The organism is Marinovum sp. E3 (assembly GCF_055755275.1).
The window spans coordinates 3,060,688-3,116,481 of record NZ_CM146908.1; the positions used below are offsets into that span (position 1 = coordinate 3,060,688).

The following is a 55,794-nucleotide window of genomic DNA, read 5'->3' on the forward strand; positions in this document are numbered from 1 at the left end:
CCGCGATTGCGTCTGGGGCCCTGTCGCGTCAGGGCTCCACCAGACCGCTCGAAATCGCTTTGGCCAGCGCTTGCTCGACGGTCTTCGCCTGCATCTTGAGGCAGGCATTGCGAATGCGCCGCCAGATCTCGAATTCGGTGACGTTCAGCAGGTCCGCGATCATATGTCCGGTCAGCCCGTTGGCGATAAACGCCAGAACGTCGCGTTCCGATGGCGACAGCCGCTCACATTCCGCGCCATAGGCCCAGCCCTCGTGAATATCGTCCTTCGACTCGATCAGCGTGTTCGCCATCATCGCCGAAACGGCGGAAAACGCTCGCAGGGTTCCGGCCCCGAACAGCGAGGTGGGATCATCGCGGCAGCTCAGCGTGATGCCCGCTCCCTGCTCCCCTGAATAGCAGCCATAAGAAATCAGGAAATTGTAGCCGTAGCTCAGGCTCGCGGCGCGCCAGTCGCGAAGCTTTCCCGAAGCCGGCGCACGCCGTTCTTCGCGCGCAATATCGACAAGCAGAGGGACATCCCTGGACAAGGCGCCGCGAACAAGGGGATCGACCGTGGCGAAGCCTTCTTGGCTGTATTGCTCGAGCCAGAGCGGATCCTTCGAGCTTCGCACCCAATTGACCTGGCGGGGAGCGGTGTTGAAACCCCCGATGTTCACCGCCTCGGCGCCAAGGCGACGCGCAATGCCCATGGTCGCCCACCAATGGCTGTCGGCATCCTGCGCGCGCGCCAGCGCATCGGCGGTGTCGATCACCAGTTGCCCGATGCGCGTCGTCTTCACGGTGGCGGTCTCCTGCAAATGAGGGCGTCGAGGAAATGGCTCTGATCAGAAGCTTAGCGGAAGACCGGGCAAAACGGCAGGGCCACGCGACGCTCCCGCGTCCATTCGCCGGGGCCGGACACCGTTGATGGCGCTCTCTACCCGGGACCGAATCGTAGCGCCTTGGAAGGGCACGAAACACGTACCGCCCGGCCTCCAGCCACATCGAGATTATCTGTCGCGTCTGCCATCTTCACGTCCGTTTTGTCATCGTGACCGTCACCGCAAACGGTCCCAAGCCCTTGAGAGCAGGGCATTTGATAAATTTCAACGCCTTGTGAAGAAATCTGGTGAGAGGCTGGACAACGACCCAAGCGGGGCTCGTTACGGCTGCTTCCTTCCGGACCTGACCGGGTTGGCGAGGCGCCTGCCCGCGCCAACCTCTCGACCCGCTATGTAATCAACCGCGCCGCCGCTTGCAAGAGGGGCATCCGCATGCCATCCCCACGCTGACACCTACGGGAGAGCCAGCATGAAACACGCGGAAACGGTCACTTTTGGCGGTTCGGCCCTCGACCGCGCGGCCGAGATTCGCGGCGATGCCCCGGCCCTCGCCGCCGCGCAGGCCGACCCGCAGGCCCGCGCCGTGCTGATCTGGCGCGGCAAGCCGCTGCTGGACGAGGAAACCGGCGCGCTGATCCGCCTGCCGCTCGATCACCCGGTGCTGCCGCAGGGCGACGACGACCTGATGCTGCTCGGCCGCGAGGGCGGTGCGGCGATCTTTGCCTGCAACCTCTCGGCGTGGGAACCGGTGGATCTCGACGGCGGGACGCTGGGGCACTTCGTCGATGCCTCGGTGCAACGCCACCCCGACCTGCCCGGCGGCATGGGTTTTGCCGAGCTGCGGATGAACATGACCCGGCTCACCCCGCGCGACGCCGAACTGGCGGCAACTGCCAAGGCGATCCTCGGCTGGCACGACAGCCATGGCTTCTGTTCGCGCTGCGGCAGCAAGTCCGAGATCATCAACGCCGGCTGGCAGCGCGCCTGCCGCGACTGCGGCGCACAGCATTTCCCGCGCACCGATCCGGTGGTCATCATGCTGATCACCCATGGCAATTCCGTGCTTGTCGGCCGCTCTCCCGGGTGGCCCGAGGGGATGTATTCCCTGCTCGCCGGCTTTGTCGAACCGGGCGAAACGCTCGAGGCGGCGGTGCGCCGCGAGGTGCTGGAAGAGGCCGGCATTCCGGTGGGCCAGGTCAGCTACCTCGCCTCGCAGCCCTGGCCCTTTCCGGCCTCGCTGATGTTTGGCTGCCAGGGCGAGGCGCTGGCGCGCGCCATCACCCTCGACCCGGTCGAGCTCGAGGATGCGCGCTGGGTCAGCCGAGAGGAGATGGTCTCCGCCTTTGCCGGCGATCATCCGGTGCTCCTGCCGGCGCGGAAAGGTGCAATTGCACAGTTTCTCCTGCGGAACTGGCTTGCGGATACGCTGGATTGACGCAAGACTGACGGCCAACAAAAACAGGCCGGGCCGTCAGATGGAATTCACCAGTCAGGAAGACATCGAAGCGCCGATCGACAAGGTCTTTGCCGCGCTTTCGGATTTCGAAACCATGGAACGCCAGGCGATGCGCCGGGGCGTCAAGGTTCGCAGGCATGGCGCCCCGGCCGGGGTCGGGACAGACCCTGAGGCCAGCCAGCGCTGGACCGCCGGTTTCAAGTTTCGCGGACGCGAGATGGAGGCCGATATCGCGCTGCTGCGCATCCTGCCGCCGGAGGCTCTGGCCTTTGCCGGCAAGGCCGGCGGGATGGAGACCGAGATGACCATCGACCTGACCGCGCTGACGCCCAATCGCACCCGGATGAACGTGCAGGCGCGGCTGGCCCCCAGAACGCTCTCGGCGCGGCTCCTGGTGCAGTCGCTGAAGCTGGCCAAGGCGCGGATGACAAGGAAGTTTTCGGTTCGGGTGGCGCAATTCGCCAAGACCATCGAGGGTCGCGCGCGCAAAGCTGCGTGAGCCGGCTTGCCGATGTCGCCGGGCGCGCTATCGTTCGCATCTTGCAGGAGGGTTCCCGATGATACGACGATTGACCGCCACACTTGGCCTCGGACTGGGGCTCAGCGCCTTTCCGCTTCTCGCGGCTGCGCATGAGTTTTACATCGATGCGCTGGCCTGGCAGGTGCCGTCGAACAGCTTCCTGATGGCCAATATCCGCGTCGGAGAAAAATTCGAAGGCCCGGCCTATTCCTACTTTCCGCCGCGCATCCGGCGGTTCGACATCCTGATGAACGACCAGACCTATCAGATCCGGGGCCGCGCCGGCGACCGGCCGGCCCTGCGCGTGCCGACGCCGGACGACGGGTTGGCGGTGGTCGTGCATGTGACCAACGACACCGTCCTGACCTATCAGGACTACGAATTGTTCGAAAGTTTCCTGATCCACAAGGACTGGGCGCCGCTGCTTGAGGAACACAAGGCGCGCGGCCTGTCCGAGACCGGCGTGCGCGAGCGCTATTCGCGGTATGGCAAGGCGCTGATCGCGGTCGGCGATGGCGCGGGGGCCGACCGCGAGGCAGGCCTCGAAACCGAGATCGTGGCGCTGGCCAATCCCTATACCGACGATCTCTCGGACGGGTTGCCAGTCCGGGTGCTTTATCAGGGCGCGCCCCGGGCCGATGCGCAGGTCGAGCTTTTTGCCAAATCGCCCGAGGGCGAGGTCGAGATCACGCTGCTGCGCACCGACGCCGAGGGGGTTGCGCTGCTGCCGGTGACCCCGGGGCAGGTCTATCTTGCCGATGCGGTGGTGGTCCGTCCGTTGGAGCCGGTGGCCGAGGATGACCCGGTGTGGGAATCGCTCTGGGCCTCGCTGACCTTCAAGGTGCCGGAGTAGGCAGAAGGTCCGCCCCTCGACAGGCAGGGGCCCCGGGACACGCCCGGGGCGCGCGGGATTACCGGCCTAGCGGTTTGCGCCGGGCACCCAGAGCACGTCGGCGGCGCCATCGTCATTGGCGATCCGGCCGGCCACGAAGAACCAGTCGGACAGCCGGTTGAGATAGGTCACCGCGTGGCTGTTGATCGGCTCTGCCCCGGCCAGCTCCACCGCCAGCCGCTCGGCGCGGCGCGCCACCGTGCGACAGAGATGCAGATGCGCCGCCAGCGCCGAGCCGCCGGGCAGGATGAAGCTCCGCAACGGCGTCAGCCGCGCGTTCATCGCGTCGATCTCGGCCTCCAGCCGCGTGGTCTGTTCGGCCACCATCCGCAGCGGCGGATACTCCGGTGTCTCGCCGTCTTCCGGCTCGGGGTTGCAGAGATCGGCGCCCAGATCGAACAGGTCGTTCTGGATTCGCGCCAGCGCCGCGTCGGCCTCGCCCTCGGCATGCAGCCGCGCCAGCCCGACAGTGGCGTTCAGCTCGTCCGAGGTGCCATAGGCGTCGACCCGCAGCGCATGTTTGGCCACCCGGGTGCCATTGCCCAGCGCGGTATCGCCCTTGTCGCCGGTGCGGGTGTAGATCTTGCTCAGTACAACCATGTCAGCCCTTTCCCCGGATCCAGACAAACAGCAGAATCAGCACCACCGCAACAAACTGTGCGATGATCCGCCAGCGCATCGCCTTGTTGGCGTATTTCTTGTTGAACGCCCCGCCCTTGGCAAAGCTGCCGATGCCAAAGAGCAGAATGGCCACGACGCAGAGCAGGGCGACGCCGATGATGTAAAAGAGCGGATCATTCGCCATGACGGCCTCCCGGTTGGTGATTGCCTGTGACATACGCCATCGCCGGGCGAAAGCGAAATGGCGTATCGCCTCACCCCTTGGCGAGGATCCAGTCGAGCCAGGCGGTCGGCAGAAGCCGCTTGAGCAGGCCGAAGACATAGGTCGGCGTGGTCACGTAATAGCGCGCTCGCGGCGCCGGATCCTCCAACGCCCGCCAGAGCTTTTCGGTCACGGCCGAGGCCGGCAGCTCGAACCGGTCCGGTCCGCGTTCGTCATACAGCCGCTTGCGCAGCCGGGTGCGGTACTGCTCGGCGCGGGGCGCGTTTTCCCAATCGATCCAGCGTTCGAAATGCGGCACGGAGTTTTGCCGGATGCGCGAGGTCACCGGCCCCGGTTCGAGCGTGATGATCCGGATCGGCGTGTCGCGCATCTCGATCCGCAGCGTGTCGGTCAGCCCCTCGAGCGCATGTTTGCTGGCGTTGTAGGCGCCGCGCCATGGGGCGACGATGAACCCCAGGATCGACGAGCAATTGACGATCCGCCCATGGCCCTGCGCCCGCATCACCGGGATCACCTGCCGGGTCAGGTCGTGCACGCCAAAGACATTGGTCTGAAACAGTTCGGCCAGCGCCTCGCGCGGCAGATCCTCGACCGCGCCGGGCACCGCATAGGCGCCGTTGTTGAACAGCGCATCGAGCCGCCCGCCGGTGGCCTCGAGCACCTGCGCCAGACCGGAGCGGATACTGTCGGGGTCGGCATAATCGATGCGCGGGCTCTCAAAGCCCTGATCGCGCAGCTCCTGGCAATCGGCCTCCTTGCGGCAAGAGGCAAAGACACGCCAGCCCCGCCGTTGCAGGCCCAGGGCAGCGTCGCGGCCGATGCCCGAGGAACAGCCGGTAATCAGGATGGACTTGCGCATGCGGGCTCCTGTCGGTGGTCACGTCACGCGCATGATGTGAGCGAGGCGGGCGGCAGACGCAAGCAGAGATCCGCAGGCGTCACCGTGTGGCGACGAGATGACCGGCCATCCAGCCGATCCGGCCACTCTCGACCGACTTCAGCTTGACCCAGCCGTCCTGGCCGCTGCGCAGGATGCGCACCTCGGTCCCCGAGGTCATCGCCGACAGCACCGGAAAATTGGTTCCCGGCCCCATCCGCAGATTGGCCCGCGAGGCGGTGATACGGCCGCTGGCAAATTGCCCGGCCGGGCTGCGGGTCGAGACCGTGAGCGTCGCGCCCGACGGCGCTCCGGCCAGCGCGCGCGGACGCAGGCGCGGGCGGAGCGAGGCCTCGGGGGCCGCCCGGGTGTTCGAGGCAATGGCCACGGGTATCTCGGACTCGCCGATCGTTTCACCCAAGTCATCGGGGCGCAGCGGCGGTGCATCGGTTCGGGCGACGGCCGGCGCGGCGGAGACTTGGTCGTCCTGTGCGGGCTCTTGCGCCTCTGCGGCAAAGGCCAGGGCCTTCACGTTGCTCAGGGTCCGGGGTTGCGCGGCGGGGTGCTTGTCGCGCAGCGCAGTCAGCAGCGCGGTTTCAAGTTGCCGCTGGACGGTTCCGCGCGGGGCGAGATCGGCCGCCTGGCGGCGGGCCACCTTCCGCGGCGTCTCGGCCTGCGACGCTTCGGCGGCAATGGCGGCGCCGTCGGCATTGGCGGTTCCCGGTTGGAAATCTGCGCCGCCCGAGGCCTCGTAATAGCCCCAGCCAAGAAAGGCGAAAGTCAACCAGACATAGGTTTTCATGGCGCGATCTCCCGTTCACATCCGATGCCGCAACCGATGCGGCAGGTCCCGCGCCCGGGCTGAGATCTGGATTGCACAACAGGGCCCGCGAAACGCGGGGAAAACCGAAGCAGGTTTCCCGGAGATGGTGCCGCCTGATTGTGCCGTCTCAGCCGTCGCGGCCGGTTGTGAGGTTAACACTGCGGGGAGTCCGATGGTTCCATTGCTCCCGGATTTTTGTTGATCCGCGACACACCCCGAGGCCCGCTGGGCCGCGCGATGGCACATTCCTCACAAGGGAGGGGGCGGCCCGGCGAACCGCCACCGAGATCAGGCTCCGTCGAGCAGGAAATCCGCGATCCAGCCGATCTGTCCCTCGGGCACCACTTGCAACCGCACCCAGCCGGCGCCGGAGTCTTCCAGCACTTCGACCTCGGTGCCGCGCGCGAGCGTACCCAGAACGCCAAAGCCGGTGCCCGGACCGTCGCGCAGATTGACCCGCGAACCATTGACCGTCCGCAGGTCTCTCGGCGCGGCGTCCTGACCCGGCCGATCCGTCACCGCTTCGGCGACTGCCAGCGCGACGGCAACCCGGGTCTCTTCCCGGGACGCGGCCGGTTCGGTCGAGGGTTCCTGGCTGCGGATCGCGGTCAGGACCGCGGTTTCAAGCTCGATCTGCGTCCTGTCGGGGAACTCGGCCGGATCGGGGCCGAGGCTGGCCGCATCGACCAGCGCCAGGCGCGTCACCTCGGCTCCGCCGGACATTTCCCGGACGATCACCGGATCGACCCGGGCAAAAACCTTGACGCCCCGGTCGCCAGGCACGAAATCGGCGCCGCCGGACATCTCGTAATAGATCAACCCCAACAGCCCGAACGTCACCCAAACATAGGATTTCATACCCAAACGCCCCCGCTTACTCGTACTGGCAGACTTTACTTTGCTCCGATGTCTGGATAGCTGATTCGAACACACGGACTAAGGGAAAAGCTGCCTGGCGCTCCCCTCCTATCCCGATGCCCCTTTACATCTCCTTTCAGGTACAAGGCGCTGTGAGACATCAGGTGCTTTACGGTCACCGCTGCTGAGGCTACACAATATCCATGAGCGACGACACTTCCGACAACAACATCGGCCAGGCCGATCTGGCAGAACCCCTGCGCCGGGCGCTGGGCGAACGCTACCTGACCTATGCGCTTTCGACCATCATGCACCGGGCCCTGCCCGATGCGCGGGACGGGTTGAAACCGGTGCACCGGCGCATTCTTTACGCGATGCACCGGCTGCGGCTGGCCTCGAATGGCAAGTTCCTGAAATCGGCCAAGATCTCGGGCGACACCATGGGCGATTTCCACCCCCATGGCGATGCCGCGATCTATGATGCGATGGCGCGGCTGGCGCAGGATTTCAACGTCCGTTATCCGCTGGTCGACGGACAGGGCAACTTCGGCAACATCGACGGCGACAATCCGGCCGCCTCGCGCTACACCGAAGCGCGGATGACTTTTGTCGCCGAGGCGCTGCTCAACGGCCTGGATGAGAACGCCGTCGATTTTCGCGACAATTACGATGGCCGCCTGACCGAACCCGCCGTCCTGCCGGCCGAGTTCCCCAACCTGCTGGCCAATGGCTCGTCGGGTATCGCGGTCGGCATGGCCACCAACATCCCGCCGCACAACATCCCCGAGTTGATCGACGCCTGCCTGCATCTGATCCGTACCCCGGACGCCCGCGACGAGACCCTGCTGAACTATGTGCCCGGCCCCGATTTCCCCACCGGCGGGGTGATCGTCGAGCCGAAAGAGAACATCGCCGAGGCCTATCGCACCGGCCGCGGGTCATTCCGCCTGCGGGCGAAACACGAGATCGAGGATCTGGGCCGTGGCCAATGGCAGATCGTCATCACCGAGATCCCCTTTCAGGTGCAGAAGTCGAAACTGATCGAGAAGATCGCGGAGCTGATCCAGACCAAGAAGGTGCCGATCCTCGCCGACATCCGCGACGAGAGCGCCGATGACATCCGCATGGTGCTGGAACCGCGATCCAAGAACGTCGATCCCGATGTGCTGATGGGCATGCTCTACCGCAGCTCCGATCTCGAGGTGCGGTTCTCGCTCAACATGAACGTGCTGATTGACGGCGTCACACCCAAGGTCTGTTCGATGAAGGAGGTGCTGCGCGCCTTCCTCGATTTCCGCCGCGAGGTGTTGCAACGCCGCTCGCTGCACCGGATGGAAAAGATCGACCACCGGCTCGAGGTGCTCGAAGGCCTGATCATCGCCTTCCTCAACCTCGACCGGGTGATCGACATCATCCGCTATGACGACGCGCCCAAGGCAGCGCTGATGCGCGAGGACTGGGGCCGCGATTTCATCCGTGCCACCGATGAAAACGACTATGTCCCGCCCGCCGAAACCGACGCCCAGAGCCTGACCGAAGTGCAGGCCGAGGCGATCCTCAACATGCGGCTGCGCGCCTTGCGCCGGCTGGAAGAAATGGCGCTCCTGAACGAGCGCGACGCGCTGATGGAGGAACGCGCCGGGCTCGAGGATTTGCTGGAAAACGAAGGCCTGCAATGGGACCGGATCAGCGATCAGCTGAAAACGGCCAAGAAGACCTTTGGCAAGGATTACGCCGGCGGCGTCCGCCGCACCGCCTTTGCCGAGGCAGGCCAGATCGAGGAGGTGCCGCTCGAGGCGATGATCGACCGCGAGCCGATCACCGTGGTCTGCTCGCAGATGGGCTGGATTCGCGCCATGACCGGCCATATCGACCTGAACCGCGAACTCAAGTTCAAGGACGGCGACGGCCCGCGCTTCATCTTTCACGCGGAAACCACCGACCGCCTGCTGGTCTTCGGCTCGAACGGCCGGTTCTACACCGTCTCGGCCGCCAACCTGCCCGGCGGGCGCGGCATGGGCGAGCCGCTGCGCCTGATGGTCGATCTGCCGAACGAGGCCGAGATCGTCGATCTCTTCATTCACCGCCCCGAGCGCAAGTTGCTGGTGGCCTCCTCGGCCGGCGACGGCTTCGTCGTGCCGGAAGCCGAGGTCGTGGCCCAGACCCGCGCCGGCAAGCAGGTGCTCAACGTGCGTGCGCCCACCCGCGCCCGGGTCTGCAAGCCGGTGACCGGCGATGCCGTGGCGGTGGTGGGCGAAAACCGCAAGGTCCTGGTCTTCGGCCTCGACGAACTGCCCGAAATGGGCCGGGGCAAGGGTGTTCGGCTGCAAAAGTACAAGGACGGCGGCATGTCGGATGCCACCACCTTTACCCTCGCCGACGGGCTGAGCTGGCGCGATCCGGCCGGGCGCACCCGCACCGAGAGCAACCTTGCCGAATGGCAGGGCAAACGTGCCGGAACCGGCCGCATGGCGCCGCGCGGCTTCCCGCGGGACAACACCTTTACCTGACACCCGCTGCCGCCCGGTTGGTTGACAACCGGGCGGCAGCGTTCTCCTCTGGAACAGGACAGCCCGCGGAGAGCCTGACATGCCGGAGACCTCAGCCTGGGAAAAGGCCTCGCCCGGAGCCGGCGGCCCGGCCCTGGCGACCCCGGCGGCCGCCCAGGAAGCCCCGAGCCATACCGAGGGCTGGCCGCCGCGCGGCAGCTATGCCAGCCCCAGCCCGCCCGACAGCCTCGCCATCGATTTCGTCGGCCGCCGCCGCGCGGTGTTCTGGCTGGCGCTCAAGACCGGCTGTCTCACCGTGCTGACCCTCGGCCTCTACCGGTTCTGGATGAAGACCCGGCTGCGCCGCTGGTACTGGTCGGCCACCCGCCCCGGCGGCACGCCGCTGGAATATGTCGGCGACCCCTATGAAAAGCTGCTCGGCTTCCTGGTCGCGGTGGTGATCCTCGCCTTCTACATCGGGGTGGTGAACCTGGCGCTGATGTTTGTCAGCTTCTCGCTCTTTCAGCAGAATTACGCGGCCTATGCGCTCAGCTTCCTCGGGGTGATCCCGCTGTGGTTCTATGCCCGCTACCGGGCGCGGCGCTATGTGCTGGCCCGCACCCGCTGGCGCGGCGTGCGCTTCGGCATGGCGCCGGGCGCCTGGGGCTATGTCTGGCGGGCGATGATGCATTGGACGATCACCCTGCTCAGCCTCGGCCTGCTCTGGCCGCGCATGACCTTCTGGCTCGAGAAATACCGCACCGACCGGACCTATTTCGGCAATGCGAGGCTGACCCAGGGCGGCCGCTGGACCATGCTCTACCGCGCCACCTGGCCGCTCCTTGCGGCGCTGCTGCTGGGCGGATTGGGCAGCGCGCTGGCGCTGGGGGCGGGCCGCGGCGAAGGATATACGCTGATCCTCGCCGCCTGGGGGCTGGCGGCCTATGGCTATGTCTATTACCGGGTCGAGACCACCCGCCTGCTGGCCAACCACAAATCCGCCATGGGCCTTGCCCTGACCGCCCGGCCAAGACCGTTTCGCATCCTGATGATCACCGTTCTGGGCACGCTCGCCACGGCGCTGGTGCTGGCGCTGCCGCTGGGGCTGCTGGGCTTCGGCGTGGCGCTGGTACAATTCGCCCAGACCGAGGTGATGCAGGAGTTCGGCGAGCTTGGGGCGCTGCTCGCGGCCCTGCCCCGGCCGCTGCTGGTGGCGCTGGGCGTGGCGCTCTATTTCGCGATCTTCCTGCTCTGGGCCACTTTCACCCATGCCTGGGTGACGATGCCCACCTGGCGCCACTACGCCACCACGCTGACGATCCACAACTCCGCCGCCCTGTCCCGGGTCTCGCAACGCGCGCGGGACGAGTTCCAGGAGGCCGAAGGCTTCGCCGAGGCGCTGGACCTGGGGGCCTCGATATGACCGTGGTCCGCATCGGCGCCGCGCCCGAGGCCTATGAGGCCACAGGCCTCTATTTCGATGGCGACACGGCGATCGGCGATCTCGCCCGGGTCACCGTCGACGAAGCGGTCCGTGCGCTGAAGATCGCCCGTATCGGCGCCCCGCCCCTGCACTGGCCGCTCGACGCGCTGCGCCTGCTGCCCGATCAGGGCGGCGGCGACCTGGTGATCCTGCACCGCCGGGACGACCCGGTGGCCCGGCTGATCCTCGACGATGCGCTGCTGCTCGAACGCCTGCCCGACGTGCGCCGCCCGGCGCCGCTGGTCAACCGCGGCAGGCTCGCCGCCTGGGCCCTGGCGGCGGTCGCCTCGGTGGCGCTGATCGTCTTCGTGCTGGTGCCCGCCTTGGCCAACCAGATGGCAAACTTCATCCCGCCCGAAGGCGAACGCGCCCTCGGCGCCGCCACGCTCGAGCAGATCCGCGGCGCGCTGGATGAAACCGGCATGGGCCAGCCCGTCGCCTTCTGCGAAACCCCGCAGGGCCGGGCCGCGCTCGAGACGATCCGCAGCCGCCTCGCCCCCGGTCTGCCGGCCGGGCAGGAGATCTCGGTGCATGTGCTCGACCACGAGATGATCAACGCCTTCGTCCTGCCCGGCGGCTACGTGGTGTTCTTTCGCGGGCTGCTGCAAGCGGCGGAAAGCCCCGAAGAGGTCGCCGCCGTCTTTGCCCATGAGCTGGGCCATGTGGTCAGCCGCGATCCCACCCGCCACGCGCTGCGCTCGGCCGGATCGATCGGCGTGCTCGGCCTGCTGTTCGGCGATTTTGCCGGCGGCGCGCTGGTGCTCCTTCTCGCCGAACAGCTGATCGAGGCCAGCTACTCGCGCGAGGCCGAGGCCGCCGCCGATGCCTTCGCCCGCGATCTCCTGCTCGACACCGGCATCCCGCCTGCCGCGCTCGGCAGCTTCTTCGACCGGCTGCGCAGGACCTATGGCGAGGCGGAGGGCTTTCTCGCCCATTTCACCTCGCATCCCGCGCTCTCCGAGCGCATCCTCGCCGCCGAGACCGACCTGCCGCCGGGCTTTGCCGCGCGCCCGGTCCTCGGCGATGCGGAATGGCGCGCGCTGCAAACCATCTGCAACTGAACCGCCGCGCTGTCTTTCCTCTTGCCGAAAATACCCTCGGGGGGGGGCGCCGGAGGCGCCGGGGGCAGCGCCCCCACCGGCGCGCCGGCTGCCGCCCTAATACACCTTGGGCACGTAAAGCTCGTCCGGCAGCACCTGGCGCTCGTAGTCGGGGTTGTAGACCCGCTCCGGCAGGGTCACCTTCTCGGTCGGCACCTCCTCGTAGGGGATCTTCGACAGGATGTGCTCGATGCAGTTCAGCCGCTCGCGTTTCTTGTCGTTGCCCTCGACGATGTACCACGGCGCCTCGGGGATGTTGGTACGGGCGAACATCTCTTCCTTGGCCTTGGTGTATTGCTCCCAGCGGCGGCGGCTCTCGAGGTCCATCGGCGAGAGCTTCCATTGCTTCATCGGATCGTGGATCCGCATCAGGAAGCGCAACTGCTGTTCCTGGTCGGTGATCGAGAACCAGTATTTCAGCAGGATCACCCCCGAGCGCACCAGCATGCGCTCGAATTCCGGAACGTCCTGAAAGAACTGCTCGACCTGGTCGTCGCTGGCAAAGCCCATCACCCGCTCCACCCCGGCGCGGTTGTACCACGAGCGGTCGAACATCACGATCTCGCCGCCGGCGGGCAGATGCGGCACATAGCGCTGGAAATACCATTGCGACTGCTCGCGCCGCGACGGCGCCGGCAGCGCCACCACCCGGGCGACCCGCGGGTTCAGCCGCTGGGTGATCCGCTTGATCACCCCGCCCTTGCCGGCGCTGTCGCGGCCTTCCATCAGGATGCAGACCTTGGCGCCGGTGTGCTGCACCCAGTCCTGTACCTTGATCAGCTCAGCCTGGAGCCGCAGCAGGTTGCGGAAATAGACCTCGCGGCCCAGCATCTCGGGGTGTTCGCGCAGGTAGATCTTGCGGATCTCGCGGCTCAGCATCGGCTCCGAGAACTCGATCTCGATATCCTCGTCCAGCGTGTCCTGAAGCTCCGCTTCAAGCCAGTCCAGCGCGCGGTCGTCATCTTCGGTCATGGGGGGCTCCAAGTCTGTCGTTTCGGCGGCTTTATCAGCCGGGTTTGACGCTTTCGTGTCAGCCCGCGCCGGGGCCGCGCCGGCGGGCGTCTCAGACCGGCAGCGCCGTGGTCTTGAACACGGTGCGCAGGGCAAAGCTCGACTGCATGCGCGCCACACCCGGGATGCGGGTGAGATATTGCCGATGGATGCGGGCGAAATCGTCGGTGTCCTCGACCACCAGCTTGAGGATGTAATCCGCCGTGCCCGCCATCAGATGGCATTCCAGAACATTGGGAATCCGCGCCACCGCGGTTTCGAACCCCTCGAGCAATTCGTCGGACTGCCCCGAAAGCGAGATCTCGACAAAGACCGTGGAGGGCAGCCCCAGCTTGCGCGGATCGAGCATCGCCACATAGTCGCGGATGATCCCCTCGTCCTCGAGCCGCTGCACCCGGCGGTGGCAGGCCGAGGCCGAGAGATTGATCCGCTCGGCCAGGTCGGCGTTGGACATGCGGCCGTGTTTCTGAAGCACGGTCAGGATTCGTCGGTCCGTCGGGTCCAACTGCATTCAGGCAAGTATCCTTCGATGAGATCTCCATATTACCGAAGGGTCTCCGAAAAATGCCCCGGAACCAAGGAAAAATGTCAATCACCTGCCCCCAGATCCGCGCCATGCTGACAGAAAATCCAACAGGGAGACCCCAAGATGAAGATCGGCTGCCCCAGCGAGATCAAACCCCAGGAATTCCGCGTCGGCCTGACGCCCAACGCGGCCCAGGAAGCCATATCGCATGGTCACGAGGTCATCGTCCAAAGCGGCGCCGGTGCCGGCGCGGGCTTCGAGGACGAAGCCTACAGCGCCGTGGGCGCCGGCATCGTCGACAGCGCCGAACAGGTCTTTGCCGAGGCCGAGATGATCGTCAAGGTCAAGGAGCCGCAGGCCGGCGAGCGCAAGATGCTGCGCGAGGGGCAGTTGCTGTTCACCTATCTGCACCTTGCTCCCGATCCCGAGCAGACCCGCGACCTGCTGGCCTCGGGCTGCACCGCGATTGCCTATGAAACGGTGACCGACGGCCGCGGCGGGCTGCCGCTGCTGGCGCCGATGTCCGAGGTGGCGGGCAAGCTGGCGCCGCAGGTCGGCGCATGGACGCTGCAAAAGGCCAATGGCGGCCGCGGCGTCCTCATGGGCGGCGTGCCCGGTGTCGGCCCTGCGAAAGTGGCGGTGATCGGGGGCGGCGTCGTCGGCACCCATGCGGCCCGGGTGGCCGCCGGGATGGGCGCGGATGTCACCGTGCTCGACCGCTCGCTGCCGCGGATGCGCTATCTCGACGACGTCTTCGGCGGCACCTTCAAGACAATGTATGCCAGCGCCGGCAACACCGCCGAGATCGCCCGCGAGGCCGACATGGTGATCGGCGCGGTGCTGATCCCCGGGGCCGCCGCACCCAAGCTGATTTCGCGCGCGCAGCTCTCGGAGATGAAGCCCGGCGCGGCGCTGGTGGACGTGGCGATCGATCAGGGCGGCTGTTTCGAAACCTCGAAGGCCACCACCCACGCCGACCCGATCTACGAGGTCGACGGCATCATGCATTACTGTGTCGCCAACATGCCGGGCGCCGTCGCGCGCACGTCGACCATCGCGCTGGGCAATGCCACCATGCCCTTCATGCTGGCGCTGGCCGACAAGGGCTGGAAACGCGCCTGCGCCGAGGACGAGAACCTGCTCAACGGGCTGAACGTGCATGCCGGCAAGCTGACCTATGGCGCGGTGGGCCAGGCATTGGGCATCGAGGTGGCGGCACCGAGCACGCTGGTGAGCGCAGCCTAGGCGATGGCGGAGGGGGCTCTGCCCCCACCTTGCGGGCCCTCCGCGATATTTTCGAACAGAAGAAGGATCGGGGGGCGGCGCCGCGGCATGCCGGGTCTTTCCCCTGTCCCCCCTTTACGGTATCTCCCGGCCAAACCGATTGACTGACCGGAAGCGACGCACATGAAATTCACCCTGTCCTGGCTCAAGGATCATCTCGACACGCAGGCCTCGGTCGATGAGATCACCTATGCGCTCACCGATCTCGGCCTCGAGGTCGAGGAGGTCTCGAATCCGGCCGAGCGGCTGGCGGAATTCACCATCGGCAAGGTCGTCAGCGCCGAGAAACACCCCGATGCCGACAAGCTCAAGGTCTGCCAGGTGGCCACCGCCGAGGGCGAGACCCAGATCATCTGCGGCGCGCCCAACGCGCGCGAAGGCATCACCGTGGTGATCGCCAAGCCCGGTGTCTATGTGCCGGGCATCGACACCACCATCGGCGTGGGCAAGATCCGTGGCATCGAGAGCTACGGCATGATGTGTTCCGAACGCGAGATGGAGCTGTCGGAAGAGCATGAAGGCATTATCGAACTGCCTTCGGGAGAGGTCGGTCAAAGCTACACCGACTGGCTGGCCGAAAACGACCCGGCCAAGGTCGACCCGGTGATCGAGATCGCCATCACGCCCAACCGCCCCGACGCGCTTGGCGTGCACGGCATTGCCCGCGACCTGGCGGCGCGCGGGCTGGGCAAGCTGAAGACCCCCGACCGGCACCATGTCGAGAGCCAGTTCCCCTGCCCGATCGCCATCCGTATCGACGACGACACCCGCAAGGACGGCTGCGAGGTCTTTGCCGGCCGGCTGATCCGCAACATCGAAAACGGCCCCAGCCCGCAGTGGCTTCAGGACCGGCTGCGCGCCATCGGGCTGCGGCCGATCTCGAAGCTGGTCGATATCACCAATTTCTTCACCTATGACCGCAACCGGCCGCTGCACGTCTTTGACGCCGACAAGCTCAAAGGCAACCTCCGGGTGCACCGCACCCGGGGCGGCGAGTTGCTGACCGGGCTGGACGACAAGGAGTACACTTTCGCGGCAGGCCAGGTCGTGATCTCCGACGACCAGGGCGTCGAGAGCATCGGCGGCATCATGGGCGGGCTGGCCACCGGCTGTACGCTCGAGACGACCAACGTCTTTCTCGAGGCCGCGGTCTGGGATCACATCCAGATCGCCATGACCGGCCGCGCACTCAAGATCAATTCCGACGCCCGCTATCGCAACGAACGCGGCATCGACCCGGCCTACAACATGCAGGCGCTGGAGGATGCGGCGCAGATGATCCTCGATCTCTGCGGCGGCGAAGCCTCGTCGATCGTGGTGGCCGGAGAGGTGCCGAATGTGGCCCGCGCCTATGAGCTCGACCCGAAGCGGCTGCAATCGCTGGTCGGCATGGAGATCCCCGAGAGCGAGCAGCGCCAGATCCTGACCTCGCTGGGATTCCGGCTCGAGGGCAATACCGCGCAGGTGCCGTCCTGGCGCCCCGATGTGCTGGGCACCGCCGACCTGGTGGAAGAGGTGGCCCGTGTCGCCTCGCTGACCAAGCTGCCGGCGAAACCGCTGCCGCGCCCCTCCGAAGGCGTGCCGCGGCCGATCCTCTCGCCGATGCAGAAGCGCGAGGCGGCGGCGCGGCGCAGCACGGCGGCGCTGGGCTACAACGAATGCGTGACCTACAGCTTCATCGACGAGGCCTCGGCCCGGCTCTTTGGCGGCGGCGAGGATGCGACCCGGCTGGCCAACCCGATCTCGTCCGAGATGAGCCACATGCGCCCCGACCTTCTGCCCGGGCTGTTGCAGGCGGCGGCGCGCAATCAGGCGCGCGGCTTCATGGACATGGCACTGTTCGAGCTCGGCCATGTGTTCTCGGGCGGCGAGCCCGGCGAACAGGGCACCCAGGTGGCGGGCCTGCTGGTCGGCCGCACCGGGCCCAAGGATGTGCATGGCGCGTCGCGGGCGGTGAATGTCTTTGACGCCAAGGCCGATGCAGAGGCGATCCTGGCGGCGATGGGCGCCCCGGCCAAGGCGCAGATCCGCCGCGACGGTCCGGGCTGGTGGCATCCGGGCCGCCACGGGGTGATCTGCCTCGGGCCCAAGAAGGTGCTGGGCATCTTCGGCGAGCTGCACCCCAGGGTGTTGCAGGCGATGGACGTGAAAGGCCCTGCGATGGCCTTCACCCTCTTCCCCGAAGATATCCCGCTGCCGCGCAAATCCGGCGCCACGCGTCAGGCGCTGGAGCTGAACGACCTGCAAGCGGTGGAACGCGATTTCGCCTTCGTGCTTGACGCGGATGTGGCGGCGCTCGACGTGGTCAACGCCGCCGGCGGCGCCGACAAGGCGCTGATCTCCGAGGTGCGGGTGTTCGACGAATTCATCGGCGGCTCGCTGGGCGAAGGCAAGAAGTCGCTGGCAATCACCGTGCGGCTGCAACCCTCGGAAAAGACGCTGACCGAGAAGGACATCGAGGCGGTGTCGTCCAAGGTTGTCGGCAAGGTCGAAAAGGCAACCGGAGGCGTGCTGCGGGGGTAGTTCGGCCGCGTCCCGGGCGGTGGGTTGCAAACCCGCCGCATATCCCGGCCCGCACTAACCCCTAAACCGCCTCCGCCTCCAACCACACGCCGCCCTCGGGCCGCAGGGTGATGATCATCACCGGCTCCGGGGTGCGCCCGTCGACCAGCGTGAACCGGAACCGCGACAGCAGGGTCGCAAGGATGATCACCGCTTCCTGGATGGCGAAACTGGCGCCGATGCAGATCCGCGGACCGTCGCCGAACGGCAGATAGGCATATCGCGGCACCGCCTTGCGATCGGCAAAGCGCTCGGGGCGAAACGCGTCCGGCTCCTGCCACAGCAAGGCGTTGCGGTGCAGCGCATAGATCGGCACCATCACGGTATCCCCCGGCCGCACCTCGCGGCCGCAGAGCGTGTCGGCTTTCCGCGCGGTGCGCGAGATGATCCCGGCCGGCGGATATAGCCGCATCGCCTCGTCGACGATCTGCCGGATATAGGGCAGCTCTGCCACATCCTCGCCCCCCGCCGCGCGGCCCTGAAGCAGGGATTGTGCCTCGGCACGGGCGCGTTCCTGCACCTCCTGGTCGAAGGCGCAGAGATAGAGCGACCAGGACAGCGCCAGCGCCGTGGTCTCATGGCCGGCAACAATGAAGGTCAGCAGGTTGTCGCGCAGCTCGGCCACCGACATCCGACGTTTGGTCTCGGGGTCCTCGCCGGCCAGCAGCAGGTCAAGCAGGTCGGGCACGCCGTCATGGCCGCGCGCCGCGCGGGCATCGATCGCGCTGTCGGCGACGCTTTTCATCTGCCGCACCGCATTGCCCGAGAGCAGGCGCCCGGGGCGCGGCACCCAGTCGGGAAAGCCCAGCATGTCAAACAGGGAGATCTTGCCCGCCGCGGCGATGTAATCGTCAATCGCCCGGTGCACACCGGATTTGTCGAACACGCTGTCGCCGGAGAAAGTGACATCCGAGATCACGTCGAAGGTGGTTGTCACCATCTCGTCGTGCAGGTTCACCGCCCGGGGCCCGGCGGCGGCAATGCGGGCGCAGCAGCGTTCCGCCGCCGCCGACATGATCGGCGCCAGGTTCATCACGTTGCGATGGGAAAACACCGGCGCCGCGGCGCGGCGCTGCCAGCGCCAATGCGCCCCCTCGGCAATGAACAGGGATTCGCCGATCGCCGGACGCAGGAGGTTCTTGGTCACCAGCGACTTGGGGTAATCGTCGAGCCGCTCGAGCAGCATCGCGCGGATCGCATCCGGATCCATCACCATGTGCCAGCGCGCCCCGGTCCTGCCCGAGACCATCGGCTGGGTCGTGGCAATTTTCGGTATGATGCTCAACAGGTTGCGCCGCGCGGCCGAAAGGCTCGCCAACAGCCCGAGCGGGCGTGTGCCCAGTGGCACATGCACCGGCAGGCGCGGCGGCAGTGTGGTGTCCGGCATGGCGCTCTCTCCCTTGCCTACAAGATATAGGCGGCTGGCGGCCGCGTGCAATTGCGCCACCTTGTCCACTGGGCTAGGTAATGGCCTGCACGATCCAACCAAGGACCACTGCCCGATGCGCGCCCTGATTGCCCTCCTCGCCCTTGTCGCTCTTGTCTCCTGTGGCGATGGCCGCGATCTCGACGAAGCCCCGGCGCCGCTGGGCGATTTCAAGCTGGGGCATTCGATCGTCGTCGCGCCCAATCTGGTCAAGGGGCCGCTCTCGCGCGAGGCCAGCAAGGAGCAATGGATCGCAGCGATGGACGCGGCGGTCGAGGACCGGTTCCGCCGCTACGAGGGCACCGACAAGAAGCTCTATCACTTCGGCATCTCGGTCGAGGGCTACGTGCTGGCCCAGGTCGGCGTGCCGCTGGTGCTGCAACCGAAATCGGTCCTGATCTTTCGCGTCACCGTCTGGGACGACGAAAAGGGCATCAAGCTGAACGAGGAGCCGCATGAGATCACCGTGCTCGAGGCGATCAGCGCCGAGACGGTGGCGGGCTCGGGCCTGACCCAGACCGCCGAACAGCAGATGGAGAACCTGGTGATCAAGGGCACCAAGCAGCTCGAGGTCTGGCTGGGAGTGCAACAGAAGCGCCACGGCTGGTTTACCCCCGAGGCGCGGGTCGAAAAAGCCGAAGACGGCAAGAACACCAACAAGGCGGCCGAACCGGTCAACTGACGCTTGATTTTCCTCTTCAAAGCCAATATCTCGCCCGCGATGTAGCAACGGGCCAAGTCCGGCCCCCCAGACCACGAGGCGCCAGAAGACATGGCAAAGGAAAAGTTTGAGCGTTCCAAACCGCACTGCAACATTGGCACCATCGGCCATGTTGACCACGGCAAGACGACGCTGACCGCGGCGATCACCAAGTACTTCGGTGACTTCAGGGCCTATGACCAGATCGACGGCGCGCCGGAAGAAAAAGCCCGCGGCATCACCATCTCGACCGCCCACGTGGAATACGAGACCGAGGCGCGTCACTACGCCCACGTCGACTGCCCCGGCCACGCCGACTACGTCAAGAACATGATCACCGGTGCCGCCCAGATGGACGGCGCGATCCTGGTGGTGAACGCGGCCGACGGCCCGATGCCGCAGACCCGCGAGCACATCCTGCTCGGCCGTCAGGTCGGCATCCCCGCGATGGTCGTGTTCCTCAACAAGGTCGACCAGGTCGACGACGAGGAGCTGCTCGAGCTGGTGGAAATGGAAGTCCGCGAACTGCTCTCCGAGTACGATTTCCCGGGCGACGACATTCCGATCATCGCCGGCTCGGCGCTGGCGGCGATGGAAGGCAACAACCCGGAAATCGGCGAAGAGAAGATCAAGGAACTGATGGCGGCCGTGGATGAATACATCCCGCAGCCGGCCCGTGCCGTCGACCAGGACTTCCTGATGCCGATCGAGGACGTGTTCTCGATCTCCGGCCGCGGTACGGTTGTGACCGGCCGTGTCGAGCGTGGCGTGATCAACGTTGGCGACGAGATCGAGATCGTCGGCATCCGCGACACCAAGAAGACCACCTGCACCGGTGTCGAGATGTTCCGCAAGCTGCTCGATCGCGGTGAAGCCGGCGACAACATCGGCGCGCTGCTGCGCGGTGTCGACCGTGAGGGCGTCGAGCGTGGCCAGGTTCTCTGCAAGCCGGGTTCGGTCAAGCCGCACACCAAGTTCGAGGCGGAAAGCTACATCCTGACCAAGGACGAAGGTGGCCGTCACACGCCGTTCTTTGCCAACTACCGCCCGCAGTTCTACTTCCGGACCACCGACGTGACCGGCACCGTGGAGCTGCCCTCGGGCACCGAGATGGTGATGCCGGGCGACAACCTGAAGTTCACCGTGGAGCTGATCGCCCCGATCGCGATGGAAGAAGGCCTGCGCTTCGCCATCCGTGAAGGCGGCCGCACCGTGGGCTCGGGCGTCGTCTCCAAGATCATCGAGTGATCGCGATCCCGTCCCGGGCCTGACCCGGGACAGCACTTCCAGCCTGGCGGCCCCTGCGGGTCGCCGGGCTTTTTTGTGCCCGATGCCAGGTGCGGCATCCCCACCACGAGGCCCCGGCGCGGGGCCGGGACGCGAGGCCACCCGCAGCCCCGTCCCGGACCTGATCCGGGACCTCTCGCCCGATCGCGCCAGACAGGCTTCGGGGCTTATCAGGCGCGGCAGAGCGCCTTGATCCCGCGCGCCACCTCGGGGCTGGCCGCTAGCGTGTCCACTGCCAGGTCGCGCACCGCCTCATGCAGCCCGTCACTCGGCACCAGCCGGTCGACCAGCCCGAAACGCAGGGCCTCCTCCGCCGAGAGCCTGGCCCCGCCCATCAGCACCAGCTTGGCCCGCGCCGGCCCGACCAACGCCGCCAGGCGCGCCGGATCGGAGGGCTGCGGCAGGTAGCCCAGCTTCATCACCGGATAGAAGAATTTCGCTTCCGGCACCGCGATTCGCAGATCGCAGGCCAGCGCCATGCCGAAGGCGCCGCCGGCCAGCGTGCCGTTGAGCGCCGCGATGGTCAGCCCCGGCAGGGCCGCGATTGCCGCCGACAGCCGCTCCCAGACCTCCGAGGTGGCGAGCCCGGCCCGGGCGGCGTCGAGATCCGCCCCGGCGGAGAACACCTTGCCGGCGCCGGTCAGCACCAGCACGCGCGCCTCCTGTGCCGCCGCCGCGATCTCGACCAGCCGTTCGAGCATCTCAGGGGTCAGCGAATTGGCCTTGTCCGGCCGGTTGATCGTCACCCGCCAGAGCCCGCCCTCGCGGGCCAGGTCGATCATTCCACAAGCCCCAGCTGCCGGCGCCAATCCTCGTCCCGGAGCGACAGCTCTTCCCCGAGATGCGCGTCCCCCGCCGGCCCGCACATCCACATCAGCGCCGTGGCGACCCATTCCGGCGGAATGTGATCGGACCAGTCGAGCCGGCTCACCGGGTTGATGCCGCTCGACTTGATCTCGCGCTGCATCTGCGTCGCCACCGTGCCGGGCGACAGGCCCATGGCGCGGATGCCGTGATCGCGGCCCTCCTTGTCGGCGCAGCGGGTCAGCATCGCGGCCCCGGCCTTGGACGCGCAATAATGGCTCCAGGCCTCGACCGGGCCATGCGCCGCGCCCGACGAAATGGTGATGATCGTGCCGCCGCCCTGGCCGGTCATCACCGGCATTGCCGCCCGCATGCCGTGGTAGACGCCCTTGAGATTGATATCGATCGCATGGCCCCAGCCCTCGGGATCGGACCCCGCCAGCAGCGAGATCGGCTCGATCACGCCGGCGTTTCCGATCACCACGTCGAGCCGGCCGAAGGTCTCGACCGAGACGCGCACCGCGGCCTCGACCTCCCAGTAGCGGCTGACGTCGCAGGGCACGGCCAGCGCCTGCGCGCCGATCTCTCCGGCCAGATCTGCGACGCTTTCCTCGCTGCGGGCGACAAGCACGACATTCGCCCCAGCCTTGGCAAATTCGCGCGCGGCGGCGGCGCCGATGCCGCGGCTGGCGCCTGTGATCATTACACATTTTCCGCTGATAAAATCCGACATGCTTTCCTCCGCCTGTGTCCGGCTCCGGCGTCTTTGGTAGCCCCTCGCCCGGCATTGGTCCAGTCGCGCGGGCGTGACGCGACGCGGCCCGCCTTCCCCTTGACCTCGCCCTGTGGCCAAGGGAAGCTGGCGCGGAAATTCATGGAAAGGCGCATTTGACATGTTCTGTTATCCCAAGCTCGCCGGCGGCACCGCGCTGGCCACCCTGATGCTGGCGCAAACCGCCGCCGCCGAAATCACCCCTGCCCAGGTCTGGGACGATCTGCGCGGCTACATGCAGGGCTATGGCTATACCGTCACCGCCGAGACCGTCTCTGACGGCGATGTGCTCACCCTCACCGATCTCACCACCACCATCCCGATCCCCGAGGATGACGTGACCGTCGTCATGGTGATGCCCGAGCTAACCCTGAGTGCCACCGGCGATGGCGCCGTCGATGTGGCTTGGCCGGCCGAGATGCCCATCACCTTCGACATCACCGAAGGCGACGAGCAGATTTCGGCCACCCTGCTTTATGAGACAACCGATCTCGAGGCGACGGTCTCGGGTGAACCCGGCGCCACCGGCTGGGCCTATTCGGCAAGCTCGGCGCGGATTTCCCTGGCCGATCTGGTGGTCGAGGGGGTCTCTCTCCCGCGCGAGGTGGTGCGCGGCGAGATCCTGCTCGACGGGTTGGTCGGCACCTCGCAGATGACCACCGGCGCGCTGCGCGACATCGCGCAGGAGATGAAGATCGGCACCCTGTCTTATGACTTTGCCGGGCGCGACCCCGACAACACCGACAACACCCTGCTGTTTCAGGGCGGCATGACCGATCTGGCTTACACCGGCACCGGCACCCTGCCGGTGGACATGGACAGCGACGATCCGATGGCGGTGATGGCGGTGATGGATGTCAACGGCAGCTTCTCGTATTCCGGCGGCTCGGCGCAGTTCAACGGCGTCGAGGATGGCGAGGCGGCAAGCTTTGCCTCAAGTTCCGAAGGCGGCAGCATGGGCGTGTCGCTCGCGCCCGAGGCCTGGAACTTCGATTTCCTGGTCAATGGCTACGACGTACAGGTGCAGGGCGGCGATCTGCCGTTCCCGGTGTCGCTCAGCGCCGGCGAGCTCGGCGGCAACTTTGCGATGCCGGTGGCCCGCAGCGAGGCACCGCAGGATATCGCGGCGGGGCTCACCCTCGGCGATTTCCAGATGAACGACCTGATCTGGAACATTTTCGATCCGGCCGGCCAATTGCCGCGCGATCCGGCGACGGTGCAGATCGATCTGACCGGCAAGGTGCGGATGCTTTACGACCTGTTCGATCCGGCCCAGGCCGAGGCGCTGGAAATGGCCGAAGTGCCTGCCGAGCTGCATGAGCTGACGCTCAACACGCTGGTGGTCGATGCCATCGGCGCGGTGCTGACCGCCACCGGCGCCTTCACCTTCGACAATTCCGACCTTCAGACCTTTGACGGCATGCCGCGCCCCCAAGGTGCGCTGACCGCCGAGCTGCGCGGCGCCAATGCGCTGATCGACAAGCTGGTGGCCATGGGCCTGCTGCCCGAGGAACAGGCGATGGGCGCGCGGATGATGATGGGCATGTTCGCGGTGAACCAGGGCGACGACACGCTGAGCTCGACCCTGGAAGTCAATGAACAGGGCCATGTCATCGCGAACGGCCAGCGGATTCAGTAACGCACCGGCAGGCGCCCCTGCGAGAAATCGCGGCGGCGCATTGCCCCCGGGGCCGCAAGTCGCACCGGCTCACGCCTCGGGCACAACCCCTGCCAGATAGCCTGTCACCGCGCGTTCCACCCGTTGGGCCAGCGGCTCGAACGCCGCCTCGCCGGCCCGCACCGCGGCATGGGCCATGCCCTCGGCCAAGGCCAGCACGTCGCGCGCCACGGTCTCGGGATCGTCGACGTAATGTTCCGCCAGAACCGCGACCACCTGCGCCTGCACTTGGGTGCGTTGCCGCGCCAGCCCCTGGTCGGCGGGCAATTCGGCTTCGGCCCGCTCCAGCGCTTCGGTCAGGCCCGGCTGCTCGAAGAGCTGCCGCAGCCGCGCCCGCACCATGGCACAGACAACGACGTCGAGCGCCGCATCCGCCGCCTCCTCGGCTGCGGCTTCCATGCCGGCCAGAACCGCAGCGCGGCTTTCGGTCAGCAGCGCGCCGATGATCGCCTGCTTGTTGGGGTAATACTGATACAGCGAGCCGATCGAGATCCCCGCCGCCCGCGCCACGTGATTGGTGGTCAGCCCGCGCAGCCCCTCGCGGGCCAGGATACCGCCCGCCGCGACGAGGATGGCATCACGGGTCTTGCGGCTGCGGGCCTGGCGCGGGGCTTTGCGCGGCGCGAGAGCTGTGGCCATGGTCGATCTCCGGTTTTTGCCACTAACCCATGCGGGGCAGTGGAATTCAACGCGCAGATGGCCGCAGACCGGCATTTGGCCACCGGATCTTGCACCTCGGCCCCCCGCACTCTACCTGTGGCCTCCAAGGAGAGCCCATATGCCGCACCCATTGTCCGACCTGACCCAAGCCCTGCTCGACGCCGCCCGCAAAGCCGGCGCCGACACCGCCGACGCCATCGCCATCCGGGGCACTTCGGTCACCGTCGACGTGCGCGCCGGCGCGCTGGAACAGGCCGAGCGGTCAGAGGCCACCGACATCGGGCTGCGGGTGCTGCTGGGCCGGCGGCAGGCCAATGTCTCGGCCTCGGACACCCGCCCCGAAACGCTGGCCGCCATGGCCGAACGCGCCGTCGCCATGGCCCGCGAAGCCCCCGAAGACCCGCATGTCGGCCTCGCCGATCCCGCGCAGCTGGCGCGAGACACCTCGGCCGCGGGGCTCGAACTGGCCGATCCGGCGGCCGAGCCCGACCCCGCCACCTTGCAGGCCCGTGCCGAAGCGGCCGAAGCGGCGGCGCAGGCCGTCGATCAGGTCACCCAGGTGCAATCCGCCTCGGCCAGCTATTCGGCGCGCGACATCCATATCGCCGCCAGCAACGGGTTCGGCGCCGGCTACAGCCGCACTGGATCGTCGCTGTCCTGTGTCGCCATCGCCGGCGAAGGCCTGGGGATGGAACGCGACTACGACGGCGACAGCCGCACCTTTGCCGCCGACCTGCGCAGCGCCGAAGAGATCGGCCGCACCGCCGGCGACCGCGCAGTCGAACGGCTGAACCCGCGCAAGCCGCCCACCGGCACCTATCCGGTGCTGTTCGACGAACGCATCTCGGCCTCGCTGATCGGCCATCTGCTGTCGGTCATTTCCGGCGCCGCCATCGCGCGCGGCTCGTCCTTCCTGCGCGATGCGCTGGGCCAGCAGGTGCTGCCCGAGGCGCTCAGCGTGATCGAGGATCCGCACCGGCCGCGCATTTCCGGCTCGCGCCCCTTCGATGCCGAGGGGCTGGCGACGCAGCGCCGCGCCATCGTCGACCGTGGCACACTCACCGGCTGGACACTGGATCTGGCCAATGCCCGCAAACTGGGGCTGGAGAGCACCGCCAATGCGGTGCGCGGCACCTCGGCGCCGCCGCATCCGTCAAACTGGAACATCGCCCTGACCCAAGGCGACAGGAGCCGGGCCGATCTGATTGCCGACATGGGCACCGGCTTGCTGGTAACCTCGATGATCGGCTCGACGATCAACCCCAACACCGGCGATTATTCGCGCGGGGCCTCCGGCCTCTGGGTCGAGAATGGCGAGATCACCCATGCGGTCAACGAGGTGACCATCGCCGGCAACCTGCGCGACATGCTGCTGCGGATCGTGCCGGCGAATGACGCCCGCCCCCACCTGTCGCGGGTGGTGCCGTCGCTGCTGGTCGAAGGCATGACCCTTGCAGGCACCTGAGGCCCAGGAAACCGATCTCGCCCTGCTGCTGCGCGCCGCCAGGGCCGCAGGCGATGTGGCGTTGGGCTTTTCCGGCCCCACCGCCAAGGCCTGGGACAAGCCCGGCCAGGGCCCGGTGACCGAGGCGGATTTCGCCGTCAACGACGTGCTGCATGACATCCTGCGCGCCGCCCGGCCGGAGTATGGCTGGCTCAGCGAGGAGACGCCGGACGACCGGGCGCGGCTGGGCTGCGAACATGTCTTCATCATCGATCCGATCGACGGCACCCGCAGCTTCATCGAAGGCTCGGGCACCTGGGCGCATTCCATCGCCATCGCCCGCCGGGGCGCGGTGACCGCCGCCGTCATCCACCTGCCCGCCCGCGCCCGCACCTTTGCCGCCGCGCTGGGCCAGGGGGCCACGCTGAACGGCGCACCGATCCGCACCGGGTGCCGGGCCGAACTGACCGGGGCCAGCGTGATGGCACCGAAACCGACGATGCAACCCGCCCATTGGCGCGGCACGCCGCCAGAGGTGACGCGTGTGTTCCGGCCGTCGCTGGCCTATCGCATGGCGCTGATCGCGCAGGGCCGTTTTGACGCGATGCTGACGATCCGGCCGTCCTGGCACTGGGACATTGCCGCCGGGGCGCTGATCGCCACCGAAGCCGGGGCGCTGGCGACCGCCGCCGACGGTTCGCCCCTGACCTTCAATACCGAAACCCCGCAAAGCCCCGGCGTGCTGGCCGCCAACCCGGGGCTGCACCGGGCGATCCGCGACCGGCTGGCCTGAGCGTTACAGCTTGGACGAAATGATGCCGGTGGAGAAACCGCCCATTCGCAGCTCGCCGAAGAGCCGCTGATATTCGATCTTGGGGCAGCGGTTCATCACCACATCGACGCCGGCCGCCTCAAGCTGCGCCGCCGCCGCGGCGTGTTCGACACCGATCTGCATCCAGAAGGTCCTGAGCCCCGGCAGATGGGTCAGCGCCGCCTCCGCGATCGCGGGCACCGCCTCGGACCGGCGGAAGACATCCACCATGTCGACCTCTTTCGGCACTTCCGACAGGTCGGCGCGCACGGTCTCGCCAAACAGCTCCTTGCCGGCATGCCCCGGGTTGACCGGGATCACGGTAAAGCCCTTGAGCTTGAGATAGCGCGCCACGTAGTAGCTCGGCCGGACGGAATTGGGCGACACGCCCACCACCGCGATGGTCTTGGAGCGGGTCAGGATGCCGCGCAGGAAGGAGTCGCTGTAGCTCATGCCGGCGACGCTATCACCGCACCCGGCAGGACAAAAGCCGGCGCGCCACCGGACGGACTTGAAAAAAGCGCCCAGTCAATACTGGGCGCTGAGTGCGGAACGAGGGACAGTGAAATCATGCAAGGGTTCCGGCCTCGCATGTCATGAAAGACAAATAGGCAACAATCCCGACAAGAAAAGGCGTACTCACCGTTTCGTGAATTGCAGGGGGGGGCGGTGTCAGCCGTTCCGGCGCATCATCAGCGCCTGCATGCCCTTGGTCGCCTCGAGCAGACGGGTCATCCGGCCGGTGTGGTCCTGCCGCTCCTGCAAGCTGGGATGCAAACGCTCGGACGGGTCGAGCATGCGCTTGCGGGGCGTGCGGATCACGAACATCTTGCCCCAGCCCGACCAGGTGCCGACCGAAGGCGCCTCGGCATCGGCCGGAAAACGTGCCTGCCAGCCCTCGGGCAGCGGCAAGCCGCAATCCTCGGCCCGGTCCAGCATCCAGACCAGCGGCAGGTTGGCCAGCGGTCGGGCCGCCTCGAAGCCGGCGATCTGACCGCCGACATCGCCATGGGTGCCGGGAAACCACATCTGTTCGACCCGCCCGGACCAGTCGCCGGGCACGTCCCACAACAGCGGCGCATAGGCGGCGCGGCGTTCGTCATAGGCCAGCGCGTGAAAGCCGTGGCGCACGCTGTCGCCCAGGTGATGGTTGTGGAAGGCATGCGGATCGGCGCTCAGCCGCCAGACCAGGGGCAGCCGCAGGCCCAGCGCTTTGACCGTGTCAAAAACCCCGACCATCTCGATCGGCGCCGCCTCATGGCAAAAGGCGGCGCGAAAGGCCAGTGCCGCATCGCTGTCGGGCGCGGTCTGGTAATGGCGATAGGCGGTGGCGACATTGCGCTCCAGCGCGTGGCGCGCCGTCACCAGCCCGACCCGGTCGATCATCCCCGCCAGCGAGCGCACGGCAAAGGCGCCGCGCGAATATCCGAGCAGGAAGATCCTGTCGCCGGGGCGATACCGCGAAGCGAGATAGCCATAGGCGCGGCGGATCTGACTGTTGATGCCCTTGCCGGTCAGTACCGACCAGGCGGCGCGCCAGTCGGGGAACTGCACGCCCGGCTCGTAATAGATCGAGAGATCGCCGGCCGCCTCGCAGAGCAGCTTGTAGATCTGGCCGATGTTGGTTTCGGTTCCTTCCCGCAGGCTCGACATCGTGCCATCGAGGAGGATCACATGGATACGCTGTCCCCGGCGGGGACCGGTGCGGGTCTGCCGGAACCGGAGCTTGCGCGCCAGCCAGCCGGTGACCTGTTTATGCAGCCGTTTGAGACGCATCCCTCAACATACTCCAAACTCGCAGCGGCGTGAAAGGCATGTCTGCCTGCCGCACCCCGCGATCCCACAAGGCATCCTGCACCGCATTGCCCATCGCCGCCATGGCGCCCACGGTTCCGGCCTCGCCACAGCCCTTCATGCCCATGGGATTGGCGGTCGATGGCACCGGTTCGGTTTCGAAGCGGAACATAGGAAGAATATCGGCACGCGGCATGCCGTAATCCATGAAAGTTGCCGTGAGCAGCTGGCCATCCTCGTCGTGCACCACATGTTCGGTGACCGCCTGGCCGATGCCCTGGGCGACGCCGCCATGCACCTGCCCCTCGGCCAGCAGCGGATTGATCAGATTGCCGAAGTCGTCGACGACGGTATAGCGCTCGACCGTCACGGTGCCGGTTTCCGGGTCGACCTCGACCTCGGCGACATGGGCGCCGTTGGGATAGGACCGGCCGGGCAGCCTGTCGCGTGCCTCGTGCCGCAAAAGGTCGTCGCGGCCGGCCGCGCGGGCCATCTCCGCGGCCTCCAGCATCGTCGGGGTCAGGTTCGACCCTTCGGCGCGGAATGTCTCATTGTCGAACCGCACTGCGCTCTCCTCGACCCCCATGCTATCCGCCAAAAACGGCGTGAATGCGGCCACCATTCCGGCCACCGCCGTCAGGGTCACATTGGCCTGCACCGTCACCGAGCGTGAGCCGCCGGTGCCGCCGCCCTTGGCAATCAGATCACTGTCGCCCTGCACCACCCGGATCCGTTCCATCGGGATGCCGGTCTGATCGGCGAGGAAACGGGCATAGACGGTTTCATGGCCCTGCCCGTTCGACTGGGTGCCGACAAACAGGGAAACGCCGCCATCCTCGTCAAAGGTGACCCTGGCGCCTTCCGAAGGATCGCCCAAAATGCTTTCGATATAGTAACAGAGCCCGATGCCACGCAATTTGCCATGCTCCTCGGAAGCGGCCTTGCGCGCGGCAAACCCCGCCCGGTCGCAGCTTGCCTCGGCATGCGACAGCACCCGGTCGAAATCGCCCACGTCGTAAAGCTCGCCTGTGACGGTTCGATAAGGGAACTTGGCCGCAGGAATAAAGTTCCGCCGCCGCAACTCCCATCCGTCGACGCCCAGCTCGCGCGCCGCCCGGTCCATCAGCCGCTCGAGCACATAGATCGCCTCCGGTCGCCCAGCGCCGCGATAGGCGTCGACCTGCACGGTGTTGGTGAAATAGCCCTTCACGCTCATATAGGCGGCCTGCACGTCATAGGTGCCCATCAGCACCTTGGAAAAGAGCTCGGTCTGGATCGGCTGGCCAAAGCCGGAGTTGTAGGCCCCGAGGTTGTTGCGAGTGGTCACACGGTAGGCCAGGATGCGGTGATTGTCGTCAAAAGCCATCTCGGCCAGGCTGGTCAGATCACGGCCGGCGTTGTCGCTGAGCATGCTCTCGGTGCGGTCGGCCATCCAGCGCACCGGACGGTCCAGGGCCCGGGCGGCATGGGCACAGATCACGTATTCCGGGTAATCCTGCGCCTTCATGCCGAACCCGCCGCCGACATCAGGATTGGTGATGCGCAGCGCCTCCGGGTCGAGACCCAGCGCCTTGGCAATGGTCTGCTTGAAGCCCCAGACACCCTGGCCGTTGATCGCCACATGCAGCCGCTCGCCCTCGGGCTCGGCGTAGCAGCCGCGCGGCTCCAGCGAATTGGCGATCACCCGGTTGTCGTCGATCTGCAACGACACCACATGCGCGGCCGCGGCAAAGGCCGCATCGGTCGCGGCGGCATCGCCCATGCCGAAGTGATAGGCGAGGTTGCCCGGCGCTTCCTCGTGGATTGCCGTCTCGCTCTCTTCGAGCCCCAGGCAGACCGGCAGGTCGTCGTAATCGAACTCGATCAGCTCGGCGGCGTCCCTGGCCTGTTGCAGGGTCTCGGCAAAGACCATCGCCACCGGTTCACCGACAAACCGCACCCGGTCGCGCGCCAGCACCGGGCGTTCCGGCGCGGCGCCCTTGCTGCCGTCGATGGTCTTCACCAGGGTGGCGTCCAGCCCGGGCCTCACCCCCGCCGCCTCGAGATCGGCCAGGGTCAGCACCATCTGCACCCCGGGGGCTTCGCGCGCGTCGTCGACATTCAGCTCGGTGATGCTCGCATGTGCCACCGGCGACCGGAACACCACGCCATGCAGGGCGTCTGCCGGGGCGATGTCATCCACATAACGGCCCTCCCCGGTGAGAAAGCGCACATCTTCCACCCGGGTCACGGGCTGGCTCTTGCCGAATTTTTCCATGAGATCTCTCCGTCGACGAATGCCCCCGACACTAGGCTTTTGTTGGCGACTGTCCAGTGACGGTCGGCAACTCCGGGGCTGTGCCAAAAATTGCCTTAATTATGAACGATCTCCGTCCGAATCTGGGATTAGCCATGAATCATAAACAATCAAAAACCAAACGAGAGTAGAGCTCATGTCCACCACAGAAATCGATCAAATCACAATTGTCCAGATCCTCATGCTGCTCGAGGAAGAGCGCGAAAAGGCGCTGAGCCCGCGCGAATGGCAGCACCGCATCGCAGGCTATGGCTATGCCATCAAGCGCACCGATCACGGCGAGATGGTCACCACCCTGCCGCACGGGCAGGAAGTTTGCGCCCTGCCCGTCCAGCTTTCGGCCTGATCAGCGCTCGTCCGCGTGTTTCGCGGGGTCGGTCTTTTGCCGGCCCGGGATCTCGTCGCGCGGCGGCGCCGGCGCCCAGTTGTGAATGATGTCGAGCGCCTCTTCGGCGGTCTCGACAAAGCGGAACAGGTCCAGATCCTGCGCCGCGATCGTGCCGGCATCGGCGAGCGCCGCCCAGTTGACGATGCGCTCCCAGAATTCGCGGCCGAACAGCAGGAACGGCACCCGATCCATCCGACCGGTCTGGATCAGGGTCAGCGACTCGAAAAGCTCGTCCATCGTGCCGAAGCCGCCCGGAAAGACGCAGATCGCCTTGGCGCGCATCAGGAAATGCATCTTGCGAATGGCGAAATAGTGGAAGTTGAAGCAGAGCTCCGGCGTGACGTATTCATTCGGCGCCTGCTCATGCGGCAGCACGATGTTGAGACCGATGGATTTGCCGCCGGCCTCCTGCGCCCCCCGGTTGCCGGCCTCCATCACACCGGGGCCGCCGCCGGTGACGACGACATTCTCGCGGCCGCCGGATTTGATCGATTCCTCGGTCATCAGCCGGGCGAAGCGCTGCGCCTCGTCGTAAAAGCGTGACAGTTCCGCCAGCGTCTCGGTGCGCGCGGTGTGTTGCTCCGACGGCTTGGGAATGCGGGCACCGCCGAAGAGCACGATGGTGCTTTCCACCCCGGCCTCGGTCATCATCATTTCCGGCTTCAACAGCTCGAGCTGCAACCTGACCGGGCGCAGCTCGTCCCGGCAGAGGAAATCCTCGTCGGCAAAGGCCAGGCGATAGGCCGGCGCGCGGGTCTGCGGCGTATCCGGTGTGCGGTCGGCTTCCCTGCGGTCTTCCTGGGCGTCGCGAAACCGGCTGCGGCGGGGATCTTTCATGTCATGTCCTGCTATTTCGGCGTGTCCCGCATCCAAGAACGTTCGCGGGGCGAACTCAACCCCGATTGCGCAGAGGCGGTTTTTGCTGTCTAACGCGCCGCAACCTGACAGACGGACCAGACGGAGGAACATCCATGTCCAACGCCCAGCTTGAGACAGCCATCGAAGCGGCCTGGGACGCCCGCGACACCATCACCCCCTCGACCGGCGGCGAGACCCGCGAAGCGATCGAGGAGACGCTGAACGCGCTCGACAGCGGCAAGCTGCGGGTGGCCGAACGGCAGGAAAACGGCGACTGGCAGGTCAACCAGTGGGCCAAGAAGGCGGTTCTGCTGGGTTTCCGCATCAAGGACATGGAGCTGCAAGACAACGGCCCGCAGGGCGCCGGCTGGTGGGACAAGGTCGACAGCAAGTTCAAGGGCTGGGGCGACAACCAGTGGAAGGCGGCCGGATTCCGCGCCGTGCCCAACTGCGTGGTGCGCAAATCGGCCTATATCGCCCCCGGCGTGGTGCTGATGCCCTCCTTCGTCAACCTCGGCGCCTATGTCGACGAGGGCACGATGGTCGACACCTGGGCCACCGTCGGCTCCTGCGCGCAGATCGGCAAGAACGTGCACCTGTCCGGCGGCGTCGGTATTGGCGGCGTGCTCGAGCCGATGCAGGCCGGCCCCACCATCATCGAGGACAATTGCTTCATCGGCGCGCGCTCCGAGGTGGTCGAAGGCTGCATCGTGCGCGAAGGCTCGGTTCTGGGCATGGGCGTCTTCATCGGCAAGTCGACCAAGATCGTCGACCGCGAAACCGGCGACGTGAGCTATGGCGAAGTGCCGCCCTATTCGGTGGTTGTCGCGGGCTCGATGCCGTCCAGGAACAACATCAGCCTCTATTGCGCGGTGATCGTCAAGCGGGTCGACGAAAAGACCCGCTCCAAGACCGGCATCAACGAATTGCTGCGCGACTGATACTCACGTGGGTGGCGCCATCGGTTTGGCGCCGCCCTCACCTGCCGAACCATTTGCGCACCAGCGCATTGTACTGCCCGTCTTCCTGCAATTGCAGCAACGCCTGGTTCAGCGGCTCGCGCAGCGGGCTGCCGGTGGGCAGGGCAATGCCGTAATCCTCGCGCCGGAACACCGTTTCCACCAGATAGGCCTCGCCGGCGCGGTTCTGCGACAGGTAATAGCGCAGGAGCGGCGCATCAAAGACCACGACGCTGACCTCTTCGGCCTCGAAGGCCGCGATCATCTCGGCGTAGCCGGGATAGGCGCTGTGCGCCACCGCGCGGGCCTCGAGGAAATCCGAGGCGGTCGAGCCCGCCACGGACCCCACCGCGCGATTGTCGAGATCATTGAGGCCGGTGACGCTCGAGGTCAGTTCGTTGACGGTGATCGCGGCGGTGATCTTGGCAACAAAGATCGACACGATGAACAGGCTCGAGAACACCAGGACGGTCGCCAGCAACCGCCCCGGGATCGACCTTGGCTGGCGTTCCTCGAAGCCGCCGTTGACCACCAAGTTGAGCGCCCACCAGAACGACGGAAAGAACGCCTCGCGCGCGGGTTTCTCGAAATAGGGCTGATGGCGGCGCTCGAACAGCCACATCAGCGTCCCGGCAGCGCAGAGCATGGCGAGCGCCACGCCAAGATAGATCGCGATGTCGCGGGTGAAGACCTGTCGCCAGAGCGGCGTGCGGTCGGACCCCGAAACCATCAGCTGCAAGCCGCTTTCGAACACCGGAAGGGTGAAATCCATCTGCGCCTCGCGTGCGGCGGTGATCGAGATATTGGCAATCGCGCCATCCGCCTCGCCGGCGGCCACCTGCGCCAGCATCTCGCCAAAGGCCGGCAGGGTCTTGAAACGCACCTCGCGGCCGATCTGCTCGGCCATCATCCGCATCAAGTCGATGCTGAAGCCGGTCTGCGCCTCGCGGCCCATCGAGAACGGTGGCCGCTCGACGGTGACGAACTCCAGCACCTGGGCGGCGCCGGGCCCGGCCCGGAACGGCAGCAGGAACAGGGCGATGGCAATCAGCTGCAAAAAGGGCCGGCAGGCCATGGGGCATCCTCGTTTTGGTTCGGGGGATTATCCGAAGCGGGCCGCCCTATGCAACATCGCCGCAACGTGAGGCGGCGGATTACCCGGCCATGCGGGCCATTGCGCCGCAGAACGCCGCATCCGGGGGCATCAACCGGCTTGACATGGGCGCCCGCCCGACGCATCCGCAGCGCATGACCAAGAAAGCCCGCAGCCAGCAAGTCTATACCCTCGTCGTCCAGGTCGGCCGCAAGTCCGGCGACGGCCTGCCCGATGGCGCCACCGGCGCCGGGCTGGTCTGTTACGCCTCTGGCGTCGACGAGGCCGAAGCGGTGCGCGAAACCGTCGCCCTGCTCAAACAGGCCGATCTGGCGCCGCTCGATGTCACCGGCCACGGATCGCTCGACGAGCGACGCGCCGCCGGCGAAGAGATCGCCGACGAGGAGGCCGCGCTGATGCAGCGCGCGCGCGACGAGCATTCGGTGGTCGTGGCGCAGATCGAGCCGTTCTACGACCCGCTGGTCGACGGCGACGCCTGAACCTCAGGCCACCTCGGCCAGCGCCTGCGCCTCGAACCGTTTCAGCACCGGCGGCGTCAGATGCGCCTGCTCCGGCAACAGCGTCGGCCTGACCTCGGCCAGCAGTGTCGCCGCCAGCTTTTCGCTGTCACGGCGCAAGCGCCCGACATAGAGGCTCTCGGTCCAGGCACCGCTGGCGGCAAAGACCGCATGCGGCGGCAGAAGCGCCTGCGCGTAGTTCACCAGCGGCAGGTTCGGCTCCGGCAGGGCCGACTGGCCGTTGACCAGGTATCCCGCCGGCACCAGCACCCCCTCGCAGCCGAAGGTGTAATCCACCGCCGCGCCGCTGACGAAAATCTTTTGATGCGGCGCAACGACGATGTCGCGCTCCAAGCCGAAATAGGGTGCCCGCAGGCGGATCGGGGCAAAACTGCCCAGCCCCGGCACGATGCGCTGGGCCACATGCAGCACCGGTTCCTGGCCGCCATCGCGGGTCTGCACCAGATCGCCAATCCGCAACCGCGACACCTCGCGCGGGCCGAAAGGCGTGCCGACGAAGGTGCGCGCGGCGAGGCCCGGCAGGGGCCCCACCGGCTCGACCCTGTTGGAGATCGCCAGAAAGCCCAGCCCAGCCTCCTCGGGCGCGCAGACCTCCATCGCCGGAAAGGCGGTGAGACTTTCGAGCGCTATCGGCTCCGGCAGGTCGAGCGCGCCGGTGACAAAGCCCTGGCCGTCGGCCCGCTCCACCGCAAAGCGCGCCAGCCCGGCCTCGCAATCCCAGGAAAAGCTGAGCCGCAGCAGCTGGTTGCCCTCCGGCAGGTTCAGCCGGAGCGTTCGGTGCACCATGGATTTTCCCTGCCCCACCACCAGTGCAAAGGAGCCCTGCGGCAGCGCCAGGATCGACAGATGCCCGGCGGCATGGGCCTGCAACGGGATGCGTAGGATCGAGCGGGCGGCAGCGACCGGGCTCAGGCTGCATTCCAGCAACACCGTGCCCCGGCGCATCGCGCCGCGAGGGGGAAGCTTGTCAAAAGGATGAAAGACCTGCGCCGTGCCGCCCGGCGCCACTGCGGCGACCCAGCTCATCGGGCACACCCGAAGACAGACGCGACAGATCGCGACTTCACATCACTCATACCACTGCTCCAGCCCTACTGCGCGGCCTTGCCCCGTGTTGCCAGTCTTGCCGGTCTTGATGCCGGACGGCTCCCCTGAACCGGGCGGAGTTCACCTGAAGCGGGGGAGGACTGCGGGGGCCGCGTCGTTGTTGCGGCCAGCCTAGCACCCCCGCGCGGCATCTGTTAAGCGATACGTCAAGCCAGCGGGCAAGCCGCTGCAAATAGGTCACAATTCCGTGGGGTAATTCATGTCGCAGACCGATCCGCTCGAGTTGACCGCAGCGCTGGTGCGCTGCCCCTCGGTGACACCCGAAGATGGCGGCGCGCTCGACGTGGTGCAGGACGTGCTGCAAGCTGCGGGCTTTGCCTGCACCCGGGTCGACCGGGGCGGCGTCGGCAATCTCTTTGCCCGCTGGGGCGACAAGGGCCATGCCCGGACTTTCGGCTTCAACGGCCACACCGACGTGGTGCCGCTGGGCAAGCGCGCGGACTGGACCGCCGATCCCTTCGGCGCCGAGATCCGCGACGGCTTTCTCTATGGCCGGGGCGCGACCGACATGAAATCGGGCGTGGCCGCCTTTGCCGCCGCCGCCGCGGATTTCGTCACCGAGACGCCGCCCGAGGGCGCGGTGATCCTGGCCATCACCGGCGACGAGGAAGGCGACGCCGATCACGGCACCCGCGCGCTTCTGGATTACATGCAGGCCGAGGGCGAACGGATGTCGGTCTGCCTCGTGGGCGAGCCGACCTGTCCCGACACCATGGGCGAGATGATAAAAATCGGCCGTCGCGGATCGGTCACCGCCTGGATCGAGGTGGTGGGCAAGCAGGGCCATGCCGCCTATCCGCACCGCGCGAAAAACCCGCTGCCTGCCATGGCGCGGCTGATGGACCGGCTGTCAGCGCATGAGCTGGACCGCGGCACCGAACATTTCGACGCCTCGACCCTGGCGGTGGTCACCATCGACACCGGCAACCCGGCGACCAACGTGATCCCGGCAAAGAGTACGGCGACGGTCAACATCCGGTTCAACGACGCCCATTCCGGCGCCTCGCTCAGCGACTGGCTGCGGGCCGAGGCCGACGCGGTGGCCGCCGAATTCGGCGTCGAGATCGGAATGAAGATCAAGATCTCCGGTGAAAGCTTCCTCACCCCGCCGGGCCCGCTGTCGGACCTCGTGGCGCGCGCGGTTGCCGCCGAAACCGGGATCACCCCGGACCTCAGCACCACCGGCGGCACTTCTGACGCGCGCTTTGTCAAGGATCACTGCCCGGTGGTGGAATTTGGCCTTGTCGGCCGCACCATGCACCAGGTCGACGAACGGGTCGCGGTGGATCAGGTACACCAGCTCAAGGCGATCTATGCCCGCATCCTGAGGGATTACTTCGCATGAGCGCCACGATCACCCGCACCGACGATCTCGAGACCTGCCTGAAGCTGCGCTTCGAGGTCTTTGTCGACGAACAGGGCGTGCCGCCCGAGATCGAGCGTGACGCCTATGACGAGATTGCCCTGCATCTGCTGGCCACCGAGGGCGACCGGGCGCTTGGCACCGCGCGCGTCCTGCCCAATGGCGAGATCGGCAAGATCGGCCGGGTCTGCGTCATCAAGGCCGCCCGCGGTACCGGGCTTGGCGCAGCGCTGATCCGCGCGGCGCTGGACGAGATGCGCGCCGACGGCCGGTTCAGCAAGGCGGCGCTGGGATCGCAACTGCATGCCATCCCGTTTTACGAGAAGCTGGGCTTTGCCGCCTATGGCGAGGTGTTCGACGACGCCGGCATTCCCCATCGGATGATGGAACGCGCATTGTGAGCTGGACCGGGGCCCGAGGCGCGCCGGCGCTCCGCCCACCCTCGGAAGGGCATTGTGTCCGGGCGCATCCGTTCGACAGAGCCCCCTCCGGCCGCGCGGGCAACATCTGCGGGAACCGGCCCTCCCGGGGGGGACGCCCGACAGGGCGCATGCGCGCCGATCTCGCGGACCTGTAGACCTTGCGCATCAAACCCACCCTCATCGTCATGCTGAAAGAGCCGCGCCCCGGGCGGGTCAAGACCCGGCTTGGCCGCGACATCGGCATGGGCGCCGCGGCCTGGTGGTTTCGCCATCAAACCGGGCGGCTGCTGCGGCGGCTGGAGGACCCGCGCTGGCAGCTGATCCTCGCGGTGGCGCCCGACCGCGACGGCCTGCAAAGCCGGGTCTGGCCGGCACATCTGCAACGACTGCCGCAGGGCGGCGGCGATCTCGGCGCACGCATGGCGCGGGTCTTCCGCAGCCTGCCGCCCGGCCCGGCCTGCATCATCGGCGGCGACATTCCCGGCGTCACCCCGGCGCATGTCGCGCGGGCCTTCGCGGCCTTGGGCGGGCATGACGCGGCTTTTGGCCCGGCGCCCGACGGCGGCTATTGGCTGATCGGGCTGCGCCATCCGGGCCGCGCCCCCGCCGGCTTTCTGACGGGCGTGCGCTGGTCCACCGAACATGCGATGGCCGACAGCATCGCCACCCTGCCCGGTCACCGCATCGCCCGCGTCGACAGGCTGGCCGATGTCGACACGGCCGCCGATCTGGCGCCGGTCCCGCCGAACTGAATCGGGCCGGTCGCCTGCCCTCAGTCTCCGGTGGCCGGCGGGGCAATGCGCACTAGGTTGTTGCGCTCGTCAGTCAACGTCCCTGTCAGCCGCCAAGACCCATGCCGCTTTTCTATCACCGCAACCGAGAGGAAACCTCCGAAAGCCGCCGGATCTACGCCCTCTTCGAGCTGGCCTATACCGCGGTCGATTTTTCCGCCGCCACCTGTTTCATCATCGGCTCGGTGATGTTCTTTTTTGACGCTTGGCAGACCCCGGCCACTTGGATGTTCCTGATCGGCTCGGTCCTGTTTGCCGCCAAACCCACCCTGCGCCTCGTGCGCGAGCTGCGCCTCGCCGCCGAAGGCGACGAAGAGGACCTGGCCGAGCGGTTTGGCAAGTGACGCCCCGCCGCACCCGTGCTAGGCCAGAGCCATGAGCCAATTGCCCACCAAACCCCAGATCCTCGACTGGATCTCCGCCAACCCGACCCTGACCGCCAAGCGCGACATCGCCAAGGCCTTCGGCATCAAGGGTGCCGCCCGGATCGACCTCAAGCGCCTGCTCAAGGAGCTGGAAGCCGAAGGTCATCTGGAAAAGCGCAAGAAGACCTACCGCGACCCCGACCGGCTGCCGCCGGTCTCGGTGTTGCAGGTCAAGGCGCCGACGCCGGATGGCGATCTCTTTGCCAAGCCGCTGGAATGGCACGGCGAAGGGGTGGAGCCGATCGTTCTGGTGGTGCCCCGCGCCTCGGACCCGGCGCTTGGCGAGGGCGACCGCATCCTGGCGCGGCTGCAAGTGGTGCACGAAGAGGATCACAACTACGAGGCGCGGCTGATCCGCCGGATCGGCAGCAACCCGCGCCGCATCCTCGGGGTGTTCTCGAAACGCTCGGAAGGCGGGCGGATCAAACCGGTCGACAAGGGCGCCGACAAGGAATGGCAGGTCGCCGCCGGCGACGTGCATGGCGCCAGGGATGGCGAGCTGGTCGAGGCCGAACTGGCCGGGCCCAAGAGCCGCATGGGCCTGCCCCGCGCCCGCATCGTCGAACGGCTGGGCGATCCCACCGCGCCGAAAGCCGTCTCGCTGATCGCCATCCACCAGCACGGCATTCCCGACGCCTTTTCCGACGCGGTGATCGCCGAGGCCGATGCGATGAAGCCCGCCGGTCTCTCCGGTCGCGAAGACCTGCGCGAGTTGCCGTTGATCACCATCGATCCGGCCGACGCCCGCGACCATGACGACGCCTGTTATGCCCATGCCGACGACGATCCGAAGAACAAGGGCGGCCATGTGATCTGGGTCGCCATTGCCGACGTGGCGCATTACGTCCGCCCCGGCTCTGCGCTCGACCGCGAGGCGCGCAAACGCGGCAATTCCAGCTATTTTCCCGACCGGGTGGTGCCGATGCTGCCCGACCGGCTGTCGGGCGATCTCTGCTCGCTGCACGAGGGTGTGCCGCGCGCCTGTCTCGCGGTGCGGATGCAGATCAACGCCGGCGGCGAGAAACTCTCGCATCGCTTCGTGCGCGGGCTGATGCGCTCGCCCGCCTCGCTGAATTATCAGGAGGTCCAGCAGGGCATGGACGGCCAGCCCAACGACCGGGTCGCGCCGCTGATGGAAAGCGTGATCGCACCGCTCTATGCCGCCTATGACGCGCTGACCAGGGCCCGCGCCGCCCGCCAGCCGCTAGACCTCGACCTGCCGGAGCGGCGCATCGAGCTCAGCGAAGAGGGCAAGGTGCAATCGGTCAACTTCCGCGACCGGCTGGATGCGCACAGGCTGATCGAGGAATTCATGATCCTCGCCAATGTCGCCGCGGCCGAGACGCTGATTGCCAAGAAGGTGCCGCAGCTCTTCCGGGTGCACGAGGAACCGCCGCAGGACAAGCTGGAGTCCTTGCGCGACACCGCCGATGCCGCCGGGCTGACGCTGGCCAAGGGACAGGTTCTGAAGACCGCGCATCTCAACAAGCTGCTGCATGACGCCGCCGGCACCGAGGAAAGCGAGTTGATCAATCTCGCCACCCTGCGGTCGATGACGCAGGCTTATTACAGCCCCAAGAACTTTGGCCATTTCGGGCTTGCGCTGCAAAACTACGCGCATTTCACCTCGCCGATCCGGCGCTATTCCGATCTGATCGTGCACCGCGGGCTGATCGCGGCGCATGGCTGGGGCGACGACGGGCTCTCGCCCGATGACATCGACAAGCTGGAGCCGACCGCGGCGCATATCTCGGACACAGAGCGCCGGTCGATGATTGCCGAGCGCGACACCACCGACCGTTACCTCGCGGCCTATCTGTCGGAGCGGGTCGGCAATGAGTTCACCGGGCGGATTTCCGGCATCGCGCGCTTCGGCGCCTTCGTGAAGCTCGACGAGACCGGCGCCGACGGGCTGATCCCGATGCGCAACCTCGGCCGCGAGTATTTCCACTTCGATCAGGAGACCGCGACGCTGATGGGCTCCGATACCGGGCTGACCATCACCATCGGCCAGCGGGTGACCGTGCGGCTGACCGAGGCGGCGCCGGTGACCGGCGGCATCGCGCTGGAGCTGCTCGAGATCGACGGCGAGCGGCCGCCGCGCGGCAATGGCACCGGCCCGCGCGGCCGACGCGGCGCAGGCCGGGGCGGATCGGGCAAGGGCGGGCCGGCCAAGCGCAAGCTGGTCAAGTCGAAGAAGAAGGCCGCCAAGGTCAGCCGCAAGCAGCGGCAGACCCGGGGGTAGGCCACGGCACGGGGCCGCCGACGTCGGCAACGCGTGCCCCGGACCTGATCCGGGGCCCCCGGCGTCCGGCGCGAGGTCCCGGATCGGGTCCGGGACGGGGAGCAGGAGTGCCGCTCAGGTCACCACGCGCAGCGTCAGGTTGATCCGGCCGCCGTCTTTCAACAGCCCGGACGAGCCGAACTTGATCCGATCCACCCCGTGGTGCACCAGCCGTGCGGCACCGCCGAGCACGACCACATCGCCCGAGGCCAGCCAGACCGAGCCCGTCTTGCCGCCCTTCTCGACATTGCCGACCCGAAACAGCCCGGCGTCGCCCAGCGAGACCGAGACCACGGGCTGGGAAAAATCCGCCTCGTCGCGATCCTGATGCAGCCCCATGCGCGCGCCTTCGCCGTAGTAATTGATCAGGCAGCATTCGGGCGCGCGGGCCTGCGGCGCGAGATCGCGCCAGATCGCCAGCACCGGCTCGGGAATCGCCGGCCAGGCCATGCCGTCGGGGTGGCGCGGCTCGTAGCGATAGCCGCTGCGGTCGGTCACCCAGCCGAATCTTCCCGCTGCCGTCATCCTGACCGACATCTGCCGCCCCCCCGGCGTGACCGGGTGATAGAGAGGCGCCGCGCGCACCACCTCTCGCAGGGCGCCAAGAATTTCAACCTGTTGGTCCGGGTCGAGATAGCCCGGAAAAACCCTGGCGCCGCGCAGATCAAGCCCTGTCATGGCGACCTCTTTCCCACATCATCCCGAAAACCTCGCGCATTTGCACCATACCGAAGCCCACACTGCTTGCAGCATAGAAACCCGGTCCTTATATACACGCCGAAGCGCGGAACGGGCCGCAAGGCTCTCCGCCACACGTTCGGGGTCGGGATGCCGCATATGGGTTCCGCCTCGTGTCATCGCCTTGAAGATTAAGAGGGATCGAAACAATGGGTAAAGTCATCGGGATTGACCTCGGCACCACCAACAGCTGTGTGGCCATCATGGACGGCAGCCAGCCGCGGGTCATCGAAAACTCCGAAGGTGCACGTACGACACCGTCGATCGTCGCCTTCACCGACAACGAACGCCTCGTTGGCCAGCCGGCCAAGCGTCAGGCCGTCACCAATCCGGAAAACACCATCTTTGGCGTCAAGCGTCTGATCGGTCGTCGATTCGACGACAGCGACCTGGCCAAGGACAAGAAGAACATGCCGTTCAACGTCATCGACGGCGGCAACGGCGACGCCTGGGTCGAAGCCAAGAGCGACAAGTACAGCCCGTCGCAGATCTCGGCCTTCATCCTCGGCAAGATGAAAGAAACCGCTGAATCCTACCTCGGCGAGGAAGTCGATCAGGCGGTCATCACCGTGCCGGCGTATTTCAACGACGCCCAGCGTCAGGCCACCAAGGACGCCGGCAAGATCGCCGGCCTCGAAGTGCTGCGCATCATCAACGAGCCGACCGCGGCCGCGCTGGCCTATGGCCTCGACAAGGAAGACACCCACACCATCGCGGTCTATGACCTTGGCGGCGGGACGTTCGACGTGACCATCCTCGAGATCGACGATGGCCTGTTCGAAGTGAAGTCTACCAACGGCGACACCTTCCTCGGTGGCGAAGACTTCGACATGCGGATCGTCAACTACTTGGCGGACGAGTTCAAGAAAGAGCACGGCGTCGACCTGACCAAGGACAAAATGGCGCTTCAGCGTCTGAAAGAGGCCGCCGAGAAAGCCAAGATCGAGCTGTCCTCCTCGTCGCAGACCGAGATCAACCAGCCGTTCATCTCGATGGATCCGAACGGCGGCCAGCCGCTGCACATGGTCATGAAACTGACCCGGGCCAAGCTGGAGTCGCTGGTCAGCGACCTGATCAAGGCCTCGATCAAGCCCTGCCAGGCCGCTCTGAAGGACGCTGGCCTCTCGACCTCGGAAATCGACGAGGTCGTCCTCGTCGGGGGTATGACCCGGATGCCGAAAGTCATCGAAGAGGTGACCAAGTTCTTTGGCAAGGAGCCGCACAAGGGTGTGAACCCGGACGAAGTGGTTGCCATGGGCGCCGCCATCCAGGCCGGCGTTCTGCAAGGTGACGTCAAGGACGTGGTCCTGCTCGACGTGACCCCGCTGTCGCTGGGCATCGAGACCCTGGGCGGTGTCTTCACCCGCCTGATCGACCGCAACACGACGATCCCGACCAAGAAGTCGCAGATCTTCTCGACCGCCGAGGACAACCAGAACGCGGTGACGATCCGGGTCTTCCAGGGCGAGCGCGAGATGGCAGCCGACAACAAGATGCTCGGCCAGTTCAACCTCGAGGACATCCCGCCGGCACCGCGCGGCATGCCGCAGATCGAGGTGACCTTCGACATCGACGCCAACGGCATCGTCTCGGTTCAGGCCAAGGACAAGGGCACCGGCAAGGAGCAGAAGATCACCATCCAGGCCTCCGGTGGCCTCTCGGACGACGACATCGAGAAGATGGTCAAGGAAGCCGAGGAGAACGCCGAGGCCGACAAGGCCCGCAAGGAGCTGGTGGAAGCCAAGAACCAGGCCGAGAGCCTCATCCACTCGACCGAGAAATCGCTCGAGGAGCATGGCGAAAAGGTCGATCCGACCACTGTCGAAGCGATCGAACTGGCGGTGGCCGCGCTCAAGGACGAGCTGGAAAGCGAGAACGCCGAGAAGATCAAATCCGGCATCCAGAACGTCATGGAAGCCTCGATGAAACTGGGCGAAGCGATTTACAAATCGTCCCAGGAAGAGGCCGGCGAAGAGCCTGCACCCGAGGCCGACGGCCCGGCGAATGACGATGACACCATCGTCGACGCCGATTTCGAGGACCTTGACGACGACAAGCGCGCCTGATCGTCGGTGACGACAGCGCACAGGAACCACTGCGGGGGGCCGGTCCGGACGCCGGGCCGGCCCTCGCATGTTCCATGCATAGGAGGACGGACTGATGTCCAAACGTGACTTTTACGAGGTTCTGGGCGTGGCCCGGACCGCCTCCGCCGACGAGATCAAGAAGGCCTACCGCAAGAAGGCCAAGGAGCTGCACCCCGACCGCAACGCCGACAACCCGGAGGCCGAAGCGCAGTTCAAGGAAGCCAACGAGGCCTATGAAGTCCTCAAGGATGCCGACAAGAAGGCGGCCTACGACCGCTACGGTCATGCCGCCTTCGAAGGCGGCATGGGCGGCGGTGGCGGGCGTCCCGGCGGCGGCTTTCACCCCGGTCAGCAGGGCGATTTCGCCTCTGCCTTCTCGGATGTCTTCGACGATCTCTTTGGCGATTTCATGGGCGGCCAGCGCGGCGGCGGACGCCAGCGCGCGGCACGCGGCGCCGACCTGCGCTACAATCTGCGGGTAACGCTGGAAGACGCCTATTCCGGCCTGCAAAAGACGATCAACGTGCCCACCTCGGTGCCCTGTGGTGCCTGTAACGGATCGGGCGCCGAAGGCGGGGCCGAGCCCACCACCTGCCCGACCTGTTCCGGCATGGGCAAGGTGCGGGCGCAGCAGGGCTTCTTTACGGTCGAGCGCACCTGCCCGACCTGCTCGGGCCTCGGCCAGACGATCAAGAACCCCTGCCACACCTGCCATGGCGCCGGCCGGGTCGAGAAAGAGCGCGCGCTTTCGGTCAATATCCCGAAAGGCGTGGAAACCGGCACCCGAATCCGTCTTGCGGGCGAAGGCGAGGCCGGCATGCGCGGCGGACCGCCGGGCGATCTCTACATCTTCCTCGAGGTGACGGCGCACAAGATCTTCGAACGCGACGGCACCGACCTGCATTGCCGGGTGCCGGTGTCGATGTCGGCCGCCGCACTTGGCGGCGATATCGAGGTGCCGACCATCGATGGCGGCCGCTCGCGCGTGAAGATCCCGGCCGGCAGCCAGTCGGGCCGCCAGATGCGGCTGCGCGGCAAGGGCATGCCCGCCCTGCGCGGGGCCGGCACCGGTGACATGTTCATCGAGCTGGCCGTCGAGACCCCGGTCAACCTGACCTCGCGCCAGAAAGAGCTGCTGCGCGAATTCGAGCAGCTGAGCGAGGACAACAACCCCGAGAGCAAGAGCTTCTTCTCTTCGGTCAAGGGGTTCTGGGATTCGATGAAGGGCTGACACCGGCCCTTCCCCGACCACCGCGTCCGGGCGCCAAATTCCTGCAACGGAGTTTTCACATTCTGTCGACAGACTTTGGCGCCCCGTGCATCCGGCGCAAAACCGGCCGCCGGCGTTAACCGCGCGTTTACCGAGGGCGCCGATGCTGGCGTCATGGACAGAAACTCCCTTGCCGAGGCGTCTTTGCCGCTGTTTCAGGGCGACGAGGCCGACGCCCCCGAAACGCTGGCGCGCGGCACGCGGCTGCCGTCTTATATCCGCGATCATCGCAAGCGGCTGCGCGGGCGTTTCATGGCTGGCGGGGCCGAAGCGCTGCCGGATTACGAGATGCTGGAGCTTGTGCTGTTTCGCGCCATTCCGCGCCAGGATGTCAAACCGCTGGCGCATTCGCTTCTCACCCGGTTCGGCGATTTCAATCGGGTGATTTCCGCCCCCGTGGCGCGGCTGGCCGAGGTCAAGGGCGTCGGCACCGCGGTGATCTGCGAGCTGAAGCTGATCGAGGCGGCCGCCCAGCGTCTGGCACGCAGTCGGGTGATCGCGCGGCCCGTCGTGTCAAGTTGGGAGCAGCTCATCGCCTATTGCCATACCGCCATGGCGCACCGCGAGACCGAGCAGTTCCGGGTGCTCTACCTCGACCGCAAGAACACCTTGATCGCCGACGAAGCGCAGGGGCGCGGCACGGTGGATCATGTGCCGGTCTACCCGCGAGAGGTGGTGAAACGCGCGCTGGAGATCAACGCGTCGGCGCTGATCCTGGTGCACAACCACCCCTCGGGCGATCCGACGCCCAGCCGCGAGGATATCGAAATGACCGCGCAGGTCGAGACGGCGGCGCAAGCGCTGGGGCTGGTGCTGCACGATCACATCATCATCGGCAAATCGCGCGAGCTGAGCTTTCGCGCGGAAGGGCTGTTGTAGCGCCCGGCCCGCGCCTGCCCCTCCCGGCCTTCGGGCGCTCAGCGCAGCCGTTTCAGGACCTGCCAGGAGGCGTTTCCGTCCGGCACCGCACCAATGCTGCGCTGATACCGCATCAGCGCGGCGCGGGTGTCCGGGCCGATATTGCCGTCAATGCCGCCGGTATCAAAACCCTTGGCCGTCAGCCGGCGCTGCAATTCGTGCCGCTCGGCCCGGACCAGCGCGCGGTCATCCTCGGGCCAGCCGCCCTGCACCGCGTCGCCGCCGGTGATCCGGTCGGACAGATGGCCGACGCCCAGCGCATAGAGATCCGAGTTGTTGTAGCGCTTGATCACGTCAAAGTTCTTGAACACCAGAAAGGCCGCGCCACGCGCCCCGGCCGGCAGCAGCACATAGGCCGACCCGTGATCCGGCACCGGGCGGCCATCCATGCCCAGCACCCCGGCGCGGGCCCAGTCCGAGGGCATGCGTTTGACCTTGGACGAGAGCTGGCCATAGTCGAAGTCGCGCGGCAGCGTCACCTCGACCCCCCAGGGCATGCCCTTGATCCAGCCGAACCGTTCCAGATAGGCCGCGGTGGAGGCCAGCGCATCGCTCGGGTCCGCGCTCCAGATATCGCGCCGCCCGTCGCCGGTGAAATCCACCGCATAGGCCTGATAGGAGGTGGGAATGAACTGGGTGTGGCCCATGGCACCGGCCCAGCTTCCGGTCATCTTCTCGGGCGTGGTGTCGCCCCGCGCCAGGATGCGCAGCGCCTCGGTCAGCTGCTGCTCGAAAAATTGGCCGCGGCGGCCGTCAAAGGCCAGGGTGGCCAGCGACCGGATCACCGAAAGATCGCCGCGCCGCGTGCCATAGGCGCTTTCCAGCCCCCAGATCGCGGTGACGATATCGCGGTCGACCCCGTAGCGCGCCTCGATCCGGGCCAGAGTACGCCCCTCTGCCGCCAGCGCCGCGCGGCCATCGGCGATGCGCTTGTCCGATGCCGCGATGGCCAGATATTGCTCGACGGTCTTGGTGAACTCGGTCTGGCTGCGGTCGCGCGCGATGATCTGCGGGTCATAGGTCACGCCGCGAAAGGCCCGGTCGAAGACCTGCGCCGGGATGCCCGCGGCCAGGGCGCGGCGGCGGTAGCCGGCGATCCAGCCCTGAAGCCGCGCATCTTCGGCCGTCGCCGCCGGCGCGGCCGCGGTGGGGCGCGCGGCCCACCCGGCGGGGCGGGCCTGCGGGCGCAGGCTCACGGGGGTGACGAGCAGCTCTCGCAGGTGCACGCCGTGCACCTGAACCGCAGGCCGCGCCTTGGGGCGCAGCGAGCCGGCATCGGCGGCGGCCTGGGTGCCGGCCGACATCAGCAGAAGCGACAGGGCGGCAAAAGACTTCAATGACATGGCGGACCCTCCCGACAGGTGGTGTGGTTCAACTCCGCGCCGACCAGCTGGCCGAGGCATGGCGGCGGGTATAGAATTCGCCCATCAGCCCGATGGTAATCAGACCGACCCCCAGCCAGAGCGGATATTCGAGGTTGGAATTGCGCGGATAGTAATTGACGAAGGCATAGCCACGGGCCTGGTCGATGGCGTGGAACAGCGGGTTCCAGTCGAACATCGCCAGCATGTAGCCCGGCAGCGTGTTGGCGACGAACATCTTGCCCGAAGCGATCATGTTGGCGCGCTGATAGATCGACGACAGGATGGTGATCGCTGAAGGAAACCACGGCTTGAGCGCGAGAAAGACCATGCCTACCGCCGCCCCGGTGAACCAGGCCAGCAGGATCATCCCCATGCAGCCGATCGGATCGTTGATCTCGACATCGGCAAACCCGACGTCATAGACAAAAAGCACGATCAGCACCGAAAGCACCTGGATATAGAGCGACGAAAGCATGCCCGACAGGATCGAGATGATCGTGTTCATCGGCGCATGTTGCATCATCGGCGCGGTCGGCCCCTCGGCGCCGGCGACGGCGCTCATCGTCTTGATGTGGGTCATGTAGAGGAAGATGCCCGACATGATGTAGATCAGGAAATCGCCGCGCAGCTTGAGCCCGCGCAATCCGAGCACGGTGAACATGGCATAGAAGACCATCACCATGATGATGGTCTGAAGCACGTTCATGAAGATCGACATGAAAGCATTGCCGTGCGTCTTGCGCACGTTGCGCACCGCGCCGTGATAGACCAGCTCGATCGTGGTGACGACGGAATCGAGCGTCGTCCTTGGGCGCCGTTGTACGAACATGAAGCTCTGCTCCGCCAGAATAGGGCACTATTGGCACGGAATTCTTGCTGTTCCGTTGTCTCCCAGCATAACCGCGATCCGGCGTCTCGACAACAAAACCCTTTGCCGCGCCGGCGCTGCATCCGCCTCGGTGCCGGCCGGCCGCAGCCGGACGATACCGGCGCGAAAACGCCCGGTTTTTCCGCGCCTGGCCGCCCGCCAAGGTGATGGACATGACCCGACGACAGGTCTAGGCAATGAACAAAGACCGGCACGGCCCGGACGGCGATCAGGAGCTCATTGTGAATTACGACCAGTTGACCAAGGTGATGCGGACACTCGCGCTCGAAGCGGGCGATGTGATCATGGAGATCTACAATTCCGACGATTTCGACGTGCAGACGAAATCCGACGCCAGCCCGGTCACCGCAGCCGACGCGGCCGCCGATGCGCTGATCTCGGCCGGGCTGCGCGAGGCGTTTCCCGATGTGCCCCTGGTCACCGAGGAACAGGCCGAGAGCCATGATACCCAGGCCGATACCTTCCTGATCGTCGATCCGCTTGACGGCACCAAGGAGTTCATCAAGCGGCGTGGCGATTTCACCGTCAATATCGCCTATGTCGAAAGCGGCGTGCCGGTGCGCGGCGTGGTCTATGCCCCCGCGCGCAAGCGTCTGTTCTATACCTCCGCCATGGGCAATGCGGTGGAAGAGACCGGCCCCTTCGACAAGGAGACCGCCGGCGAGACCACCCCGATCAAGGTGCGCGAGGCGGAGAATTCCGCGCTGCTCGTCGTCGCCTCGAAATCGCACCGCGACGAGGCGACCGACGATTACATCGGAAAATACAAGGTGGCCGACATGAAGAGCGCGGGTTCCTCGCTCAAGTTCTGCCTTGTGGCCACCGGCGAGGCCGATCTCTATCCCCGGCTGGGCCGGACGATGGAATGGGACACCGCGGCGGGTCATGCGGTGCTCAACGGAGCCGGCGGCAAGGTGGTGCGTTTCGACGATCATACGCCGCTGGCCTATGGCAAGGAGGGCTATGCCAACCCGTTCTTCATCGCCTTTGCGCCGGATGTCGAGCTGAAGGACGCCTGAGGCGTCATGCGCCCGGTCAGTGTCATAATCGTTTCGCATGGCCGGGAAGCGGCGCTGAAACGCTGCCTCAAGGCGCTCCGCCAGCTGCTGTACCCGACGTTCGAAGTGGTCGTCGTCGCCGACCGCCCGACGCTGGCGGCCTTGCAGGGGCTGCCGCAGGCGATGGGTATCAAGACCGCGCCTTGCGACGCGCAGAACATCAGCCTCGCGCGCAACATCGGCCTCGGACTGGCGGCGGGCGAGGTGGTGGCCTTCATCGATGACGATGCGGTGCCCGAGCCCACCTGGCTGACCCATCTCGCGGCGGTTTTCGATGACGCCGAGGTGGCGGCAGCGGGCGGCTATGTGCGCGGCCGCAACGGCATTTCCTGGCAGTGGCGCGGCGCCTGGGTGGATGGCTGCGGGGTCCGTCACGCCCTTCCGCTGGAAGGCGAGCGGCCGACGGTGCTGCATCCCGGCCCCGGCCGCGCGGTCAAGACCGAAGGCACCAACATGGCGTTTCGCCGCGAGGTGATCGCCGGGATCGGCGGATTTGACCCGGCCTTCCGATTCTTTCTCGACGAGACGGATTTGAACCTGCGGCTGGCCCGGGCCGGTCTTGCCACCGCGCTGGTGCCGCTGGCGCAGGTGCACCACGGCTTTGCCGCGAGCGCCCGCCGCCGCGCCGACCGGGTGCCGCGCGACCTGTTCGAAATCGGCGCCAGCCATGCCGCCTTTCTCCTGCGCCACTGCCCGGACGCAAAGCGCGGGGGCGCGCAGGCCCGCTTTGCCGGCGAACAGCGTCGTCGCCTGTTGCGGCACATGGTGGCCGGGCGGCTCGAGCCGCGCGATGTGCGCCACCTGCTGGCGCGGCTGGAGGCGGGTTTTGCCGCGGGCGCGGCGCGGGCGCCCGGCGCCCTGCCCGCCCTGCCACATGCCTCGGAGCCGTTCGCCCCGCTGCCCCCGCGCCCGGCGCTGCGCCCGAAGCTGACCTGCGGCCGCTGGTGGCACCGCGCGCGGCTGCGCCGCCAGGCGGCCCATGACGCCGCCGCTGGCCATGTCTCGACGGCGCTGATTTTCTCGCTGACAACCGCCTATTGCCACGTCCGTTTTACACCTGCGGGATATTGGGAACACAGCGGCGGGCAATTCGGCAAATCCGAGCGCGATGAGCCACTGTTCACCCTTCGCCGGTTGCGCCGGAAATGCGATGCTGAAATAGCACGCATCCGCCGCGAAAGAGGGCTGACCGGCGAGTCCTAGGTCGCAAAGTTCGTTTATATTTGCGTACCACTGGTGTAGAAATTTTGGAAACCCGTGAAATTTTGAGGGCTATTTATGCGTACGAAGGTTACAAAAGCGATTTTTCCGGTTGCCGGGCTTGGCACCCGTTTCCTGCCGGCCACCAAATCGGTGCCGAAAGAGATCATGACGCTGGTCGACAGGCCGCTGATTCAATACGCCATCGATGAGGCCCGCGCCGCCGGCATCAAGGAATTCATCTTTGTCACTTCGCGCGGCAAGGGTGCGCTCGAGGATTATTTCGATCTCGCGCCCCAGCTTGAAAACGAACTGCGCAAGAGCGGCAAGACCGAGCTGCTCGAAATCCTGAAATCGACCAATATGGAAAGCGGCGCCATTGCCTATATCCGCCAGCACAAGGCGCTGGGCCTCGGTCACGCGGTCTGGTGCGCGCGGCGGCTCATCGGCAACGAGCCCTTTGCCGTTATGTTGCCCGATGACGTGATCGCGGCGGAAAAACCCTGCCTGCAACAGATGGTCGAAGCTTACCAGGAGCATGGCGGTTCGATGGTGGCGGCGATGGAAGTGCCGCAGGACAAGACTTCGGCTTACGGCGTGCTCGACGTCAAGGACGAGATCGGTGACCTTGTGGGCGTCAAAGGCATGGTGGAAAAGCCGAAAGCCGGCGACGCGCCGTCGAACCTGGCGGTGATCGGCCGCTACATCCTGACGCCGGATGTGCTCAAGAACCTCAACAAGATGAAGCAGGGCGCCGGCGGAGAGATCCAGCTCACCGATGCCATCGCACAGGAAATCACCGAAGGCCGCGATGTCTTTGGTATGCGTTTCAAGGGCCAGCGCTTCGACTGTGGCTCCAAGGCCGGCTTCCTTCAGGCGACAGTGGCCTTCGGCCTGGCGCGCGAAGAGCTTCGTGACGATTTGCGCACCTACCTGCAAGAGCTGATGGCCGTGGATCAGGCGGCGCAATAACCGATGACCAAGGGCAATATTCTCGTCACAGGCGGTGCCGGCTACATCGGCTCGCACGCTTGCAAGGCGCTGCGCGACGCGGGCTATACGCCGGTCACTTTCGACAATCTGTCCACCGGCTGGCAGGACGCAGTGAAATTCGGCCCGTTGGCGGAAGGCGATCTGCTCGATCGGGCACGGCTCGACGAGGTGTTTGCCGAATACAAACCGCAGGCGGTCATGCATTTCGCCGCGCTCAGCCTGGTTGGCGAGGCGATGTCGAATCCCGGGCTCTACTGGCGCAACAATGTCGCCGGCTCGCTCAACCTGATCGAGGCGGCGGTCGATGCCGGCTGTCTCGATTTCGTCTTTTCCTCGACCTGCGCCACCTATGGCGACCAGGACAACGTGGTGCTGGACGAGAGCTCGCCTCAGATGCCGCTCAATTCCTACGGCAAGTCGAAACGCGCCATCGAGGACATGCTGACGGATTTCGGCGCCTCGCACGGGCTGCGCCATGTGGTCTTTCGCTATTTCAATGTCGCCGGCGCCGATCCTGACGCGGAGGTTGGCGAATATCACCGTCCCGAGACCCATCTGATCCCGCTGATGCTCGATGCGATCGACGGCAAGCGCGCCGCGCTCACCGTCTTTGGCACCGATTACGACACGCCTGATGGCACCTGCATCCGCGATTACGTGCATGTCTGTGATTTGGTGGATGCCCATGTGCTGGGGCTGAGATGGCTCGAAGAAGACAAGGAGAGCCGGATTTTCAACCTCGGCACCGGCAGCGGATTTTCAGTATTCGAGGTGATCGCCCATTCCAAAGCCGTCACCAACCGCGAGGTGCCGCATGAAATCGGGCCGCGTCGCGGCGGCGATGCGACGAAACTTGTTTCCGGATCGACCCGCGCCGTGCAAGAACTGGGCTGGACCCCGATGCGATCCAACCTGGAGGCGATGATCCGCGATGCCTGGCGCTGGCACCAGAGCGGCCGTTACGAAAAATAGCCCGCCTGCCCGCTGTCTCGACATCACGCGGCTGATCCGGCGGGCCGGACGGGTGATGACCGGTGTGGACCGGGTCGAATTTGCCTATCTGCGCGCGCTGCTGGCTGATCCGGTGCCGCTTTTTGCTCTTGCCCGAACCCGGCTGGGCTATGTGCTGCTGTCACAACAGGGCGCGGCCGAGATCCTGCGCCGCGCCACCAGCGACGACTGGGGCCGGCTTGACGCGCTGGGGCGGGTGAGCAAGGGCCCCAAGATGCGCCGCCGTGCCGAGGCCGACCTACGCCGCGCAGCCCTGGCGCGCGCCTTGCCCTGGCGGCTGGGGGCAATACTGCGCCGACATCTTCCGCCCGGTACGCTCTATTGCAACACCGGCCATTCCAACCTGACCGAACGGGTGGTGACCGCCTGGCGCGGCCTGCCGGATGCACGGATCGCGGTGCTGGTGCACGACACCATCCCGCTTGATTTTCCACAATACCAGCGCCCGGAAACCCTTCGAAAGTTCAAGCGCTTCCTCGGCCGCACCGCGCAGGCGGCCGACATCATCATCTGCAATTCCAGGGCCACGCTGGCCGATTGCCAGCGTCACATGCAGGTTTTTGGCCGCATCCCCGAGGGGATCGTGGCGCCGCTGGGGATCGAGACCGTCCCGCCCGGCCCCGCCCCCCCCGGTCTGCCACCGGGGCCGTATTTTGTCTGCGTCGGCACCATCGAGCCGCGCAAGAACCATGCGCTGCTGCTCGACATCTGGGATCGCTTCGCCGCCGAGGGCCGGGATGCGCCGCACCTGCTGCTCTGCGGCGCGCGGGGCTGGAACAACGCGGCGGTCTTTGCCAGGCTCGACGCCGGCAACCCGCTGGTGCAGGAACGCCCCGGGCTGAGCGATGGGGAGATCGCGGCGCTGCTGGTGCACTCGCGCGGGCTGCTGTTTCCCAGTCTGGCCGAAGGCTACGGGCTGCCACCGATCGAGGCCGCCGCCCTGGGTGTGCCCGCCGTGGTGGCCGACCTGGCGGTCTATCGCGAGACGCTGGACGACATACCCATTTACCTGCCGCCGCAAGACATCTATTCTTGGCGCCAGAAAATCGAACAACTTCAAGAGCAGAGACCCCCGACAGCCCCCTATGTACCGCCAAGCTGGGACAGGCATTTCAACATTGTCTTAAGACAGCGCTGATACCGATCAAGGGTCGTTTCGGAAGGTTAACAGAGGATCAGGATTGGGCGCCTGGCAGTCATACAGCCTCAGGCTTCAGCGCAAGCGCTGGCGCATCCGCGCCATGCGCAAATCGCGCGAGCTTCGCGCCGCCGCCGACCGGACCGATCAGATCCGCCCCGGTGACCTGCTGCTGTTCTCGACCCTGCGCAACGAACATGTGCGCCTGCCCTATTTCCTGCGCTACTACCGCGATCTCGGCATCAACCATTTCCTGATGGTCGACAACGACAGCACCGATGGCTCGGATGCCTTTCTTGCCGATCAGCCCGATGTTTCGCTCTGGCGCACTGGGGGCAGCTACAAGCGCTCGCGCTTTGGCGTCGACTGGCTGAACTGGCTGGCGCGCAAACATGCCCATGGACATTGGGCGCTGACCGTCGACCCCGATGAATTCTTTCTGTTTCCCTTCTGTGACACCCGACCGCTCAGGGCGCTGACCGACTGGCTCGATGCCTCGTCGATCCGGTCGTTCTCGGCGATGCTGCTGGACATGTACCCCAAGGGGCCGATCAATGCGCAGCCCTATCTGCCCGGGGACAATCCGCTTGATATCGCCTGCTGGTTCGACAGCGGCAACTACGCGATCCGCCGCAATCACCGCTTCGGCAACCTCTGGATCCAGGGCGGGCCGCGGCGCCGGGTGTTCTTTTCCGACCTGCCCGAGAAGGCGCCTGCGCTGAACAAGATACCGCTGGTCAAATGGGACCGGCGCTACACCTATGTCAGCTCGACCCATATGCTGCTGCCGCGCGGGCTTAACCTCGTCTATGACGAATGGGGCGGCGAAAAGGCCAGCGGCATCCTGCTGCACACCAAGTTCCTCGACACCTTCACCGCCAAGGCGGCCGAAGAGCTGGAGCGCAGGCAGCATTATTCGGGGTCGGTGGAATACAAGGCCTATGCCCGGACGCTCGAGGAAAACCCCGATCTCTGGTGCAAGTGGTCCGAGAAATACATCAACTGGCGCCAGCTCGAAATCCTCGGATTGATGTCCAAGGGAAACTGGGCATGAGCCTCGGCGTCGTCATGCTTGTCCATACCGCCTTCAAGCGGGCGGAACAGGTAGCGCGGCATTGGGCCAACGCGGGGTGCCCGGTTGTCATCCACGTCGATCGCAATGTCGCCGCCAAATCCTACAAGGCCTTTGTCGCGGCGCTCGCGGATGTCGATCACATCCGCTTTTCCCGCCGCTACCGCTGCGAATGGGGCACCTGGGGCATCGTCGCTGCCAGCCAGACCGCCTCAGAAAAGATGCTGCGCGACTTTCCCGATGTACAGCATGTCTACCTCGCCTCGGGCTCCTGCCTGCCGCTGCGGCCGATCGAAGAGCTGATCGATTATCTGGCGGCGCGGCCGCGCACCGATTTCATCGAAAGCGCCACTACGATGGATGTGCCCTGGACGGTCGGCGGCCTCGACCAGGAGCGTTTTACCCTGCATTTCCCGTTTTCCTGGCGACGGCACCGCTTTCTGTTCGACAGGTTCGTCCAGATTCAACGCCTGATCGGGACAAAGCGGATGATCCCCAGCGGCCTGCGGCCGCATATGGGCAGCCAGTGGTGGTGCCTGACGCGACAGACGCTGACCGCCATCTTGCAAGACCCCGATCGCGCGACCTATGACGATTTCTTCCGCCG

The 55,794-nt window shown here is 66.4% G+C and carries 52 protein-coding genes and 1 other RNA gene (1 of these 53 only partly in view); 31 read left to right on the forward strand and 22 right to left on the reverse strand.

Annotated elements, in window-relative coordinates; all coding sequences use genetic code 11:
• Positions 1-28: 28 nt before the first annotated feature.
• Positions 29-781 carry a helix-turn-helix transcriptional regulator gene (locus AC0J5K_RS15030; RefSeq protein ID WP_274564271.1) on the reverse strand — a complete coding sequence of 251 codons (753 nt, stop codon included), beginning with the start codon at positions 779-781 and terminating at the stop codon, positions 29-31.
• A 328-nt stretch (positions 782-1,109) separates the two neighbouring features.
• Positions 1,110-1,206: signal recognition particle sRNA small type (gene ffs, locus AC0J5K_RS15035), an RNA gene on the reverse strand.
• An 86-nt stretch (positions 1,207-1,292) separates the two neighbouring features.
• Here ffs and nudC point away from each other — a divergent pair.
• Genes nudC through AC0J5K_RS15050 form a run of 3 tightly spaced genes read left to right on the forward strand, consistent with a single transcriptional unit; the run spans position 1,293 to position 3,652 of the window.
• On the forward strand, positions 1,293-2,258 hold the full coding sequence (gene nudC / locus AC0J5K_RS15040) for an NAD(+) diphosphatase (RefSeq protein WP_274564269.1): 966 nt from the start codon (positions 1,293-1,295) through the stop codon (positions 2,256-2,258).
• A gap of 40 nt (positions 2,259-2,298) precedes the next feature.
• Complete coding sequence (locus AC0J5K_RS15045; protein ID WP_074835882.1) at positions 2,299-2,778, forward strand: SRPBCC family protein; 480 nt, start codon at positions 2,299-2,301, stop codon at positions 2,776-2,778.
• 58 nt (positions 2,779-2,836) lie between these two features.
• Positions 2,837-3,652 (forward strand): DUF4198 domain-containing protein, encoded by an 816-nt coding sequence (locus AC0J5K_RS15050; protein WP_074835883.1) that lies wholly within the window; start codon positions 2,837-2,839, stop codon positions 3,650-3,652.
• 66 nt (positions 3,653-3,718) lie between these two features.
• Here the strand turns inward: AC0J5K_RS15050 and AC0J5K_RS15055 are convergent, their stop codons facing one another.
• The 5 genes from AC0J5K_RS15055 to AC0J5K_RS15075 all read right to left on the reverse strand — a co-directional run bounded on the left by AC0J5K_RS15055 (position 3,719) and on the right by AC0J5K_RS15075 (position 7,093).
• Positions 3,719-4,291: a cob(I)yrinic acid a,c-diamide adenosyltransferase gene (locus AC0J5K_RS15055; RefSeq protein WP_048533152.1), complete on the reverse strand. Its 573-nt coding sequence runs from the start codon at positions 4,289-4,291 to the stop codon at positions 3,719-3,721.
• A gap of 1 nt (position 4,292) precedes the next feature.
• Positions 4,293-4,496 carry a twin transmembrane helix small protein gene (locus tag AC0J5K_RS15060; RefSeq protein WP_048533994.1) on the reverse strand — a complete coding sequence of 68 codons (204 nt, stop codon included), beginning with the start codon at positions 4,494-4,496 and terminating at the stop codon, positions 4,293-4,295.
• 70 nt (positions 4,497-4,566) lie between these two features.
• A complete protein-coding gene (locus AC0J5K_RS15065; protein ID WP_048533153.1) occupies positions 4,567-5,394 on the reverse strand; it encodes an SDR family NAD(P)-dependent oxidoreductase in 828 nt (275 codons plus the stop codon).
• Between the two features lie 79 nt (positions 5,395-5,473).
• Positions 5,474-6,214 (reverse strand): SH3 domain-containing protein, encoded by a 741-nt coding sequence (locus tag AC0J5K_RS15070; RefSeq protein ID WP_074835884.1) that lies wholly within the window; start codon positions 6,212-6,214, stop codon positions 5,474-5,476.
• Between the two features lie 309 nt (positions 6,215-6,523).
• On the reverse strand, positions 6,524-7,093 hold the full coding sequence (locus tag AC0J5K_RS15075) for an SH3 domain-containing protein (protein ID WP_074835886.1): 570 nt from the start codon (positions 7,091-7,093) through the stop codon (positions 6,524-6,526).
• 203 nt (positions 7,094-7,296) lie between these two features.
• Between AC0J5K_RS15075 and AC0J5K_RS15080 the strand changes: the two genes are divergently transcribed.
• The 3 genes from AC0J5K_RS15080 (at position 7,297) to AC0J5K_RS15090 (ending at position 12,126) form a co-directional block, all read left to right on the forward strand.
• Positions 7,297-9,603 carry a DNA topoisomerase IV subunit A gene (locus tag AC0J5K_RS15080; protein WP_074835887.1) on the forward strand — a complete coding sequence of 769 codons (2,307 nt, stop codon included), beginning with the start codon at positions 7,297-7,299 and terminating at the stop codon, positions 9,601-9,603.
• Positions 9,604-9,682: 79 nt separating this feature from the next.
• Entirely contained in the window at positions 9,683-11,005 is a 1,323-nt protein-coding gene (locus AC0J5K_RS15085) for a DUF898 family protein (RefSeq protein WP_274564257.1), read from the forward strand.
• Positions 11,002-12,126, forward strand: a complete 1,125-nt coding sequence (locus tag AC0J5K_RS15090; RefSeq protein ID WP_274564255.1) for a M48 family metallopeptidase — start codon at positions 11,002-11,004, stop codon at positions 12,124-12,126. Before AC0J5K_RS15085 ends, AC0J5K_RS15090 begins: the two co-directional genes overlap by 4 nt.
• A gap of 96 nt (positions 12,127-12,222) precedes the next feature.
• Here AC0J5K_RS15090 and ppk2 read toward each other — a convergent pair whose 3' ends face one another.
• Both ppk2 and AC0J5K_RS15100 read right to left on the reverse strand, forming a co-directional pair.
• A complete protein-coding gene (gene ppk2 / locus AC0J5K_RS15095; RefSeq protein WP_074835891.1) occupies positions 12,223-13,137 on the reverse strand; it encodes a polyphosphate kinase 2 in 915 nt (304 codons plus the stop codon).
• Positions 13,138-13,228: 91 nt separating this feature from the next.
• Positions 13,229-13,687 (reverse strand): Lrp/AsnC family transcriptional regulator, encoded by a 459-nt coding sequence (locus AC0J5K_RS15100; RefSeq protein WP_048533159.1) that lies wholly within the window; start codon positions 13,685-13,687, stop codon positions 13,229-13,231.
• Positions 13,688-13,825: 138 nt separating this feature from the next.
• Between AC0J5K_RS15100 and ald the strand changes: the two genes are divergently transcribed.
• Both ald and pheT read left to right on the forward strand, forming a co-directional pair.
• Positions 13,826-14,947 (forward strand): alanine dehydrogenase, encoded by a 1,122-nt coding sequence (gene ald, locus AC0J5K_RS15105; protein WP_074835893.1) that lies wholly within the window; start codon positions 13,826-13,828, stop codon positions 14,945-14,947.
• A 162-nt stretch (positions 14,948-15,109) separates the two neighbouring features.
• A complete protein-coding gene (gene pheT, locus AC0J5K_RS15110) occupies positions 15,110-17,509 on the forward strand; it encodes a phenylalanine--tRNA ligase subunit beta (RefSeq protein ID WP_274564250.1) in 2,400 nt (799 codons plus the stop codon).
• 61 nt (positions 17,510-17,570) lie between these two features.
• Here the strand turns inward: pheT and AC0J5K_RS15115 are convergent, their stop codons facing one another.
• Complete coding sequence (locus tag AC0J5K_RS15115; RefSeq protein WP_274564248.1) at positions 17,571-18,935, reverse strand: cytochrome P450; 1,365 nt, start codon at positions 18,933-18,935, stop codon at positions 17,571-17,573.
• A 115-nt stretch (positions 18,936-19,050) separates the two neighbouring features.
• On the opposite strand from AC0J5K_RS15115, the gene AC0J5K_RS15120 reads away from it, so the two are divergent.
• Together AC0J5K_RS15120 and tuf are read left to right on the forward strand one after the other, a co-directional pair.
• A complete protein-coding gene (locus AC0J5K_RS15120) occupies positions 19,051-19,656 on the forward strand; it encodes a hypothetical protein (RefSeq protein WP_274564246.1) in 606 nt (201 codons plus the stop codon).
• Positions 19,657-19,746: 90 nt separating this feature from the next.
• A complete protein-coding gene (gene tuf / locus AC0J5K_RS15125) occupies positions 19,747-20,922 on the forward strand; it encodes an elongation factor Tu (RefSeq protein WP_074835899.1) in 1,176 nt (391 codons plus the stop codon).
• Positions 20,923-21,131: 209 nt separating this feature from the next.
• Here tuf and AC0J5K_RS15130 read toward each other — a convergent pair whose 3' ends face one another.
• Complete coding sequence (locus tag AC0J5K_RS15130; protein ID WP_048533165.1) at positions 21,132-21,743, reverse strand: enoyl-CoA hydratase/isomerase family protein; 612 nt, start codon at positions 21,741-21,743, stop codon at positions 21,132-21,134.
• A complete protein-coding gene (locus AC0J5K_RS15135; protein ID WP_371398812.1) occupies positions 21,740-22,468 on the reverse strand; it encodes an SDR family oxidoreductase in 729 nt (242 codons plus the stop codon). The genes AC0J5K_RS15130 and AC0J5K_RS15135 overlap by 4 nt, the downstream gene beginning before the upstream one ends.
• 190 nt (positions 22,469-22,658) lie before the next feature.
• On the opposite strand from AC0J5K_RS15135, the gene AC0J5K_RS15140 reads away from it, so the two are divergent.
• Positions 22,659-24,176, forward strand: coding sequence for a DUF2125 domain-containing protein (locus AC0J5K_RS15140; RefSeq protein WP_274565352.1), 1,518 nt, complete (start codon positions 22,659-22,661; stop codon positions 24,174-24,176).
• 69 nt (positions 24,177-24,245) lie between these two features.
• On the opposite strand, the gene AC0J5K_RS15145 is transcribed toward AC0J5K_RS15140, so the two are convergent.
• A complete protein-coding gene (locus AC0J5K_RS15145; RefSeq protein ID WP_274565351.1) occupies positions 24,246-24,854 on the reverse strand; it encodes a TetR/AcrR family transcriptional regulator in 609 nt (202 codons plus the stop codon).
• Between the two features lie 139 nt (positions 24,855-24,993).
• Here AC0J5K_RS15145 and AC0J5K_RS15150 point away from each other — a divergent pair, with 139 nt between their 5' ends.
• Positions 24,994-26,340 (forward strand): TldD/PmbA family protein, encoded by a 1,347-nt coding sequence (locus AC0J5K_RS15150; protein WP_274565350.1) that lies wholly within the window; start codon positions 24,994-24,996, stop codon positions 26,338-26,340.
• Positions 26,327-27,112 (forward strand): inositol monophosphatase family protein, encoded by a 786-nt coding sequence (locus AC0J5K_RS15155; RefSeq protein WP_048533171.1) that lies wholly within the window; start codon positions 26,327-26,329, stop codon positions 27,110-27,112. The genes AC0J5K_RS15150 and AC0J5K_RS15155 overlap by 14 nt, the downstream gene beginning before the upstream one ends.
• A gap of 3 nt (positions 27,113-27,115) precedes the next feature.
• On the opposite strand, the gene AC0J5K_RS15160 is transcribed toward AC0J5K_RS15155, so the two are convergent.
• The 3 genes from AC0J5K_RS15160 to AC0J5K_RS15170 form a co-directional block, all read right to left on the reverse strand.
• Positions 27,116-27,583, reverse strand: a complete 468-nt coding sequence (locus tag AC0J5K_RS15160; protein WP_274565349.1) for a CoA-binding protein — start codon at positions 27,581-27,583, stop codon at positions 27,116-27,118.
• A gap of 219 nt (positions 27,584-27,802) precedes the next feature.
• On the reverse strand, positions 27,803-28,906 hold the full coding sequence (locus AC0J5K_RS15165) for a DUF2235 domain-containing protein (protein WP_274565348.1): 1,104 nt from the start codon (positions 28,904-28,906) through the stop codon (positions 27,803-27,805).
• A complete protein-coding gene (locus AC0J5K_RS15170; protein ID WP_274565347.1) occupies positions 28,884-31,181 on the reverse strand; it encodes a xanthine dehydrogenase family protein molybdopterin-binding subunit in 2,298 nt (765 codons plus the stop codon). Before AC0J5K_RS15170 ends, AC0J5K_RS15165 begins: the two co-directional genes overlap by 23 nt.
• A gap of 175 nt (positions 31,182-31,356) precedes the next feature.
• Here AC0J5K_RS15170 and AC0J5K_RS15175 point away from each other — a divergent pair, with 175 nt between their 5' ends.
• Entirely contained in the window at positions 31,357-31,566 is a 210-nt protein-coding gene (locus AC0J5K_RS15175) for a hypothetical protein (RefSeq protein WP_274565346.1), read from the forward strand.
• Here AC0J5K_RS15175 and AC0J5K_RS15180 read toward each other — a convergent pair whose 3' ends face one another.
• Positions 31,567-32,445, reverse strand: a complete 879-nt coding sequence (locus AC0J5K_RS15180) for an LOG family protein (RefSeq protein WP_274565345.1) — start codon at positions 32,443-32,445, stop codon at positions 31,567-31,569.
• Between the two features lie 134 nt (positions 32,446-32,579).
• Here AC0J5K_RS15180 and dapD point away from each other — a divergent pair, with 134 nt between their 5' ends.
• The gene (dapD, locus tag AC0J5K_RS15185; RefSeq protein WP_274565344.1) at positions 32,580-33,407 is read left to right on the forward strand and encodes a 2,3,4,5-tetrahydropyridine-2,6-dicarboxylate N-succinyltransferase; all 828 of its coding nucleotides are present in this window, start codon (positions 32,580-32,582) and stop codon (positions 33,405-33,407) included.
• 37 nt (positions 33,408-33,444) lie between these two features.
• Here the strand turns inward: dapD and AC0J5K_RS15190 are convergent, their stop codons facing one another.
• Complete coding sequence (locus tag AC0J5K_RS15190) at positions 33,445-34,500, reverse strand: transporter substrate-binding domain-containing protein (protein WP_274565343.1); 1,056 nt, start codon at positions 34,498-34,500, stop codon at positions 33,445-33,447.
• A gap of 173 nt (positions 34,501-34,673) precedes the next feature.
• On the opposite strand from AC0J5K_RS15190, the gene AC0J5K_RS15195 reads away from it, so the two are divergent.
• Positions 34,674-35,018 (forward strand): hypothetical protein, encoded by a 345-nt coding sequence (locus AC0J5K_RS15195; protein WP_274565355.1) that lies wholly within the window; start codon positions 34,674-34,676, stop codon positions 35,016-35,018.
• A 3-nt stretch (positions 35,019-35,021) separates the two neighbouring features.
• Here the strand turns inward: AC0J5K_RS15195 and AC0J5K_RS15200 are convergent, their stop codons facing one another.
• Complete coding sequence (locus AC0J5K_RS15200; RefSeq protein ID WP_274565342.1) at positions 35,022-36,083, reverse strand: Hint domain-containing protein; 1,062 nt, start codon at positions 36,081-36,083, stop codon at positions 35,022-35,024.
• 280 nt (positions 36,084-36,363) lie between these two features.
• Between AC0J5K_RS15200 and dapE the strand changes: the two genes are divergently transcribed.
• The 5 genes from dapE (at position 36,364) to rnr (ending at position 41,410) form a co-directional block, all read left to right on the forward strand.
• Positions 36,364-37,509: a succinyl-diaminopimelate desuccinylase gene (gene dapE, locus AC0J5K_RS15205; protein ID WP_274565341.1), complete on the forward strand. Its 1,146-nt coding sequence runs from the start codon at positions 36,364-36,366 to the stop codon at positions 37,507-37,509.
• On the forward strand, positions 37,506-37,928 hold the full coding sequence (locus tag AC0J5K_RS15210) for a GNAT family N-acetyltransferase (protein WP_074835916.1): 423 nt from the start codon (positions 37,506-37,508) through the stop codon (positions 37,926-37,928). The genes dapE and AC0J5K_RS15210 overlap by 4 nt, the downstream gene beginning before the upstream one ends.
• A gap of 185 nt (positions 37,929-38,113) precedes the next feature.
• Entirely contained in the window at positions 38,114-38,701 is a 588-nt protein-coding gene (locus tag AC0J5K_RS15215) for a TIGR04282 family arsenosugar biosynthesis glycosyltransferase (protein WP_274565354.1), read from the forward strand.
• Positions 38,702-38,802: 101 nt separating this feature from the next.
• Entirely contained in the window at positions 38,803-39,084 is a 282-nt protein-coding gene (locus AC0J5K_RS15220) for a YrhK family protein (RefSeq protein ID WP_048533184.1), read from the forward strand.
• 31 nt (positions 39,085-39,115) lie between these two features.
• Complete coding sequence (gene rnr / locus AC0J5K_RS15225) at positions 39,116-41,410, forward strand: ribonuclease R (RefSeq protein WP_274565340.1); 2,295 nt, start codon at positions 39,116-39,118, stop codon at positions 41,408-41,410.
• Positions 41,411-41,524: 114 nt separating this feature from the next.
• Here the strand turns inward: rnr and AC0J5K_RS15230 are convergent, their stop codons facing one another.
• Positions 41,525-42,127 (reverse strand): alpha-ketoglutarate-dependent dioxygenase AlkB family protein, encoded by a 603-nt coding sequence (locus tag AC0J5K_RS15230; RefSeq protein WP_048533187.1) that lies wholly within the window; start codon positions 42,125-42,127, stop codon positions 41,525-41,527.
• 209 nt (positions 42,128-42,336) lie between these two features.
• Between AC0J5K_RS15230 and dnaK the strand changes: the two genes are divergently transcribed.
• The 3 genes from dnaK to radC all read left to right on the forward strand — a co-directional run bounded on the left by dnaK (position 42,337) and on the right by radC (position 46,423).
• Positions 42,337-44,253, forward strand: coding sequence for a molecular chaperone DnaK (dnaK, locus tag AC0J5K_RS15235; RefSeq protein WP_074835919.1), 1,917 nt, complete (start codon positions 42,337-42,339; stop codon positions 44,251-44,253).
• Positions 44,254-44,347: 94 nt separating this feature from the next.
• A complete protein-coding gene (gene dnaJ / locus AC0J5K_RS15240) occupies positions 44,348-45,505 on the forward strand; it encodes a molecular chaperone DnaJ (protein ID WP_048533189.1) in 1,158 nt (385 codons plus the stop codon).
• Between the two features lie 153 nt (positions 45,506-45,658).
• Positions 45,659-46,423 (forward strand): RadC family protein, encoded by a 765-nt coding sequence (gene radC, locus AC0J5K_RS15245; protein WP_048533191.1) that lies wholly within the window; start codon positions 45,659-45,661, stop codon positions 46,421-46,423.
• Positions 46,424-46,461: 38 nt separating this feature from the next.
• On the opposite strand, the gene AC0J5K_RS15250 is transcribed toward radC, so the two are convergent.
• Positions 46,462-47,805, reverse strand: coding sequence for a lytic murein transglycosylase (locus tag AC0J5K_RS15250; RefSeq protein WP_274565339.1), 1,344 nt, complete (start codon positions 47,803-47,805; stop codon positions 46,462-46,464).
• Between the two features lie 28 nt (positions 47,806-47,833).
• A complete protein-coding gene (locus AC0J5K_RS15255; protein WP_048533193.1) occupies positions 47,834-48,655 on the reverse strand; it encodes an ABC transporter permease in 822 nt (273 codons plus the stop codon).
• A gap of 308 nt (positions 48,656-48,963) precedes the next feature.
• Between AC0J5K_RS15255 and cysQ the strand changes: the two genes are divergently transcribed.
• From cysQ to AC0J5K_RS15290, 7 genes are all read left to right on the forward strand, one after another.
• Positions 48,964-49,734, forward strand: a complete 771-nt coding sequence (gene cysQ, locus AC0J5K_RS15260) for a 3'(2'),5'-bisphosphate nucleotidase CysQ (protein WP_371398940.1) — start codon at positions 48,964-48,966, stop codon at positions 49,732-49,734.
• Positions 49,735-49,740: 6 nt separating this feature from the next.
• A complete protein-coding gene (locus AC0J5K_RS15265; protein ID WP_274565338.1) occupies positions 49,741-50,976 on the forward strand; it encodes a glycosyltransferase family 2 protein in 1,236 nt (411 codons plus the stop codon).
• A gap of 75 nt (positions 50,977-51,051) precedes the next feature.
• Positions 51,052-51,945, forward strand: coding sequence for a UTP--glucose-1-phosphate uridylyltransferase GalU (gene galU / locus AC0J5K_RS15270; RefSeq protein WP_048533195.1), 894 nt, complete (start codon positions 51,052-51,054; stop codon positions 51,943-51,945).
• A 3-nt stretch (positions 51,946-51,948) separates the two neighbouring features.
• Positions 51,949-52,938 carry a UDP-glucose 4-epimerase GalE gene (galE, locus tag AC0J5K_RS15275; RefSeq protein WP_074835922.1) on the forward strand — a complete coding sequence of 330 codons (990 nt, stop codon included), beginning with the start codon at positions 51,949-51,951 and terminating at the stop codon, positions 52,936-52,938.
• 55 nt (positions 52,939-52,993) lie between these two features.
• The gene (locus AC0J5K_RS15280) at positions 52,994-54,115 is read left to right on the forward strand and encodes a glycosyltransferase family 4 protein (RefSeq protein ID WP_274565337.1); all 1,122 of its coding nucleotides are present in this window, start codon (positions 52,994-52,996) and stop codon (positions 54,113-54,115) included.
• Between the two features lie 103 nt (positions 54,116-54,218).
• On the forward strand, positions 54,219-55,169 hold the full coding sequence (locus AC0J5K_RS15285; protein ID WP_170850526.1) for a glycosyltransferase family 2 protein: 951 nt from the start codon (positions 54,219-54,221) through the stop codon (positions 55,167-55,169).
• On the forward strand, positions 55,166-55,794 hold the start of the coding sequence (locus AC0J5K_RS15290) for a DUF5927 domain-containing protein (RefSeq protein ID WP_274565336.1). Its footprint extends 1,072 nt past the window's final position; 629 of the gene's 1,701 nt are visible here — the first part of the coding sequence; the start codon lies at positions 55,166-55,168; its stop codon lies beyond the right edge, outside the window. The genes AC0J5K_RS15285 and AC0J5K_RS15290 overlap by 4 nt, the downstream gene beginning before the upstream one ends.

Excerpts from the sequence above, each read along its gene's own strand:
- AC0J5K_RS15230 (WP_048533187.1), bottom strand. The coding sequence starts at position 42,127 with ATGACAGGGCTTGATCTGCGCGGCGCCAGGGTTTTTCCGGGCTATCTC.
- AC0J5K_RS15100 (WP_048533159.1), bottom strand. The coding sequence starts at position 13,687 with ATGCAGTTGGACCCGACGGACCGACGAATCCTGACCGTGCTTCAGAAA.
- AC0J5K_RS15135 (WP_371398812.1), bottom strand. The coding sequence starts at position 22,468 with ATGATCACAGGCGCCAGCCGCGGCATCGGCGCCGCCGCCGCGCGCGAA.
- AC0J5K_RS15090 (WP_274564255.1), top strand. The coding sequence starts at position 11,002 with ATGACCGTGGTCCGCATCGGCGCCGCGCCCGAGGCCTATGAGGCCACA.
- AC0J5K_RS15285 (WP_170850526.1), top strand. The coding sequence starts at position 54,219 with ATGCGCAAATCGCGCGAGCTTCGCGCCGCCGCCGACCGGACCGATCAG.
- AC0J5K_RS15140 (WP_274565352.1), top strand. The coding sequence starts at position 22,659 with ATGTTCTGTTATCCCAAGCTCGCCGGCGGCACCGCGCTGGCCACCCTG.
- AC0J5K_RS15050 (WP_074835883.1), top strand. The coding sequence starts at position 2,837 with ATGATACGACGATTGACCGCCACACTTGGCCTCGGACTGGGGCTCAGC.
- AC0J5K_RS15060 (WP_048533994.1), bottom strand. The coding sequence starts at position 4,496 with ATGGCGAATGATCCGCTCTTTTACATCATCGGCGTCGCCCTGCTCTGC.
- AC0J5K_RS15180 (WP_274565345.1), bottom strand. The coding sequence starts at position 32,445 with ATGAAAGATCCCCGCCGCAGCCGGTTTCGCGACGCCCAGGAAGACCGC.
- cysQ (WP_371398940.1), top strand. The coding sequence starts at position 48,964 with ATGCGGACACTCGCGCTCGAAGCGGGCGATGTGATCATGGAGATCTAC.
- tuf (WP_074835899.1), top strand. The coding sequence starts at position 19,747 with ATGGCAAAGGAAAAGTTTGAGCGTTCCAAACCGCACTGCAACATTGGC.
- AC0J5K_RS15200 (WP_274565342.1), bottom strand. The coding sequence starts at position 36,083 with ATGAGCTGGGTCGCCGCAGTGGCGCCGGGCGGCACGGCGCAGGTCTTT.
- galU (WP_048533195.1), top strand. The coding sequence starts at position 51,052 with ATGCGTACGAAGGTTACAAAAGCGATTTTTCCGGTTGCCGGGCTTGGC.
- AC0J5K_RS15080 (WP_074835887.1), top strand. The coding sequence starts at position 7,297 with ATGAGCGACGACACTTCCGACAACAACATCGGCCAGGCCGATCTGGCA.
- AC0J5K_RS15195 (WP_274565355.1), top strand. The coding sequence starts at position 34,674 with ATGACCAAGAAAGCCCGCAGCCAGCAAGTCTATACCCTCGTCGTCCAG.
- AC0J5K_RS15075 (WP_074835886.1), bottom strand. The coding sequence starts at position 7,093 with ATGAAATCCTATGTTTGGGTGACGTTCGGGCTGTTGGGGTTGATCTAT.
- AC0J5K_RS15175 (WP_274565346.1), top strand. The coding sequence starts at position 31,357 with ATGTCCACCACAGAAATCGATCAAATCACAATTGTCCAGATCCTCATG.
- AC0J5K_RS15265 (WP_274565338.1), top strand. The coding sequence starts at position 49,741 with ATGCGCCCGGTCAGTGTCATAATCGTTTCGCATGGCCGGGAAGCGGCG.
- AC0J5K_RS15255 (WP_048533193.1), bottom strand. The coding sequence starts at position 48,655 with ATGTTCGTACAACGGCGCCCAAGGACGACGCTCGATTCCGTCGTCACC.
- AC0J5K_RS15170 (WP_274565347.1), bottom strand. The coding sequence starts at position 31,181 with ATGGAAAAATTCGGCAAGAGCCAGCCCGTGACCCGGGTGGAAGATGTG.
- ald (WP_074835893.1), top strand. The coding sequence starts at position 13,826 with ATGAAGATCGGCTGCCCCAGCGAGATCAAACCCCAGGAATTCCGCGTC.
- rnr (WP_274565340.1), top strand. The coding sequence starts at position 39,116 with ATGAGCCAATTGCCCACCAAACCCCAGATCCTCGACTGGATCTCCGCC.
- AC0J5K_RS15130 (WP_048533165.1), bottom strand. The coding sequence starts at position 21,743 with ATGATCGACCTGGCCCGCGAGGGCGGGCTCTGGCGGGTGACGATCAAC.
- AC0J5K_RS15085 (WP_274564257.1), top strand. The coding sequence starts at position 9,683 with ATGCCGGAGACCTCAGCCTGGGAAAAGGCCTCGCCCGGAGCCGGCGGC.
- pheT (WP_274564250.1), top strand. The coding sequence starts at position 15,110 with ATGAAATTCACCCTGTCCTGGCTCAAGGATCATCTCGACACGCAGGCC.
- nudC (WP_274564269.1), top strand. The coding sequence starts at position 1,293 with ATGAAACACGCGGAAACGGTCACTTTTGGCGGTTCGGCCCTCGACCGC.
- AC0J5K_RS15165 (WP_274565348.1), bottom strand. The coding sequence starts at position 28,906 with ATGCGTCTCAAACGGCTGCATAAACAGGTCACCGGCTGGCTGGCGCGC.
- AC0J5K_RS15115 (WP_274564248.1), bottom strand. The coding sequence starts at position 18,935 with ATGCCGGACACCACACTGCCGCCGCGCCTGCCGGTGCATGTGCCACTG.
- AC0J5K_RS15120 (WP_274564246.1), top strand. The coding sequence starts at position 19,051 with ATGCGCGCCCTGATTGCCCTCCTCGCCCTTGTCGCTCTTGTCTCCTGT.
- AC0J5K_RS15065 (WP_048533153.1), bottom strand. The coding sequence starts at position 5,394 with ATGCGCAAGTCCATCCTGATTACCGGCTGTTCCTCGGGCATCGGCCGC.
- AC0J5K_RS15150 (WP_274565350.1), top strand. The coding sequence starts at position 24,994 with ATGCCGCACCCATTGTCCGACCTGACCCAAGCCCTGCTCGACGCCGCC.
- AC0J5K_RS15055 (WP_048533152.1), bottom strand. The coding sequence starts at position 4,291 with ATGGTTGTACTGAGCAAGATCTACACCCGCACCGGCGACAAGGGCGAT.
- dapD (WP_274565344.1), top strand. The coding sequence starts at position 32,580 with ATGTCCAACGCCCAGCTTGAGACAGCCATCGAAGCGGCCTGGGACGCC.
- AC0J5K_RS15280 (WP_274565337.1), top strand. The coding sequence starts at position 52,994 with ATGACCGGTGTGGACCGGGTCGAATTTGCCTATCTGCGCGCGCTGCTG.
- AC0J5K_RS15250 (WP_274565339.1), bottom strand. The coding sequence starts at position 47,805 with ATGTCATTGAAGTCTTTTGCCGCCCTGTCGCTTCTGCTGATGTCGGCC.
- AC0J5K_RS15045 (WP_074835882.1), top strand. The coding sequence starts at position 2,299 with ATGGAATTCACCAGTCAGGAAGACATCGAAGCGCCGATCGACAAGGTC.
- AC0J5K_RS15220 (WP_048533184.1), top strand. The coding sequence starts at position 38,803 with ATGCCGCTTTTCTATCACCGCAACCGAGAGGAAACCTCCGAAAGCCGC.
- AC0J5K_RS15190 (WP_274565343.1), bottom strand. The coding sequence starts at position 34,500 with ATGGCCTGCCGGCCCTTTTTGCAGCTGATTGCCATCGCCCTGTTCCTG.
- dnaK (WP_074835919.1), top strand. The coding sequence starts at position 42,337 with ATGGGTAAAGTCATCGGGATTGACCTCGGCACCACCAACAGCTGTGTG.
- radC (WP_048533191.1), top strand. The coding sequence starts at position 45,659 with ATGGACAGAAACTCCCTTGCCGAGGCGTCTTTGCCGCTGTTTCAGGGC.
- ppk2 (WP_074835891.1), bottom strand. The coding sequence starts at position 13,137 with ATGACCGAAGATGACGACCGCGCGCTGGACTGGCTTGAAGCGGAGCTT.
- AC0J5K_RS15210 (WP_074835916.1), top strand. The coding sequence starts at position 37,506 with ATGAGCGCCACGATCACCCGCACCGACGATCTCGAGACCTGCCTGAAG.
- AC0J5K_RS15070 (WP_074835884.1), bottom strand. The coding sequence starts at position 6,214 with ATGAAAACCTATGTCTGGTTGACTTTCGCCTTTCTTGGCTGGGGCTAT.
- dnaJ (WP_048533189.1), top strand. The coding sequence starts at position 44,348 with ATGTCCAAACGTGACTTTTACGAGGTTCTGGGCGTGGCCCGGACCGCC.
- AC0J5K_RS15160 (WP_274565349.1), bottom strand. The coding sequence starts at position 27,583 with ATGAGCTACAGCGACTCCTTCCTGCGCGGCATCCTGACCCGCTCCAAG.
- dapE (WP_274565341.1), top strand. The coding sequence starts at position 36,364 with ATGTCGCAGACCGATCCGCTCGAGTTGACCGCAGCGCTGGTGCGCTGC.
- AC0J5K_RS15145 (WP_274565351.1), bottom strand. The coding sequence starts at position 24,854 with ATGGCCACAGCTCTCGCGCCGCGCAAAGCCCCGCGCCAGGCCCGCAGC.
- galE (WP_074835922.1), top strand. The coding sequence starts at position 51,949 with ATGACCAAGGGCAATATTCTCGTCACAGGCGGTGCCGGCTACATCGGC.